49 protein-coding genes and 1 pseudogene (3 of these 50 cut by a window edge) are annotated in these 57,671 nt (G+C 61.2%); 34 read left to right on the plus strand and 16 right to left on the minus strand.

Translation table 11 applies throughout. The features are described 5' to 3' along the window. The 9 genes from lpdA to A3AY_RS0129675 all read left to right on the plus strand — a co-directional run. Positions 1-611 carry the final stretch of a dihydrolipoyl dehydrogenase gene (gene lpdA, locus A3AY_RS0129635; protein WP_018329298.1) on the plus strand. It extends 778 nt beyond the left edge of the window, so only the last 611 of its 1,389 coding nucleotides appear in the window; its start codon lies off the left edge, out of view; the stop codon is at positions 609-611. Next, complete coding sequence (locus tag A3AY_RS0129640) at positions 595-1,704, plus strand: enoyl-CoA hydratase/isomerase family protein (protein WP_018329299.1); 1,110 nt, start codon at positions 595-597, stop codon at positions 1,702-1,704. Before lpdA ends, A3AY_RS0129640 begins: the two co-directional genes overlap by 17 nt. Next, on the plus strand, positions 1,701-2,597 hold the full coding sequence (mmsB, locus tag A3AY_RS0129645; protein WP_018329300.1) for a 3-hydroxyisobutyrate dehydrogenase: 897 nt from the start codon (positions 1,701-1,703) through the stop codon (positions 2,595-2,597). Before A3AY_RS0129640 ends, mmsB begins: the two co-directional genes overlap by 4 nt. A gap of 40 nt (positions 2,598-2,637) precedes the next feature. Continuing rightward, positions 2,638-3,408: an enoyl-CoA hydratase gene (locus A3AY_RS0129650; RefSeq protein WP_018329301.1), complete on the plus strand. Its 771-nt coding sequence runs from the start codon at positions 2,638-2,640 to the stop codon at positions 3,406-3,408. A gap of 297 nt (positions 3,409-3,705) precedes the next feature. Further along, positions 3,706-4,863, plus strand: a complete 1,158-nt coding sequence (locus A3AY_RS0129655) for a Gfo/Idh/MocA family protein (RefSeq protein WP_018329302.1) — start codon at positions 3,706-3,708, stop codon at positions 4,861-4,863. A gap of 12 nt (positions 4,864-4,875) precedes the next feature. Continuing rightward, positions 4,876-5,760 (plus strand): carbohydrate ABC transporter permease, encoded by an 885-nt coding sequence (locus A3AY_RS0129660; protein ID WP_018329303.1) that lies wholly within the window; start codon positions 4,876-4,878, stop codon positions 5,758-5,760. Continuing rightward, on the plus strand, positions 5,757-6,614 hold the full coding sequence (locus A3AY_RS0129665) for a carbohydrate ABC transporter permease (protein ID WP_018329304.1): 858 nt from the start codon (positions 5,757-5,759) through the stop codon (positions 6,612-6,614). Before A3AY_RS0129660 ends, A3AY_RS0129665 begins: the two co-directional genes overlap by 4 nt. Positions 6,615-6,729: 115 nt before the next feature. Then, positions 6,730-7,893, plus strand: a complete 1,164-nt coding sequence (locus tag A3AY_RS0129670) for an extracellular solute-binding protein (RefSeq protein ID WP_234913136.1) — start codon at positions 6,730-6,732, stop codon at positions 7,891-7,893. Positions 7,894-7,979: 86 nt separating this feature from the next. Continuing rightward, a complete protein-coding gene (locus A3AY_RS0129675) occupies positions 7,980-9,113 on the plus strand; it encodes an ABC transporter ATP-binding protein (RefSeq protein WP_018329306.1) in 1,134 nt (377 codons plus the stop codon). 539 nt (positions 9,114-9,652) lie between these two features. Here A3AY_RS0129675 and A3AY_RS0129685 read toward each other — a convergent pair. Then, entirely contained in the window at positions 9,653-11,128 is a 1,476-nt protein-coding gene (locus tag A3AY_RS0129685) for a M81 family metallopeptidase (RefSeq protein ID WP_018329308.1), read from the minus strand. Between the two features lie 23 nt (positions 11,129-11,151). After that, positions 11,152-11,643 (minus strand): hypothetical protein, encoded by a 492-nt coding sequence (locus A3AY_RS0129690; protein ID WP_018329309.1) that lies wholly within the window; start codon positions 11,641-11,643, stop codon positions 11,152-11,154. Between the two features lie 112 nt (positions 11,644-11,755). On the opposite strand from A3AY_RS0129690, the gene A3AY_RS0129695 reads away from it, so the two are divergent. The 6 genes from A3AY_RS0129695 (at position 11,756) to A3AY_RS0129720 (ending at position 18,631) form a co-directional block, all read left to right on the plus strand. Continuing rightward, positions 11,756-12,151 (plus strand): RidA family protein, encoded by a 396-nt coding sequence (locus A3AY_RS0129695; protein ID WP_026203967.1) that lies wholly within the window; start codon positions 11,756-11,758, stop codon positions 12,149-12,151. Between the two features lie 119 nt (positions 12,152-12,270). Continuing rightward, a complete protein-coding gene (locus A3AY_RS0129700) occupies positions 12,271-13,134 on the plus strand; it encodes a MurR/RpiR family transcriptional regulator (protein ID WP_018329311.1) in 864 nt (287 codons plus the stop codon). A gap of 25 nt (positions 13,135-13,159) precedes the next feature. Then, on the plus strand, positions 13,160-13,936 hold the full coding sequence (locus A3AY_RS0129705; protein WP_018329312.1) for an SDR family oxidoreductase: 777 nt from the start codon (positions 13,160-13,162) through the stop codon (positions 13,934-13,936). 16 nt (positions 13,937-13,952) lie between these two features. Beyond that, entirely contained in the window at positions 13,953-15,872 is a 1,920-nt protein-coding gene (locus tag A3AY_RS0129710; protein ID WP_018329313.1) for a beta-N-acetylhexosaminidase, read from the plus strand. Positions 15,873-15,892: 20 nt separating this feature from the next. Next, positions 15,893-17,341, plus strand: coding sequence for a M81 family metallopeptidase (locus tag A3AY_RS0129715; RefSeq protein ID WP_018329314.1), 1,449 nt, complete (start codon positions 15,893-15,895; stop codon positions 17,339-17,341). 75 nt (positions 17,342-17,416) lie between these two features. Further along, positions 17,417-18,631 (plus strand): MFS transporter, encoded by a 1,215-nt coding sequence (locus A3AY_RS0129720; RefSeq protein ID WP_018329315.1) that lies wholly within the window; start codon positions 17,417-17,419, stop codon positions 18,629-18,631. Here A3AY_RS0129720 and A3AY_RS0129725 read toward each other — a convergent pair. Continuing rightward, positions 18,585-21,239: an AMP-binding protein gene (locus A3AY_RS0129725; RefSeq protein WP_018329316.1), complete on the minus strand. Its 2,655-nt coding sequence runs from the start codon at positions 21,237-21,239 to the stop codon at positions 18,585-18,587. The two genes, A3AY_RS0129720 and A3AY_RS0129725, sit on opposite strands and share 47 nt — an antisense overlap. Before the next feature lie 53 nt (positions 21,240-21,292). On the opposite strand from A3AY_RS0129725, the gene A3AY_RS0129730 reads away from it, so the two are divergent. The 3 genes from A3AY_RS0129730 (at position 21,293) to A3AY_RS0129740 (ending at position 25,293) form a co-directional block, all read left to right on the plus strand. Then, positions 21,293-22,444: an ABC transporter ATP-binding protein gene (locus A3AY_RS0129730; protein ID WP_018329317.1), complete on the plus strand. Its 1,152-nt coding sequence runs from the start codon at positions 21,293-21,295 to the stop codon at positions 22,442-22,444. 102 nt (positions 22,445-22,546) lie between these two features. After that, positions 22,547-23,563 (plus strand): Fe(3+) ABC transporter substrate-binding protein, encoded by a 1,017-nt coding sequence (locus A3AY_RS0129735; RefSeq protein WP_026203969.1) that lies wholly within the window; start codon positions 22,547-22,549, stop codon positions 23,561-23,563. A 65-nt stretch (positions 23,564-23,628) separates the two neighbouring features. Further along, positions 23,629-25,293: an ABC transporter permease gene (locus tag A3AY_RS0129740; protein WP_018329319.1), complete on the plus strand. Its 1,665-nt coding sequence runs from the start codon at positions 23,629-23,631 to the stop codon at positions 25,291-25,293. Position 25,294: 1 nt separating this feature from the next. Here A3AY_RS0129740 and A3AY_RS0129745 read toward each other — a convergent pair whose 3' ends face one another. Further along, positions 25,295-26,089 carry a glutaredoxin family protein gene (locus A3AY_RS0129745; protein WP_018329320.1) on the minus strand — a complete coding sequence of 265 codons (795 nt, stop codon included), beginning with the start codon at positions 26,087-26,089 and terminating at the stop codon, positions 25,295-25,297. 58 nt (positions 26,090-26,147) lie between these two features. Here A3AY_RS0129745 and A3AY_RS0129750 point away from each other — a divergent pair, with 58 nt between their 5' ends. Beyond that, on the plus strand, positions 26,148-26,573 hold the full coding sequence (locus A3AY_RS0129750) for a MerR family DNA-binding protein (protein WP_210163039.1): 426 nt from the start codon (positions 26,148-26,150) through the stop codon (positions 26,571-26,573). A gap of 62 nt (positions 26,574-26,635) precedes the next feature. On the opposite strand, the gene A3AY_RS36505 is transcribed toward A3AY_RS0129750, so the two are convergent. From A3AY_RS36505 to A3AY_RS0129770, 4 genes are all read right to left on the minus strand, one after another. Then, on the minus strand, positions 26,636-27,373 hold the full coding sequence (locus tag A3AY_RS36505) for a DUF2161 domain-containing phosphodiesterase (protein WP_083926065.1): 738 nt from the start codon (positions 27,371-27,373) through the stop codon (positions 26,636-26,638). A gap of 124 nt (positions 27,374-27,497) precedes the next feature. Beyond that, complete coding sequence (locus A3AY_RS0129760; RefSeq protein ID WP_018329323.1) at positions 27,498-28,001, minus strand: hypothetical protein; 504 nt, start codon at positions 27,999-28,001, stop codon at positions 27,498-27,500. Between the two features lie 16 nt (positions 28,002-28,017). Next, entirely contained in the window at positions 28,018-28,494 is a 477-nt protein-coding gene (locus A3AY_RS0129765) for a GreA/GreB family elongation factor (protein ID WP_018329324.1), read from the minus strand. Positions 28,495-28,588: 94 nt separating this feature from the next. Next, the gene (locus A3AY_RS0129770) at positions 28,589-29,053 is read right to left on the minus strand and encodes a low affinity iron permease family protein (RefSeq protein ID WP_018329325.1); all 465 of its coding nucleotides are present in this window, start codon (positions 29,051-29,053) and stop codon (positions 28,589-28,591) included. A gap of 501 nt (positions 29,054-29,554) precedes the next feature. On the opposite strand from A3AY_RS0129770, the pseudogene A3AY_RS36510 reads away from it, so the two are divergent. Together A3AY_RS36510 and A3AY_RS0129780 are read left to right on the plus strand one after the other, a co-directional pair. Then, positions 29,555-30,454 (plus strand): annotated as a pseudogene (locus tag A3AY_RS36510) (ABC transporter ATP-binding protein); the annotation flags it as partial. A gap of 25 nt (positions 30,455-30,479) precedes the next feature. Beyond that, a complete protein-coding gene (locus tag A3AY_RS0129780; RefSeq protein ID WP_018329326.1) occupies positions 30,480-31,283 on the plus strand; it encodes an inositol monophosphatase family protein in 804 nt (267 codons plus the stop codon). 171 nt (positions 31,284-31,454) lie between these two features. Here the strand turns inward: A3AY_RS0129780 and A3AY_RS0129785 are convergent, their stop codons facing one another. Both A3AY_RS0129785 and A3AY_RS0129790 read right to left on the minus strand, forming a co-directional pair. Further along, positions 31,455-32,126, minus strand: coding sequence for a glutathione S-transferase family protein (locus A3AY_RS0129785; protein ID WP_026203970.1), 672 nt, complete (start codon positions 32,124-32,126; stop codon positions 31,455-31,457). Positions 32,127-32,171: 45 nt separating this feature from the next. Continuing rightward, entirely contained in the window at positions 32,172-32,762 is a 591-nt protein-coding gene (locus A3AY_RS0129790; RefSeq protein WP_018329328.1) for a VOC family protein, read from the minus strand. A 458-nt stretch (positions 32,763-33,220) separates the two neighbouring features. Here A3AY_RS0129790 and A3AY_RS0129795 point away from each other — a divergent pair, with 458 nt between their 5' ends. From A3AY_RS0129795 to A3AY_RS0129810, 4 genes are all read left to right on the plus strand, one after another. After that, entirely contained in the window at positions 33,221-33,451 is a 231-nt protein-coding gene (locus tag A3AY_RS0129795) for a hypothetical protein (RefSeq protein ID WP_018329329.1), read from the plus strand. A gap of 212 nt (positions 33,452-33,663) precedes the next feature. Then, positions 33,664-34,266, plus strand: a complete 603-nt coding sequence (locus A3AY_RS0129800; protein WP_018329330.1) for a TetR/AcrR family transcriptional regulator — start codon at positions 33,664-33,666, stop codon at positions 34,264-34,266. A 50-nt stretch (positions 34,267-34,316) separates the two neighbouring features. Then, entirely contained in the window at positions 34,317-35,480 is a 1,164-nt protein-coding gene (locus tag A3AY_RS0129805) for an efflux RND transporter periplasmic adaptor subunit (protein ID WP_018329331.1), read from the plus strand. Between the two features lie 30 nt (positions 35,481-35,510). Beyond that, positions 35,511-38,654, plus strand: coding sequence for an efflux RND transporter permease subunit (locus A3AY_RS0129810; protein WP_018329332.1), 3,144 nt, complete (start codon positions 35,511-35,513; stop codon positions 38,652-38,654). Between the two features lie 453 nt (positions 38,655-39,107). Here A3AY_RS0129810 and A3AY_RS0129815 read toward each other — a convergent pair whose 3' ends face one another. After that, the gene (locus tag A3AY_RS0129815) at positions 39,108-42,161 is read right to left on the minus strand and encodes an aminotransferase class III-fold pyridoxal phosphate-dependent enzyme (RefSeq protein WP_018329333.1); all 3,054 of its coding nucleotides are present in this window, start codon (positions 42,159-42,161) and stop codon (positions 39,108-39,110) included. A 130-nt stretch (positions 42,162-42,291) separates the two neighbouring features. Here A3AY_RS0129815 and A3AY_RS0129820 point away from each other — a divergent pair, with 130 nt between their 5' ends. Continuing rightward, positions 42,292-42,726: an Lrp/AsnC family transcriptional regulator gene (locus tag A3AY_RS0129820; RefSeq protein WP_018329334.1), complete on the plus strand. Its 435-nt coding sequence runs from the start codon at positions 42,292-42,294 to the stop codon at positions 42,724-42,726. Positions 42,727-43,130: 404 nt separating this feature from the next. Next, positions 43,131-44,423 carry an NCS2 family permease gene (locus A3AY_RS0129825; RefSeq protein WP_026203971.1) on the plus strand — a complete coding sequence of 431 codons (1,293 nt, stop codon included), beginning with the start codon at positions 43,131-43,133 and terminating at the stop codon, positions 44,421-44,423. A 253-nt stretch (positions 44,424-44,676) separates the two neighbouring features. On the opposite strand, the gene A3AY_RS0129830 is transcribed toward A3AY_RS0129825, so the two are convergent. From A3AY_RS0129830 to puuE, 3 genes are all read right to left on the minus strand, one after another. Continuing rightward, entirely contained in the window at positions 44,677-45,411 is a 735-nt protein-coding gene (locus A3AY_RS0129830; protein WP_026203972.1) for a DUF899 family protein, read from the minus strand. 308 nt (positions 45,412-45,719) lie between these two features. Next, positions 45,720-46,205 (minus strand): ureidoglycolate lyase, encoded by a 486-nt coding sequence (locus tag A3AY_RS0129835; protein ID WP_018329337.1) that lies wholly within the window; start codon positions 46,203-46,205, stop codon positions 45,720-45,722. 54 nt (positions 46,206-46,259) lie between these two features. Then, complete coding sequence (gene puuE / locus A3AY_RS0129840) at positions 46,260-47,678, minus strand: allantoinase PuuE (RefSeq protein WP_018329338.1); 1,419 nt, start codon at positions 47,676-47,678, stop codon at positions 46,260-46,262. A 155-nt stretch (positions 47,679-47,833) separates the two neighbouring features. On the opposite strand from puuE, the gene uraH reads away from it, so the two are divergent. The 4 genes from uraH to xdhC are packed head-to-tail and all read left to right on the plus strand — an operon-like array spanning position 47,834 to position 52,882. After that, positions 47,834-48,199 (plus strand): hydroxyisourate hydrolase, encoded by a 366-nt coding sequence (gene uraH, locus A3AY_RS0129845; RefSeq protein WP_420830258.1) that lies wholly within the window; start codon positions 47,834-47,836, stop codon positions 48,197-48,199. A 3-nt stretch (positions 48,200-48,202) separates the two neighbouring features. Continuing rightward, positions 48,203-49,684 (plus strand): xanthine dehydrogenase small subunit, encoded by a 1,482-nt coding sequence (xdhA, locus tag A3AY_RS0129850; RefSeq protein WP_018329340.1) that lies wholly within the window; start codon positions 48,203-48,205, stop codon positions 49,682-49,684. 12 nt (positions 49,685-49,696) lie between these two features. After that, complete coding sequence (xdhB, locus tag A3AY_RS0129855) at positions 49,697-52,033, plus strand: xanthine dehydrogenase molybdopterin binding subunit (protein WP_018329341.1); 2,337 nt, start codon at positions 49,697-49,699, stop codon at positions 52,031-52,033. Between the two features lie 6 nt (positions 52,034-52,039). Then, positions 52,040-52,882: a xanthine dehydrogenase accessory protein XdhC gene (gene xdhC / locus A3AY_RS36515; protein WP_018329342.1), complete on the plus strand. Its 843-nt coding sequence runs from the start codon at positions 52,040-52,042 to the stop codon at positions 52,880-52,882. A 24-nt stretch (positions 52,883-52,906) separates the two neighbouring features. On the opposite strand, the gene A3AY_RS0129865 is transcribed toward xdhC, so the two are convergent. Further along, positions 52,907-53,884, minus strand: a complete 978-nt coding sequence (locus tag A3AY_RS0129865) for a LysR family transcriptional regulator (RefSeq protein ID WP_018329343.1) — start codon at positions 53,882-53,884, stop codon at positions 52,907-52,909. Positions 53,885-54,022: 138 nt separating this feature from the next. On the opposite strand from A3AY_RS0129865, the gene A3AY_RS0129870 reads away from it, so the two are divergent. The 3 genes from A3AY_RS0129870 to A3AY_RS0129880 form a co-directional block, all read left to right on the plus strand. After that, a complete protein-coding gene (locus tag A3AY_RS0129870; protein ID WP_018329344.1) occupies positions 54,023-55,258 on the plus strand; it encodes a urate hydroxylase PuuD in 1,236 nt (411 codons plus the stop codon). Then, positions 55,255-56,586 (plus strand): guanine deaminase, encoded by a 1,332-nt coding sequence (gene guaD, locus A3AY_RS0129875; protein ID WP_018329345.1) that lies wholly within the window; start codon positions 55,255-55,257, stop codon positions 56,584-56,586. The genes A3AY_RS0129870 and guaD overlap by 4 nt, the downstream gene beginning before the upstream one ends. A 393-nt stretch (positions 56,587-56,979) precedes the next feature. After that, positions 56,980-57,671, plus strand: partial view of a FadR/GntR family transcriptional regulator gene (locus A3AY_RS0129880; protein ID WP_018329346.1) — the 5' portion only. The gene runs 25 nt beyond the window's last position; only the first 692 of its 717 coding nucleotides appear in the window; the start codon lies at positions 56,980-56,982; the stop codon falls past the right edge of the window. Further along, positions 57,659-57,671, minus strand: partial view of an aspartate ammonia-lyase gene (locus A3AY_RS0129885; protein WP_018329347.1) — the final stretch only. The gene runs 1,415 nt beyond the window's last position; 13 of the gene's 1,428 nt are visible here — the last part of the coding sequence; its start codon lies off the right edge, out of view — the gene reads right to left on this strand; the stop codon is at positions 57,659-57,661. The two genes, A3AY_RS0129880 and A3AY_RS0129885, sit on opposite strands and share 38 nt — an antisense overlap.

The following is a 57,671-nucleotide window of genomic DNA, read 5'->3' on the forward strand; positions in this document are numbered from 1 at the left end:
CTGCCGACAAAATCCTCGTGACCGTCGGGCGCAAGCCGCGTACCGAAGGCTGGGGGTTGGACGAACTCGACCTCGACCGCGCTGGCAAATTCCTGCGCATTGACGAGCGCTGCCGGACGTCGATGCGCGGCGTCCATGCCATTGGCGATATCACCGGCGAGCCGATGCTGGCCCACCGCGCCATGGCGCAGGGCGAAATGGTTGCCGAAATCGTGGCGGGAAAGAAGCGAACATGGGACAAGCGCTGCATCCCGGCGGTCTGCTTCACCGACCCGGAAATCGTCACCGCCGGCTTTTCGCCGGACGAGGCGAGGGCGCAAGGTTTTGAAATCCGCGTCGGGCAGTTTCCGTTCAACGCCAACGGCCGGGCCATGACCACGCTTTCCGAGGATGGATTCGTTCGGGTGGTGGCGCGCGCGGACACCAATCTCATCCTCGGAATTCAGGCCGTCGGCGCCGGCGTCTCCGAACTGTCGAGCACCTTTGCGCTGGCAATCGAAATGGGCGCGCGCCTGGAAGACGTCGCCGCAACGATCCACGCGCACCCGACGCGCAGCGAAGGCTTCCAGGAAGCCGCTTTGAAAGCCCTTGGCCATGCCCTCCACATCTGAACCCGTTTCTCTCGGCGCTGCGCCGCAAACACTGGTCGATCGCGATGGCGCGCTTGGCCGTATCCGGCTCAATCGTCCAAAAGCGCTGAACAGCCTGACGCTTGAGATGGTCCGCGACATCGAAGCTGCGCTTGACCGGTTCGAGTACGATCCGGCCATTACCGCTGTTCTTGTTACAGGCGAGGGCGAGCGCGGCCTTTGCGCCGGCGGCGATATCCGCGCCATCTATGAGGCCGGAAAGGCCGGGTCGGGATTGCCGGCAACCTTCTGGCGTGAAGAGTACCGTCTCAATGCCCGGATCGGCCGCTATTCCAGACCCTATATCGCCTTTATGGATGGAATCGTCATGGGTGGCGGTGTCGGCATCTCCGTCTATGGCAGCCACCGTATCGTGACGGAGCGAACCCGTTTTGCAATGCCGGAAACCGGCATCGGCTTTTTCCCCGATATCGGTGCGTCCTGGTTCCTGACCCGCCAGAGCCACGAACTTGGGACTTATGTTGCGCTTGCTGGCGAGCCGCTCGGCGCCGCCGATGTCATTATGGTCGGCCTCGCAGATCGTTTTGTTCCGTCGGAACGCCTGCCGGCCCTCGCGGAGGCTTTGGCGGGTCTTCCAGCGGAAGCCGCGAGTGAAGTGATATCCGCGCGCATCCAGGATTTTTCGGCCGCGCCACCTGCAGGCGCACTCGAACCGCATCGGCAGGCGATCGATCGCCTGTTCGCCTTCGATACGATGGAGGAGATAGTCGAAGCCCTGCGTCGGGATGGCAGCCCGTTCGCCGAAAAAGCCCTTGTCGTCCTTGCGGCAAAATCACCGCTCAGCCTCAAGGTCACGCTTCGCCTGCTGAGGCTCGGACGGCAGACAGCACGCCTGGAATCCTGTCTCGAACGGGAGTTCGCCGCGACCGCGGCGGTGCTGCGCAGCCAGGACTTCTACGAAGGCGTGCGCGCGGCCGTCATCGACAAGGACCGCAATCCGCAATGGCATCCCGGCCGTCTTGGTGACGTCACCGAAACGCAGGTCGCTGCCTACTTTCAACCATCTGCCCATCCGCTTTTTTCGGACACGAATGAGGGAGGACCCCGCGCATGACATCCATCGGCTTTATCGGTCTCGGCCACATGGGTGGCCCGATGGCGGCCAATCTGGTCAAGGCCGGATACACGGTCAGGGGCTTCGACCTGTCGCAGGCATTGCTGGAGCAGGCACGGCAAACCGGCGTGATTCCGTGTGCGTCCCTCGCCGAGACAGTAGATGCCGTAGATACGGTCATCACCATGCTGCCTGCCGGTAAACACGTGCTGTCTGTGTGGGAGGAACTGGTGGTCTCCGTGCCCTCCGGCACACTGCTCATCGACTGCTCGACCGTCGACATCGACAGTGCCCGCAAGGCGCATGCCATGGCTGCGGCGGAAAATTGTCCTTCTCTCGACGCACCGGTTTCCGGGGGCACCGGCGGGGCGGCGGCGGGCACGCTGACCTTCATGATCGGTGGTCACGAAAACGTCTTCGCCAAGGGACAACCCATATTCGCGGCAATGGGCAAGCGCATCATCCACTGCGGCGGCGCGACGGCGGGTCAGGCGGCAAAGATCTGCAACAACATGATCCTCGGTATCAGCATGATCGCCGTTGGTGAGGCCTTCGTGCTCGGTGAGAAGCTCGGCCTCACACATCAGGCGCTTTTTGACGTGGCGTCTGTCTCCTCGGGCCAGTGCTGGTCGCTTACCACCTATTGCCCCGTGCCCGGTCCGGTTCCCACCTCGCCGGCCAACAACGACTACCAGCCCGGTTTTGCCGGAGCGCTGATGTTGAAGGACCTGAAACTCTCACAGGAGGCGGCGGCAGCGACCGGAGCGACGACGCCGCTCGGCGCCAAGGCCACGGAACTCTATCGACTGTTCAATGAACTCGGAAACGCCGACAAGGACTTTTCGGGTATCATCAACCTGTTGCGCGAAAAATCAGGCGGCGGAGCCGCGTGAGGGATCCAGCCTGCGGCCGTGAAAATTCAGGAGCAAGACAATGGAAAGACCGATCATCATCGAACAGCAGGACCGGGTCGTGATCATTACGTTGAACCGGCCCGCTGCCCGCAATGCGCTGAATTCGGAGATCATGCACGCGCTGGCAGCCGAACTCGCGCCATTTGACCGCGACCCGGGCGTCGGCTGTTTCGTGCTGAAAGGCTCGGACAAGGCTTTTGCCGCGGGCGCCGACATCAAGGAAATGGCCGACAAATCCTTCTCCGACATGTTCGGTGACGACTTCTTCGCAGCCTGGGATCGCTTCGCTTCCTTCCGCACGCCGAAGATCGCCGCCGTGTCGGGCTACGCGCTCGGCGGCGGCTGCGAGCTGGCAATGATGTGCGACATCATCTTCGCCGCCGACACGGCCATGTTCGGCCAACCCGAAATCAAGCTTGGCGTGATGCCCGGAATGGGCGGCTCCCAGCGGCTGACGAAACTCGTCGGCAAATCGAAGGCGATGGACATGATCCTCACCGGACGGATGATGGACGCGACGGAGGCCGAACGCTGCGGCCTCGTCGCGCGTGTCGTTCCGGCAGACAAGCTGATGGATGAAACACTGGCTGCTGCCCGCACCATTGCCGGCTACGGCAAGGCCGCAACCATGGCCGCGCGCGAAGCCGTTGATCGCGCCCTTGAAGGGGGGTTGCGCGAGGGCCTCCTTTTCGAGCGGCGCCTGTTTCACTCGCTCTTTGCAACCGCTGATCAGAAGGAAGGCATGACGGCGTTTATCGAGAAGCGGGACCCGAAGTTTCAGGGAAAATAATCCCTCTCCCCAGAAAACAGGCGGCGACAGCAATGGTTCAGGCGGGTCGGCTATCAGCCGTCACCGCCTTTACGCGTTTCCCAAGGCGGCAAGAAACCTGCTGTCCCCACGCACCCCTCATCGTACTTCAACCACACGTCGCATGCAGTCCAGAATAGGACCAATCTGATACCGCATCAACGCGTATGAAAATGAATTTCATAAAATAAAAATTTTAGCGGATTTCAGTTGACGATGGTGAAAATCTGCCTCAGTCTGAGAAAATAAATTACGATACAAACGGGGAATACCAGAAGAATGAAAGTCGGCATCATCGGGCTCGGATTCCGGCTGGGCTATCTGGGCTATGTCTTCAAGGCTATGGATGAAAGCTTCGAGATCGCCGGTTATGTCGATCCGAAACCGGCCGGCCTGTCTGGTCTTGTGGAAAAAGGCATTTCCGCCGGCACCGCCTATGAGACCCCCGAAGAGCTGATCGCCAACGAAAAGCTCGATCTTCTGATGATCGGTTCGCCGAACCACATGCACCTTGATCATATCCGCATCGGACTGCAGTCCGGCCTCAAGGTCTTCAGCGAAAAACCGATTGTCACGACCGTCGAGGAAAGCCTGGAACTTGCCCGGCTGATGGCCAGGTACGGGCATGAACGGCTAATGGTCGGTCTTGTGCTGCGCTATGCGCCGATGTATCGCGACCTGCGCGCCGCCCAAGCTGCCGGAACGCTCGGTCACGTCGTGTCGATCGAAGCGGCCGAGCACATTGAGCCATACCATGGCGCCTTCTTTATGCGCGACTGGCGCCGCTACGAGCGCTATTCCGGCAGCTTCATGCTGGAAAAATGTTGCCACGACCTCGATCTCTATAATGGCATCGTCGGCGCGCGGCCCGAGCGGGTCGCAAGCTTCGGGGGTCGCAAGAGCTTTATCCCCGCCAACGACCCAGCCCGTGAGGGCATCAACGACCTCGAACTCTTCCATCGCAAGCCGAGCGGCTGGATGGGCTCCGACAAGGTTTTCGACAGCGATGGCGACATCATCGATTACCAGGTGGCGATCGTCGAATATGCCAACGGGGTCGGCATGAACTTCCACACCAATCTCAACGTCCCCGACCAGTTCCGCCGCTTCTGCATCATGGGCTCGCGCGGCATGGCCGAGGGCGATTTCATCCGCGGCTATTTCGACGTCCACGAGATGCTGACCGGCAAGAAGGTCATCGAAAACAAATATGCCGCGACTGAACTGTCGCAGCACTACGGCGCCGACGAGCAGATGGCGACCGATATCATCGGCCATGTCCGAGACGGCCGCGCACTGCCCGTCTCGACGCTCGATGCGCTCGAAGCCGGCATCCTGGCTTTATCGATGGACGAGGCGCGGCGCAAGCGAAGCGTCGTCGATCTGCGGCCAATCTGGGATCGCTTCGACGAAGCGCTCCACGCCCGCGCGGCGTGAGGAGGCGGCAGGATGAGTGTTCAGCGCAGCACCGTCATCTTCGCCTGGATCCTCCTGCTGCCGGCTCTTCTCTATGTCGCGGTGATCGTCGCCTATCCGCTGGTGGACACTTTCATCCTGTCGTTCACCGATGCCTCGCTGAAGAAAACCACCAAATGGGTCGGCTGGATCAATTACGAAAAGATCTTCAACGCCACCTTCGCCGAGGTCATCATCCGCACCTTCGTGTGGACCTTCTTCTCGGTGTCGATCAAAATGATCATCGGCGTCTTCGGCGCCTCGATGCTGAACGCGGCTGTCCCCGGCCGGGCGCTGTTTCGCGTGCTGACCATGCCGCCATGGATCGTGCCGATGGCCATCGGCATCTTCATGTGGGGCTGGATGTATAATGGCCAGTTCGGCATGATTTCCGGGGTCCTGCAGCGGGTTGGCTTTGCAGACGGGCCAATCGCTTTTCTTGCGCAGGGCTCGACGGCCTTCTGGGCAACGATTATCACCGACGTCTGGATCGGAGTGCCGCTGGTGACGCTCTATATGCTGGCCGCGATGCAATCGATCCCGCAGGATTTGTATGAGGCGGCCTGGACCGATGGCGCCGGCCGTTTCTATCGTTTCCGGCGCATTACCGTGCCGCTGCTGATCCCCTCGCTGATCACGATGTCGATGCTGTCGCTGATCGCAACCTTTAATTCCTTCGACATCATCTGGATCCTCACCCGCGGAGGTCCGAGCGGCGAGACCACGACGATGATCATCGATACCTACCGCACGGCAATCGGATCGAACAAATACGGCGAGGGTGCCGCCCGCGCCGTACTGATCTGCATCTTTCTGTCGATCTTCTGTCTCGCCTATTTCCGCGTTACCAGCCGCCTTTCCTCGGGAGAGAACCGATGAGCCAGCCTTTGATGGTCAACCGCTATCGATGGTACGAATTGATCGGCATCTATGCGGGTATCCTGGCCTTTCTTACTTTCATCCTGGCGCCCTTCGTCGAGGGTTTCCTGGTTTCGCTAAAGCCGCTCAGCCAGCTCTTTTCATCTCCGTATCGGTTCATTCCGCAAAATGGGTCCTTCGAGGCTTACCGGACGATGTGGGTCAGCGTTCCAGGCTTCGCCCGCTATATTTTCAATTCCTTCTTTATCTCGACCATCGTGACCGCCGTCGTTCTGATGCTGGTTGTCCCTGCGGCCTATGCCTTTGCCCGCTTCAAATTCAGGGGATCGGGCCACCTGCTCGGCGCCTTCCTCGCGGTCAATATGTTTTCCGGTGCGGTGCTGCTGATCCCGCTGTTCCGGCTCATGCGCTCCTTCGGTGTTTTGAACACCTACTTCGCCATCATCGTGCCGGGCGTCGCTTTCCTGATCCCGTCTGCCATCTGGCTTTTGCGCACCTACATGATGCGCATTCCAAGGGAACTCGACGAGGCTGCATTCGTCGATGGCGCGAGCCATTTCTATACGCTGCGCCGCGTTATCCTGCCGATCGCCATGCCAGGCATCACGGTGGTTGCAATCACCACCTTCATCGGCTCCTACGCCCAGCAGTTCATCTACGCGCTGACCTTCAATTCCAAGACGGAATACGCGCCGCTGCCGGTGGGCCTGTTTGCCTATTTCGGCCGGCAGGAGGTCATCTGGAACGAGCTCATGGCCGCGAGCTTCGTCGGCATTGCGCCAGCCATGATCGTGATCTTCTTCCTGCAACGCTATCTCGTCAGCGGGCTGACCGCCGGCGCGGTGAAACAATAAGCCGAACCACCAGAGAAAAATGGGAGCTAAAAACGTGACAATTCGTTTCAAGACCGGCCATTTCACGACCGGAGTGTTTGCCCTTGCCTTGCTCGGCTCGACCGCGCTCGGCTGCATGACCGCACAGGCTGCTGACCAGGAAATCAGCTGGATCTATTGCGGCGACAAGATCGACCCGATCCATGAAAAGTACATCAAGGAATGGGAAGGCAAGAACGCCGGCTGGAAGATTGCACCGGAAGTCGTCGGGTGGGAGCAGTGCCAGGACAAGGCAACGACGCTTGCTGCTGCCGGCACACCGGTCGGCATGGCCTATGTCGGCTCGCGCACGCTGAAGGAGTTCGCGCAGAACGATCTGATCATTCCGGTTCCGATGACGGAAGACGAGAAGAAGAGCTACTATCCGAACATCGTCGACACTGTGACGTTCGAGGACAACCAGTGGGGCGTGCCGATCGCCTTCTCGACCAAGGCTCTCTATTGGAACAAGGACCTGTTCAAGGCTGCCGGCCTCGATCCCGAAACGCCGCCGAAGACCTGGGCTGAAGAGATCGCTTTCGCCAAGCAGATCAAGGAAAAGACCGGAACGGCCGGCTACGGCCTGCCGGCCAAGACCTTTGACAACACCATGCATCAGTTCATGCACTGGGTTTACACCAACAACGGCAAGGTGATCGACGGCGACAAGATCGTTATCGACAGCCCCGAAGTGCTGGCAGCGCTGCAGGCCTACAAGGACATCACGCCCTATTCCGTCGAAGGCGCTACCGCCTACGAACAGAACGAGATCCGTGCCATCTTCCTCGACGGCAAGGTCGGAATGATCCAGGCCGGCTCGGGTGCTGCCGCCCGACTCAAGGACACAAAGATCAATTGGGGTGTTGCAGCGCTGCCGCTCGGCACCTCCGCCAAGGGGGAAGGCACGCTGTTGATCACCGACAGCCTGGCGATCTTCAAGGGAACCGGCGTTGAGGAGAAGGCGGCCGAGTTCGCCAAATACATCACCTCGACCGACATCCAGCACGAATACGAACTGCAGGGTGGCGCCGGCCTGACCCCGTTGCGCCCTGGTGCAGTGGTCGATGAATTCGTTGCCAAGGAGCCCTATTGGAAACCATTCATCGACGGCATCGCCTATGGGGGTCCAGAACCGCTCTTCACCGACTACAAGGGCTTCCAGAACACGATGATCGAGATGGTCCAGTCGGTGGTAACCGGCAAGGCAGAGCCCGCCGACGCACTCAAGAAGGCGGCTGCCGACCTCGAGCAGTACAAGTAAGGCCATCGGACCGCGAACCCACCGGTTCGCGGTCCAATTCTTCTGCTATGAAAAGGCTGCTTCCGTCGGCGGCCGGAGACAGATTCTTGGGACAGCTCAATCTCAACACGGTTCAGAAATTCTACGGCACGTTCGAGGTGCTCAAAGGCATCGATCTCGAGGTCAAAAACGGCGAGTTCGTCGTTTTCGTGGGGCCTTCTGGTTGCGGCAAGTCGACCCTGCTCAGAATGATTGCCGGTCTCGACGAGACCAGCGCGGGTGACATCCTGATCGACGGCAAACGTGTCAACGACCTGCCGCCGGTCAAGCGCGGGATCGCTATGGTCTTTCAATCCTATGCTCTCTATCCGCATATGACCGTGTTCGAGAACATCGCCTTTCCGTTGCGTGTCGAAAAGATGCAGGAGGACAAGCTCAAGGCCAAGGTGGAAAACGCTGCCCGCATCCTTCACCTCGACCAAAGGCTCCAGCAGAAACCGGGACTGCTGTCCGGCGGCCAGCGTCAGCGCGTGGCGATTGGCCGGGCGATCGTGCGAGAGCCGAAGATCTTCCTGTTCGACGAGCCCTTGTCGAACCTCGACGCGGCGCTGCGCGCAGACATGCGCATCGAATTGGCGAAACTCCACCGGCAGCTGAAGGCGACGATGATCTACGTCACGCACGACCAGGTCGAGGCGATGACGATGGCGGACCGGATCGTCGTCCTCAATGCCGGGGAGATCGCTCAGACCGGCGCACCGCTCGAACTCTACCACAAGCCCGCCAACATGTTCGTCGCAGGGTTCATCGGCAATCCGAAGATGAACATGCTTCCCGTTATCTGCAAATCCGTCGGCGCCACAGGCGTCGAGATCGAATTCCAGGGACAGACTGCGACCATCCCCGTCGAAGGACGCGCCGGCCTCGTCGGACAGCCATTGACGCTCGGCATCCGCCCGGAACACATCCAGTTCGGCGCCGCGGACCTAGCAATGACAATTGCGCCTTCTGTGATCGAACACCTCGGCGCCCACACCGTCGCCTATGCGGCCGTCAACGGAGAAGGCGAGAACTTTTGCGCCATGCTGCCAGGCAGCGCAGCGATCCGCACGGAGGAGACGGTTCCGGTCGGCCTCAATGCCGCCGATTGCCATCTCTTCGATGCCCACGGCATTGCCCTTGAACGCCGGCTGGAACTCGGCGATGTCGATATAGGGCTGTTGAACGCTGGCGCGGTCTGAGGGCTGCCGAGCCTCGCCGCTAACGATGAAAAGCTCGGGGTCGACGAACATCACGAGATTGGCGAGTGGTGTCGGCGCAGCGGTCACCGCGAACCGACAAGTCCTCAGTATGCAAGCCGGCTTTCCGGAGAATGCCGGGAGCTTTTCGGCCACGTATTTTGACATGGACCGGCCTGTCGCTCTCGGCCTTGCTCCGGGTGCGTTTGTGAGAGACGTCGAGAAAGCGGAGGGGAACTATGATCCAGAGTTGTATATCTTGCCGGACTGATCGGCCAAACGCGCGACTTGTCGAAGGCATTTCAAATCGCGCTGCTGATCACCGACCGCCTGCAGCCTGGCTTGGCGGAAAGGTACGCCCGCTTCGCACGCGCTGCAAACGAACTAGTCGCGGAGGGCGGCCGTTGAAAATCGGCCAAGAGCCGTGCGGCGCGCCGAATATGTTGGCGTGCAAGCGAGCGGATCTCGCGCTCGGCGGTTGGTTAAGGGTGCCTTGTGACGAGCGATCGCATAGCCTTGGATGCGGACGCGGTCGCGTTTTCTCAAGCCGCGCCTTGCGCATCTCCGTGCGGATTGTCCGCCATCGGCCAGATGTCGCGCGGCGCCCGGCGATAGGCAGTGCGGGCCGGGTTGTTCGGGTAGGGGGTGCCTGCCGAACAGTAAAGGATTTCCGAGGCGATCGGGGCGAAGGAGGCGTAGAAATGGTTGGTCGATTTGATCACCAGTATCTTCCTCGACGTCGGCTCGATGCCCATCACCGAAAACAGACTTGGATCGAAGCTCTGCGCCCGCGTCGAATTCAGGATGATGTCGATGCCGTTGAGCTGGATATGCGCTGCATCGCCGAAGGGTGCAAAGCTTTCCCCGAAACGCATTTGGGCATTGCGCACCAGCCGGATGACCTTGACGATGCCGTCGATCGGATTGCCGGTGCCCGGCGCCGATTTCGCGCCGAAGCGCAACTGGATCCGGGCGCCTTCGCCGGCCGCCATGCAGATCTGCACCGCCATCGGGTCCCAGATCGTGCCGACTGCCGTGTCCTTTGCGCCCTGCGTCAACAATTCCGCTAAAAGCACGGTCGCATCGCCGGCTGTGCCACCGCCCGGATTATCCCAGGTGTCGGCGATCACCACCGGACCGTTCGCCGCGGCAAGCGCGCGCGACACGGCTTCCCTTTCGTTGATCTGCGGCATGATGAAGGTGCCGCGCTTGGCGAAGAGCTCAAGCCCGAGTTCGCGTGCGAGAACCGCTCCTTTGTCCGGCTTGCCGTCGGTGAGCACGACCATCTTCGTTCCCATCTCCGGCACGTCGCCGGCCATGAAGCCATGCACGACGGAGATCGACAGGATGTCGGGGTCTGCAGCTTCCATCCGCATGATTTTGTCGACGAACGAGCGCATCGGCTCGCGCGAGGTCGGATATACGTCGATCATGCGACAGTCGAACACCGACATCGCCGGCTTGACACGGCCGGCAAGGGTATCGAGTGCGATACGCCACAGATCCTCGGCGCGGTCAACGAAATCGGTATGGGGAAATTCCTTGAAGTAGACGAAGAAATCGGCGGCGGCCAGGCGCTTCGCGGTCAAGTGACTGTGCGGATCGAGCTCGGCGCAAACGAGGACATCTGGGCCGACAATATCGCGCACGCGCGTGAGGAAGTCGCCTTCAGTGTCCTCGTAGCCGTCGGCGACCATGGCGCCGTGAAGTCCGAGTACCACTGCGTCGACCGGAAGTGTCGCCCGCAGTTGATCGAGTATCTCGTCGCGCAGGCCTTCATAGGTCAGGCGATTGACGAGGCCTGCCGGGTCCGCCCACGCGGCAGTGCCCTCGATCAGGTCGAAACCTTTTTCCGCCGCCAGCCGGCGGCCGACGGTGATTGGAGCCGAGCAGAGCGTCGGTGTTTCCGGATGTTTGCCCGGCGGCGCGTAAAGCGAGGCTTCAAAGGCGCGACGATCGACGCAGATCGGCGAGAAAGTATTTGTTTCGGTCGCCAGGGTGGCGGTGAATATCCGCAATGCCGTTGCCTCTTGCTCGCTTCTCAGGCCTCACCCATCGGATTGGGCAAGTAGCCGGTGAAGCCGCAGATCTTCCATCGCCCCTGGTGCAGGCGGCAATAATAGACTGTCTGCCACTTTAGGACGTCGACGCTGCCATCCGTTTTCTTCAGGCTGCCGTCGAATTTCTTGCGGGCAAGTGCCATGTCGCCTTCAATCTCGATGTCCTCAAGCGTCGTGGTCGTGAAGATCGCAGTGCGCGGGTCTTCGCCAAAGGATTGCCGCGCGAAGTCTTGTGCCTGCCGCAGCCATTCGTTGCAATAGGCATTCAGCGAAGGGAAGGCAAGCCGCCATTTATCGGGGCTTACATTGTGTCTGCCATCGATGCCGATGAAGCCCTCTTCGACGAAATCCCCGGCGACCTTCGACCAGTCGGCGGAAAGAAAGGCATCGATGTCGCGTTCGACCAACATTTGCCATATCGCATGGCGGCCTGCGTCGGACGGTGGAAACGGATTGCGGAAAGGATCGCGCACGTTTGCTCCCGATATTGAAATTCTTTTCATAAACGGCGTTTTTCTCTAGTCAAATTCCGCTTTCTGTGGTCATTTGTCAACGCATTACGAAAATAATTTGCATGAAGAAGGGGTGTCCATGAAACGTTACGGCGCCGAACAGACGGGTGCTGGCGGCAAGCCGCTGCCATTTGCGCGCGCGGTTGAGGCGAACGGCTGGCTCCACGTTTCCGGACAGGTTGCGATGGAGAACGGCGAGATCATTGAGGGCGGCATCATTCCGCAGACCCACAGGACCATCGGCAATCTGATGGCGATTCTTGCCGAGGCGGGTTACGGACCCGAGCACGTCGTCCGCGTCGGCGTCTGGCTGGACGATCCGCGCGATTTCTGGACCTTCAACAAGATCTATCAGAGCTATTTCGGCGAGCATCCGCCGGCGCGCGCCTGTGTGCAGGCGTCGATGATGGTCGATTGCAAGGTTGAGATCGATTGCATCGCCTATAGAGAAAAGGCGGCGCAAGTCTGAACACGGTACCGACGGAGGGTGGACATAGGGTGAGAATCGTGTGCCGGATCGCAGCATTGCCGCGGTTTTCAGGCGGCCTCCGCAAGGCGGCCGACGATCCCATGAAAGGTGCACTTTAAATGGATATTTTCTCCACGCTTCAGGAAGAGAAGACCAAGCTCTCGCAGGCCGAAGGCCGCATTGCCGAGATCCTGCTCACCGATTTCGAATTTGCCGTAAATGCCTCGATCATCGAGCTTGCCGGCAAGGCCGACGTCTCGCCGCCGACCGTCACGCGCTTTTGCCGCCGTCTTGGCTGCGAAAGCTTTTCCGACTTCAAGGTGCAACTGGCGCGCACCGCCTATGTCGGCATGCGTTATCTGAAGCCCGAGCCGAAAAGCCGGGAGCCCGCCGACGTGGCGCAGGATATCGTCACCAAGGCGCAGAACGCCCTTTTCCTGCTGCACCGCAATCTCGACCTTGCGGCGATCGAACAGGCAACCGAGCGGCTTGCATCGGCGGACATGATCTATGCCTTCGGCTCGGGCGGCAATTCCTCGATGATCGCCAGCGAATTGCAGAACCGGCTTTTTCGACTTGGGTTGCGCGTCACGGCCAGTGCCGACCACAGCATGCAGTTGATGATGGCGGCGGCGGCAAAGCCCACCGACGTTCTGATCGGTTCGTCGTTTTCGGGGCGCAATGCCGAGCTCGTGCGGTCCTTTACGCTGGCGCGCGAGCAAAAGGTGGCGACGATTGCCTTGACCCAGAGCGGCAGTCCGGTCGCCCGCGCAGCCGACATCACCGTGCCGGTCGATCTGCCTGAGGGAAACAACATCTACCGGCCGACCTCGACCCGGATCGCCTATCTCGCCCTCGTCGATATCATTGCCAGCCTCGTTGCCTACCACGTGCAGCCGCAGGCGACCGTGACGCTACGGCGTATCAAGCAACAGCTCGTCGCCCACCGCGATGGCGATGACCGCCAGCTTTTAGGGGACTGACATCCATGTTCAGAAGGGAACCGGCATGCCAGCATCCGTCGCGATCGTAACCGGCGCCGGCGGCGACATTGGCCGCGCCATCGCCCGCCGTCTTGGCGAAGATCATGATTTCGTTCTAATGCCCGATCTCGACGGCGCTGCGGCCGAGACGGCGGCAATTAGTCTGCGTGATCCGGGCAAATTCGTTGCCTTTACCTGCGACATTACCGATCCGGCAAATGTTGCCGATATGGCAAGCCGCGCGGCCGAGCTTGGCCAGGTGCGAACCCTCGTCAACAATGCGGGCGCGGCGCGGGCGGTCAGCCTGCACGACACGACGCCGGAAATCTGGCGTATGGACAGCGTGCTCAATCTGGAGGCTGCCTTCCTCTGTTTTCGCGCAGTCGAAGCGGCGTTGAAGGAGACGAAAGGCTCGGTCGTCAACATCGCCTCGGTCAACGGTACCAATGTCTTCGGCCATCCCGCTTATAGCGCCGCCAAGGCCGGCCTATTGCACCTGACGAAGCTGATTGCGGTGGAATACGGCAAGTTCGGCATTCGCGCCAACGCCGTCTCGCCCGGCACGGTGCGCACGCAAGCGTGGGAGGATCGCGCGGCCGCCAATCCGAATGTCTTTGAAGATGCCAGGCGCTGGTATCCGCTGCAGCGGATCGCCACTCCGGACGATGTCGCCAATGCTGTCGGCTTTCTGGCGAGCCCGCTTGCTGCAGCAATCACCGGCGCCTGCCTGCCGGTCGATTGCGGCCTGACGGCGGGGCAGGCGGAACTCGCCCGCACCTTTTCCCAGTCGGATCACTACTAGAACACGAGGAACAGACATGCACACGGCGTCCTATCGTCTCGAAAGCGCGTGGCAACCGCACGGCGGTCCGCACGGTCGCTTCACCTTCCGCCTCTTCAATCTTTCAGAAAGCACGATTGAGGACTTCACGATCGTCTACACGTCACTGACCCGGATCATCGACCAGGACGCCTGCGAAAACGCGACTTTTGTCAGGCGTGACGCCAACTATCACGAGTTTGCGCCGCCGACCGGTTTTGTCTTGGCACCGGGTGCGATGTGGACGTTCACCGTTGGCGGCCTGCACCGCAAGGCCGTGCATTGCACAGATGGTGCGAAATCCGCTTATCTGACGCTCGCCCCCGGCCGCCATGTCCCGGTTGCCGTCTCCGATCTCATGCTCGAGGGCCAGGTGAGCGAGCCACCGCCGGTGCTTTTGCCGCAAGGCAAACTCGACCTGCCGTTCGCCGTGCAGCCATGGCCACGCCAGATCGACGCGGAGCCGGGCGACGGCTTTCCTGTCTGCCTCTACCCGGCGCAGGGGTGTTCGTTGGACGACCTCAAGGCCGTCGAGACTGTCCTTGCCCTGTTCCGCCGCCTTTTCCCGTCGGATCATGCGCCCCTCAGTCTTGCGCCGAACGGTCAGGGCAGGGCGCTGCGTCTAAAACAGGACACAGCACTTGTCCCGGAAGGTTACGAGATTGCGTTCTCGGCAGACGAAGTCAGGCTCTCCTTTGGCGGTGGTGCTGGGCGCCAATACGGATTGACGACGCTGGCACAGCTTCTGAACGGCGCGCGCCGGGAGCCGGCGAAATTCCGCTTCCCGATTGGCGGCACCATCGCCGATGCGCCGCGCTATAGCTGGCGCGGCTGCCATCTCGACGTGTCGCGGCAATTTTATCCCGTCAGCGATCTCTCGCGGCTGATCGATATTCTTGCCTGGCTGAAGCTCAACATCTTCCACTGGCACCTCACCGACGACGAGGCGTGGCGGCTGGAGATCAAGGCCTATCCGGAACTCACCACGGTCGGGGTCCTGCGGAGCCCCGATGGGCCGCTTCTGCCGCAGCTCGGCAACGGTGCCGATCCCGTGGGAGGCTTCTACAGCCAGGCCAATGTCCGCGCTCTGGTTGCCCACGCCTCAGCGCTAAATGTCGAGATCGTCCCCGAGATCGATATTCCCGGTCACAATGCTGCGACCCTTGTCGCATTGCGCGATCTGTCCGACGGCCAGGAAGCACCGGAGAGTTATCACTCCGTGCAGGGCTACGCCAACAATGCGCTCAATCCGGCCGTGCCGTTCACCTACGAATTCCTGGAAAAGGTCCTCGACGAAATGGTCGAGCTTTTTCCGTCCGCCTACGTCCATGTCGGGGGTGATGAGGTCGCCGACGGCGCCTGGCTCGCCTCGCCGCTGGCAAGGTCGTTGATAGAACGCGAGGGCGTTTCCGGTACGTTCGGGCTGCAGTCCTATTTTCTCAAACAGGTGAAGGACATGCTGACCAGGCGCGGCAAGAAGCTGGCCGGTTGGAACGAGGTCGCCCACGGCGGCGGTGTCAATGCGACGGAGACGTTGCTTATGGCCTGGCAGAGCCCCGAAGTCGGCATTGAACTTGCCCGCGAAGGCTATGAAGTCGTCATGACGCCCGGCCAGGCCTATTATCTCGACATGGTGCAGGCAGAGGCATGGCAGGAGCCGGGCGCCAGCTGGGCTGGCACGGTGCCGCCCGCCCACACCTACGACTACGAGGCCGAGGGCGAATTTCCGGAGGAGCTGAAACATCAGCTAAAGGGCGTGCAAGCCTGTATCTGGTCGGAGCACTTCCTCTCGCGCGACTATTTCAACCGCCTCGTCTTTCCGCGCCTTCCGGCCATTGCGGAGGCGGCGTGGACGCCGAAGAGCGGGAAGAACTGGCTGCGCTTCGCGGCCATCGTCGATCTCTGCCCGAAACTTTAAACTTAGTTGTGAGGGAAGCCATGCGCATCGCCGTCGGCGGCATCCATACCGAATGCAGCACCTATTCGCCGGTCCTGATGACCGTCGAGGATTTTCGCGTGTTGCGCGATGCAGATCTGCTGGGCGCCGACTATTTCAGTTTCCTGCATGCGGACGGTATCAAGCACGTGCCCCTGCTACACGCGCGCGCCGTGCCGGGCGGCCCGGTGTCGCGCGACGCTTATGAAATTTTCAAGGCCGAGTTTCTTGCAAGGTTGCAAGCGGTCTTGCCGATCGACGGTCTCTATCTCGCGATGCACGGCGCGATCAATGTCGAGGGTATGGACGATGCCGAGGGCGACTGGATCTCTGCCGCACGCGCGGTCGTCGGTCCGGATTGCCCGGTCGCTGCGAGCTATGACCTGCACGGCAATGTCAGCGAGAGGATCATCGACCAGATCGACATCTTCGCCGCCTATCGCACCGCGCCGCACATCGATGTGCGCGAGACGATGGTGCGCGCCTGGTCGATGCTGGTCGAGACGCTGCGGACCGGCCGTCGTCCAGGCGTCGCCTGGGCAAAAGTGCCCGTCCTGCTGCCGGGCGAATGCACCTCAACGGAGGATGAGCCGGCGAAATCGATCTATTGCGAGCTTCCCGGTTTCGATGCCAGGCCGGGTATCCTCGATGCCAATCTGATGATCGGCTATGTCTGGGCTGACGAGCCGCGGGCAACAGCGTGTGCAGTCGTCACCGGCGTGGACAAAGCCGGTGCGCTGAAGGCAGCCAAGGAAATAGCCCTCCGATACTGGAATGCGCGGCAGAGCTTCGGTTTCGGCCAGCAGACGGGGCCGTTGGAAGAAATGCTTCAGATTGGGGCGGCGGCGAATACCGCGCCAGTCATTCTTGCCGATTCCGGCGACAATCCGACGGGCGGCGGCGTCGGCGACCGGGCTGACGTGCTGCGTGCGCTGCTTGCGCACAACTGGCAGGGAGCGCTCATTGCAGGCATCACCGATCGGCCCGCCGTCGAAGCCTGCTTTGCGGCCGGTGAGGGAGGCCCAATCGCCCTTCGCATCGGCGGAAGTCTCGATCCGGCCAGCGTTCCCGCCGATGTCACGGCAACCGTCCTGCATCTTGACGATCCTGGCACCCCGGCAGAGCGCCAGGCCGTCGTGCGTGTCGGCGGTATCGAGATCGTGCTCGCTGCGCGCCGGCGCCCCTATCACAATATTGCGGACTTCCGCCGGCTTGGGCTGGATCCCAACACCGTGCGGCTGCTGGTCGTTAAATCGGGTTACCTGTCGCCGGAACTCGCGCCGATTGCCAATCCGAACCTGATGGCGTTGACCGATGGCGTCGTCAATCAGGACATCGCCAATCTTGCGAGCAACCGCAGGACAAGGCCGGTCTTTCCCTTCGACCGGGATTTTGCATTCACGCCACAGGCCAGGATTTCAGCGCGCTGGCTTATGGGTCCCAAAGGCTGAACACTTCGAGCAATTCCATCTGCGAAACCCGCCATTTCCTGCGCGACCATAGATCTCTCTCCCGGTGTCTTCATCATGACCTCCACGCTGTCGATCGCGTTCCGCCACCCGGTGGTTCGGTTGAGCATGATCGCCATTTTCCTGTTCGGCTTCACCGGCGCGGCGACGTCGCCATATCAGTCCGTCATCGGCATCGCGGAGCTGGGTCTGAGCGACGGCTTCTATTCGATCCTGATTTTCACGGCCGCCGCCGTCAACGTCGTTGCAAGCCTCTGGGTCGGCGTGCTCGCCGACAGGATCGGCAACTATCGGATCCTGCTGATGACCGTCATGACGTTCGGCATTGTCGGCTACGGTCTCATTTATGCCGTACCGATGGCAGCGAGCTTCGTGGTGTGCACGCTGATCATCTTGCCGGTCTACAACGCCATGAACTCGCTGCTGTTTGCCAATGTCCGTGCGGTTGCAAACGCCGGTGGCGGACGGGATGCGGCGGCGATCAATTCCGGTGTTCGTGCGGCGATTTCCGTCGCCTGGGTTCTGGTTCCGGGACTTGTCGCGCTCGTCCTGACGGGCAGCGGCAGCATGATGCCCGCCTATCTGCTTGCCTGCCTCGGCTGCGTCGCCAATCTGGCTTTGGTTTATTTCAAACTGCCGGCGGGCAAGGGCACCCCGCCGCCGATCGACCGCCGCCATTCCTTCATCGCCTCCTTTGCCGAGGTCCTTTCGCCCAAGGTGTTCGCGCGGCTGATGGCAGTTTCCCTGATCACGTCGACACTGCATGTCAATGCGGCGGTCCAGCCGCTGATCATCACCGGCGCCGCGGGCGGCAAGGTTACGGATATCGGCGCCATCGTCGGGATAATCGCCTTTCTCGAGGTTGTGTTCATTTTCGTCTGGGCGCGCATCCAGCTTCACCTGCATCCAGTAACGGCGCTTGCCGCCGGCACGGCGCTCTATGCCGTGTACCTGACGCTGCTCGGCTTTTCCTCAGCACCCTGGCACGTCTATGCCCTGACGCCGCTCAGCGCTTTCGCCGCTGCCGCACTGATCAGCATCCCGATCACCTATATTCAGGACCTGATCGCCGATCGCCCCGGTCTCGGCAGTTCGCTGATTTCGGTCAACCTGTTCCTGAGCGGCGGGCTGAGCGCGATACTGTTTGCGCTCGGAACCCGTTTCAGCGACTATTCCGGTACATCGGAGCTCGGTGCCTGTGCCGGCATGCTGGGCTTTGCGCTGCTCATCTATCTTGACGGCCGCCATACGGCGCGGCGCTCGGCACGCTGATCCGTTTGGCTAAATCGACTGCAGCGAGCCAGTGCCGGCGAAGGACGATGGTGGTGAGCCCGAAGGAGAGATCCCGGTGTTTGGAGAGGTACGACAGGACTTGTTTCTGGGCCCACCATGCAATGACCCCCAAGGCCACGCCCCCGACAATGGCGAGTATCGAAAATGCCGGAGCGGAGATTTTTCCGGAAAGCGGAAGGAGAAGCAGTTCCGGCATGAAACGGTGGAGGAGGTAGATGTGAAAACTCGCGGCAGAAACCGGCAGGACGAACGCTTTCAGCGCTCGCGGAACAGGTAGCCGCGGCAAGAACAAGAGGAGGGCCAAGACAGGGATTTGCAGGAAATATTTGACCCGGGTGCCGATCCAGACGCTTTCGTAGAACGCGAAGCTGAAGACGACCACGCCAATCGCCATCAGAAACAGCCGCTTGGAGGTCGTATCCGCGAAAGCCGCCAGAAGGCCGATCGCGGCGAGATAGAGCATCCACGGCAATGTGAAAATCTGTCGGTTTCCGATTTGCCAGAGGTCGGGGATGATCAGGCGGGCAAGCAGCGCCACGCCCAGCAGCACCAGTCCCGCCGAGAACGGTGACCATGCTGCCACTTTTCGAACGGGCGGAAGAGCAAAAAAGCCGGCGAACAGCAAGAGCATCTGGCAATAGGCTTCGACGAACCAATAGAGGTAAGGAAGCATGCTGTGTCGCTCGGGATCGGCAAAGCCGAGATTTCCGGCCATCACCACCGACGCCCACGGCACCTCACCCCAGGCGACCGCGTAGCCTGCGACGATAAGATAGTAGGGGATCACGATTGGAAGTGCAGAGCGCAGAAGGCGAATGATATCGAACTCCGCAACGGCCCGCCATTGAAAGCGGGCAAGTCCGAAGCCGACAAGCAGGACCATCGCGGCGGAACCGCCCGGAATCGGCCACAGCGTCTCATGCTGCACGACGACGAAGAGGATGGCGAGCGCCCGGATGAGAAGACTGGTCTCCAGCGTGGGCGCTGTTTCAGACCGCTTGACTCTGTCGGCCAGGTCCGAAATGGAAAGCTTTTCCCAATTCACCGGCGCTTCACCGAGGATGCGCTCCAACGCGATCGAGAGCTGGACAAAGCGCAGCGAATCTCCTCCCAGCGACAGAAAACTGTCCCCCGGACCAACCCGGGCCGGGTAAAACAGCTGGGCAAAGACGCCCTGGACGGTCTCTTTACGGTCGTCGTTCTCCGTGCTCGCGGAAAATTGTGCCGTAAGCCGCACATAGTCGATCTTGCCGGATGAAAGGCGGGGCAGCTTCGCCCGCGCCGTGGCGCCGACCTGCAACAGGGTGAGCCCGCTTGCCGTTGCCAGAATGCGCTTTGCCTCAAGCTCATCGGCAGGACCGGCGCAATAGGCATGGATTACCTTGTCGTCGCCGATGACGGCCGCGTGAATGCCATGTTTCTCGAGCGCCTGTTCCATCGCATCATGACTGATCCTGAGACCCGCGATCTTCGAAATACGCTTCAGACGCCCGCAGATGCGAAAGAGCTGCTGGTCGTCCAGTTCGGCGAGATCGCCCGTTTTCAGGCAATCGAGATCGTGGCCGCGGGTGAGTTCCCGGCGCGAGCTTGCATATCCCATCATGACATTCGGGCCGCGATAGACGAGTTCACCGGGCCGCCCCGGCAACAGAATCGGCTGCCCTTTCTCGTCTTCCAGGGTCAGCGTACCGCCGGGAATCGCGACGCCGATCCGATCCTCGTTGCCCTCAAGCTGATCCGGCGGCACATAGGCCAGCCGGGCCGTGGCTTCCGTCTGGCCGTACATTGCGAAGAATGCACCGCCGTTTTCGCGCATCAGGCGATTGTAGGGTCGTATGATATCGGGCGAAAGCCGACCGCCGGCAACCGTCATGAACCGCAGGGATGCGGGCCGCTTGTTGCGAAAATCGATGCTTTCCAGAAGCTCGTAGGAATAGGGCACGCCCGAAAAATTTGTGCATCCGGCACGTTCCAGCCGCTCGCAGAACTGCGGGTCCGAAATCGGGATCTTTGGGAAATACAGGCTCGCGCCGACGGCAAGATGCGAATGCAGCACGGAGAGCCCGTAGCAGTAATGCAGGGGCAGCACCATGCAGCTGCGGTCTGATGGTGTCAAACCGAGATACTGCGCAATCGACGCCGCATTCGCGTCAAGGTTATGGCTTGACAGTCTTACCGCCTTGGCGCGACCCGTACTGCCGGATGTCATGAGCAGAAGCGCCAGATCGCAATGGGGCTCTACGCCGGCCTCATCGCAGCCGCGGCGGGACATCTCCCAGCGCCCGCGTCTCTGGCGCAAGTTGATGTCGGGCGCAAAGGCCTCGTCGATGATCGCGCTTTGCGCGTGATCCGCCGGCGGGACCATGACGACGGCGTGGCCCGCCTGAAGCGCTCCGAGATAGCCGATGATGGCATGCTCGGAATGCGACGCTTCCACAGCAACCAGCATCTTCCCCGCACCAAATGTTGCGGATTTGCGGCTGACGCGGTCGGCCAGCTCCCGATAGGTGATCGGCTCGCGGTCTGGGAAAAGCAGTGCCGGCGCATCGCCCCAATTTGCCAGCGCGGACGTGAAGAGCGGTGCCATGTGAGCAATCGGTATGGAAAGATTGAAGGAAGTCGGATTTGCTCCCCTATGAAATGCATGAATGCTATTGTCAAGTTATCGGCGGGCGCATAGGTGTTCTCGGAAGTTTCGATGACTTTGGCGCATGGAACCGAAAGACGGAGAAGAAATTGATTCCGGCAGCAGAAGATCCGGCTCTCGAACTTCGCAATGTAAGCCGCAGGTTTGGAAAGACCGTCGCTCTGGACGGCGTGTCGCTGACGATCGGCGCCGGCGAGATCATCTGTCTCGTTGGCCGTTCCGGCTGCGGAAAATCGACATTGCTGAGAATGATCGCCGGTGTCGATACGATCGATGCCGGCCGCATCCTGCTGAACGGTGACGAAGTTTCGGGTCCTTCGATTTTCGTGGAGCCGGAGGACCGCAAGATCGGGTTTGTTTTCCAGGACTACGCTCTGTTCCCTCATCTGACGGTCGAGCAGAACATCCTGTTCGGCCTCAGGGGCCGACCGAAAAAGGCTGCGGCGTACCGGGCCAACGAAATTCTCGACCATATCGGCATAGAGCATCTGAAAGCCAGATATCCGCATATGCTGTCGGGCGGCGAACAGCAGCGCGCCGCGCTCGCTCGCGCGCTCGCGCCCCAACCGGATATCCTGCTGATGGACGAGCCGTTTTCCAACCTGGACCGCGGCCTGCGCGATCGGGTTCGTGATGAAACGCTTTCGCTTCTGCGACGCCTCGGAACGACGGTGATCATGGTCACCCATGATCCCGAGGAAGCGCTTTCGGCAGGCGACCGCATTGTCCTGATGCGGTCTGGCGGGATCGTCCAGACCGGGTCGGGCTACGACCTGCATGACCGACCCGTGAATCCTTATGCCGCCGAGTTCTTCTGCGCCTTCAACAAGGTTCCGGGCGTCTTCCGTGAGGGGCATGTCGAAACGGCTATCGGCCGGTTTGCCCAGAGGCTGGAACTCGGCGAAGGCAGCCCCGCCACGCTCTATATCCGCCCACAGGGAATCTCGGTGTCGCGCGGAGGCGGACAATTCCGTGGGCACGTGCAGAGCCGGGTTTTCCTCGGCGACGTCGAGCAGCTTGCCGTCAAGGTGGACGGCTTGGAACAGCCGTTGCTGGTGAAGACAATGTTGCGCCTGGAAGCCGGGACGGACCTTGTCGGCCTGGTCGTCTCGCCGGAGAGTTGCCTGGCATTTCCCGCAGCCTGAGTGCTCAAGCGGTCTTTACGGTAAACCGCTCTTGCTAAACTTGACCTTGCGTCTCCATTAATGCTCGACAGCGTGGCGCAATTCACTGGAGGATAAATGACCATGTCGATCATCGCGAAATCTGCACTGCTTTCGGCGACCTTGCTGCTCGGCGCGAGCGCTGTGTCGGCGGCGGAGCTTAATATCTACACCACGCGCGAGCCGGGTCTGGTCCAGCCGCTCCTCGATGCCTTTACCGCGGCCACTGGCACCAAAGTCAACACGGTCTTTCTCAAGGACGGACTGGTCGAGCGCGTCGCAGCCGAAGGCGAAAGCTCGCCGGCCGATATCCTGATGACCGTCGATGCCGGCAATCTCGTCGATCTCGTCGAAAAGGGCGTCACCCAGCCGGTCGAGTCTGCTGTTTTGACGCAGTCTATCCCGGAACAACTGCGCGATGCGAAGGGCAACTGGTTTGCCCTCTCCATGCGCGCCCGCGTCGTTTATGCGGCCAAGGACCTCGATCTCGCAGCCCTCAACTACGAGGATCTGGCCGATCCGAAATGGAAGGGCAAGATTTGCATTCGCTCCGGCCAGCATCCGTACAACACCGCGCTCTTTGCCGACTACATCGCCCATTACGGCGCCGAAGCGACGGAGAAATGGCTCGCCGGCATCAAGGACAACCTGGCGCGCAAGGCAGCCGGCGGCGACCGCGACGGCGCCAAGGACATTGCCGGAGGGATTTGCGATATCGCCATTGCCAACTCCTATTATGTCGGCCTAATGCGCTCGGGCAAGGGCGGTGAGGAGCAGGCAGCCTGGGGCAACGCCATCAAGGTCATCCTGCCGACCTTCAAGGATGGCGGAACGCAGGTCAACGTCAGTGGCGCTGCGGTCGCAAAACATGCGCCGAACAAGGCGGAAGCCGTAAAGCTCTTGGAGTACCTCGTCTCCGACGAAGCCCAGAAGATCTACGCGCAAGCAAATTTCGAGTATCCGGTGAAGCCGGGTGCCGCGACAGACCCGATCATCGCATCTTTCGGTGAACTGAAGATCGATCCGAAGCCTTTGACGGAAATCGTCAGCCATCGTAAGCAGGCAAGCGAACTGGTCGACAAGGTCGGCTTCGACAACTAAAAACAGGAAGGCGCCGGCGGTGTGTGCGGGCGCCTTCTTGTCGCCGATGAATTGGATTGCCCTTGATGACCAGCGCCGCACGAAGCCGGCACCGGCGCTCGACCGGATCCAGATGGCTGGTCTGCACGGGCGCCGTCGCCTGTTTCGTCATGCTGCCGTTCCTGGCGTTGTTGCTGCAGGCGGTACAGGGATCGGCGGGACTGTGGTCGCATCTTGTCTCAACTGTCCTGCCCGTCGCGCTGATGGATACGATCATCCTTTTGTCCGGAGTCGGTCTGATCGCTGCCATTATCGGAACGACGACGGCCTGGCTTGTCACGGCCTATACGTTTCAGGGCCGCCGGGTGCTCGAATGGGCGCTGCTTCTTCCTTTGGCAGTGCCAACCTATATTATCGCTTATGCCTATCTCGACATCCTCCATCCAATAGGGCCGGTGCAGGGGGCGGTGCGGTGGCTGCTCGGCTATTCCAGCCCGAGGGAGTTTCGCCTGCCGGATCTGCGCTCGATGACCGGCTGCATCGTGCTTCTTGGTTTTGTCCTCTATCCTTACGTCTACATCCCCGTGCGGGCGATGTTCCTGACGCAGTCCGCCAATCTGATCGAGGCTGCAAGAACGCTCGGCGTTTCCCGCCGCGCGATCTTCTGGCGTGTCGCCCTGCCTCTGGCGCGGCCCGCGGTTGCCGTCGGGGTCAGTCTAGCGCTGATGGAAACGCTCAACGATATCGGCGCCTCCGAGTTTCTCGGCGTCAGGACACTGACCGTCTCCATCTACACCACCTGGGTCACCCGGTCTGATCTGCCGGGGGCGGCACAGATTGCCCTGGCATTGCTTGCGATGGTCGTGGCCCTGGTGGCGTGGGAAAGATGGGGCAGGGGAAAGCAGCGCTACGCGTCGAGCGCGCAGCGCAATCGGGCCTTCGAACCCCGCCGTGTTTCTTCGGCGACTGGTCTGCTTCTGTTCATCGCAGGGCTTCTGCCGATCCTTGTCGGTTTTGCCGCGCCGGCGGCCTATCTCGTCGTCGCGGCCTGGAAAAGGGTGGAATTTGCCGGGTTTTCGTCGCGGTTCCTCTTTGAGGCCGCCAACACCATCGGCCTGGCAGCCGCTGCGACTGCCATGACGGTTGTCTTCGGCCTGCTGGTTGCCTATGCCGGGCGCTTGCGCCCCGGCCTCCTAACATTCTGGTTTCACCGGCTCTCGACGCTCGGCTATGCCGCCCCCGGTACGGTCGTGGCAATCGGCATCCTGATCGTGCTTGGAACGTTCGATCGGTTCGTCGACCACACGGCGATCGCCTGGTTCGGCATCTCGACCGGGTTGCTGACCATGGGATCGAGTGCAGCGCTGCTCTACGCCTATACGGTGCGATTTCTTGCGATTTCGGCTGGCGGTATAGAGGCGGGCCTTTCACGTATCCCCCTCTCGTTTGATCATGCCGCGCGCACCTTGGGCCAGTCGAAAGTGGGCACCTTCCGATATGTCCATCTGCCGCTGTCCAAGGCTGCGATTACTGCCGCCGGACTGTTGGTCTTCGTGGACTGTGTCAAGGAGCTTCCCGCAACCCTGCTGCTGCGCCCGCTGAACGTCGAGACCTTTGCGACGCATCTCTACGGCGAGGCGGCGAGGGGCACCTATGAAGAGGCATCCATCGCCGCTCTCGCCATCGTCGCCATCGGCATCCTGCCTGTTATCCTGCTGTCGAGAATGGGCCGTGTCTCCAGCCGGGCCTAGTTCAAATAGCGCCCGCTGGCGGCATGACGTGTTCGGCGCCATTGCCGGACAGGATTGCCGCGAGCATCCAGATCGCCATGGCCACCATCATCAGGTTCTCCGTCAGGGAGACAAAGCCGAGCGGCACGTTGCTGTCGCCCCCGACACAGGCGCATTTGAGTTCCCGCCTGTCGACATAGACCGCCTTGAACACCGAGATGGCTCCGATCGTGCCGATGAACAGCGCCACCGGAATCGAGATCCAGTTGAGCGTGCCGGTAACCATCAGGATGCCCGCCCCGAGTTCCGCAAAGGGATAGATATAGCTGTAGCGGACCCAGCGCCTGGCCAGCAGGTCGTAGTTCAGGAACATCGTCGAGAAACCCTCGACGTTCTGCAGCTTCAATAGGGCGAGCACCGCCATGGTGAACGCGATGAACCACTCGGCCGCACGCACCGTGACGATGTTGCCATAGGCGGCATAGCTTGTGGCGAGCGCCATCAGCGCCGTGGCAGCAAATACGGCGATGACGGGGCGATAGGTAACGGCCTTCGGGTCATGGACAGCCTTGCCAAAATGGCGGCGCAGATCGTCATAGCCGCCGACGCGTGCGCCATTGATGAAGGCTTGCGGCGTCGTCTTGACGTCGTGCTCGGCCTTGAAAGCGTCGGTCTCCTCGCGCGAGGTCAGCCACCGGTCATCGACTGTATAGCCTTCGCGCTGCAGGAGATCCTTGGCCTTCAGCCCGTAGGGGCAGATATGTTTGTCCATGACCATCCGGTAGAGCGTGGCCTGTTTGGGTACGCGGTCAAGCATGGTGCAATCTTTCATTTCGTTTGGTTTGATCGATTGCTGGGAGTATAAGGTCCGTACCATGGTACGGAGTCAAGCGATGAAGAACATGACAATTGCGGCGCTCGCTCGCGAAGGCGGCGTCGGCGTCGAGACGGTACGCTACTACCAGCGGCGGCGCCTGCTCGATACACCGGAACGGACAGGTGGTGTGGGCCTCGTCGGCGGTGTTCGGCGTTACGGGGAAGAAGACATCCGCCGCCTTCGTTTCATTCGCTCAGCCCAATCTGCCGGTTTCACGCTGGATCAGATAGGTGAATTGCTGCACCTGGATGCCGGTGAAGATCGGCAGCGCGCCCGCACGCTTGCCGCCGAGCGCATCGCGGCTCTCGACGCCAAGATCACCGAACTGCAGGCGGCGCGCGACTCACTCCGCCGGCTCGCCCATGCCTGTGGTTCCAGCTCAGGTGGCCCGTGCCCCATCATCACCGCCTTCGATCGGGAATGATCGGTTGAGATCAATCGACGACTGGGATGGCGGGACCTGAACGCGATGCACGCCCGATCGGCTCAGCCGGCGTCTCGGATGATGTCGACGTCGCGCCCACAGCCTTCGACGGCAACCGGCTCTGTCACGGCCTCGACATTCCCCTTAGCCGGCAAAATCGGCCAGCGCAGCAGCGCGTCGCCACCCGCTGCGGTAAGTCCGTAAATGCCGCGGTCGAGACGCTCGAACCAGCCATAGACATTGCCCCGCAAGATGTTCGCTGCCGTCGGCACAACGGTCTTCAGGTCCCTCGGGCGCAGCGGCCCATCGCGCAGGGCAGCGGCGCAGGCGAGCGCTTGCTGGCGATAGGCGGTCATGATCGGCGCTCTGGTGCTCCCGCCGACAGCAGGATCCCCCTTCCGGCGCTTGTGCTCGTCCACGAGGCGCGAGCGCTTGCGAAAATTCTTGCGGGGCATCAGGGCAATCGGGCTGACGATCACATCGACTGTGCCATTATCGGCGACGCCAAGCATGCCGAAGCCCAGCCGGCGGCAGAGGTCGCGGTAGCGGCGGTCGCTTTCACGGCCCTTTCCCCTGGCTGAAACTCGGGCCGCAATCCACACTTCGTCGCTGGCCGATGCCCTGTCGACAGCCTGCAGGATGAGCTCGAGATTGAAGCTGAGCTTCAATTCGCAAATGACGACGACCGGCGGTTCGTCGACGCTAAGCCCCACGATGTCACAGCCGGCGATTTCGCCCTTGACGCTGTAGCCGGCGGCCTCAAGGAAGCGCTTGATCGGCAGATAGAGCGTGGTCTCCAAATCATGTCCTCGATTGTTCTGCGCCACGGTCTTGGCGCGTTTCGCCGAGGAGATCAACAAAAGCGTGCAATTTTGTATCTAACCGGAAGAGCCCGATGCTAGGTACGTGGCGGCCACTGGCGGTTCATCCGTCTATGTGCCATGCGCGGGTCAGAATACCTGGGTTGCCTTCGATCGGGTCAGCCCGCGGCAAGGGTACCGCGCGGATGGTCTGCAAATCCATCGTGCCGGCTGCCTCCGTCCTGATATCCGCCGTCTGGTTCGGCGGGTAAGCACCGACAACCAGAAAATCCGGACTGGCGCTGGTCCGGCAATGTCCCGTTCCCGCCGGCAGGACGATGCAGTCGCTGGCCGAAACGTCGATTTGGCGGCCGCCGGTTCCACCGATCAAAAGCCGGGCCTCGCCACGGGCGATGCCCAGCACCTCATGGGCGCCGGTGTGGTAATGCTGGTAGGAAAAAACGCCGTTGCGCCAGCAATCCTCCCAACCGTTTTGAGCAAAACGCTCTTCAAATGCCGTGGCGAGATCGGTACCGTCTGCAATTGCCTGACGGTAAAGCACCACCGGTAATTCGGGGTTGTTCGGCACCCAGTCGCTTGCCCCGAACAGAATGGTCTCGACGCGCATGTCGCACCCTTCGGTCCTATTGCGAGGCACCTTTTACCGACAGGACGAGGATTTCTTCCTCCCGTCCGCCCGCTTGGAACTCGACGACATCACCCGGGCGTGCGCCTTCCAGCGCCCGCGCCAGAGGCGAGGTCCAGGCGATCGTTCCAACCGCCGGATCGGCCTCATCCTCGCCAACGATGTGGAGGTGTTTGGGCTCGCCACCGCGTTTGATCGTCACATGGGTTCCAAATGTGACGATGGTGGGAGCTTCCGGTGGTTCGACGATTTCCATCCTGGCGTGACGCGCATGCCAGTACCGCAGTTCACGCCTGAGGGCGGCCAGTGCCTCGCTATCGCCAGATGCTTCGATCTGTCGGTCCAGCGTTTCCATCGCCTGCTCGATCTGGCGCGCTCCGTTCGGCGTCACGAGATTGCGGGCCGAGCTGATCGCTCGCTCCAGAATAGGCGGGGGAGGCGCGTCGTCGACCTCTCGGGTAAATGCTCGGCTCATGGTTTTTCTCCTCCTCTAGAAACGTATATAATGCTCTGCAGTTCACTTGGGAGGTTGGAAATGACGACCATGCCAAAAATCCGGGCGGACAATCTCAGCCGTCCGCCGGTCGCTCTTCTGCTGGTTGTATCCTCTTTTTCAGCTTGGTGCGCCGATCGCGGATGATGTGATCGACTTTCCCGGCAAGCGCGTGATCCGGCTCGCTGTCGGCCGCTTCTCTCAGCAGCAGCGTCAACCGCTTCAATTCCTTCTCATCGAGATGTTCAATGCCCATGAAGCGGTTTTCCGCGTCGCTGGTAAGGATCAATTCGTCAAGTTTTGCCTGGACCGCCCTGCCGTCGCGGTTCTGCGAATTCTGGAGCACGAAGACCATCAGAAAGGTGATGATCGTCGTTCCCGTGTTGACAACAAGTTGCCACGTCTCTGAAAAGCCGAAAAAGGGCCCGGTTGCGGCCCAGACAACGATGCCGGCGACGGCAATCACAAACGTCGCCGGCTTGCCGGTCAATTCTGCAACGCTCCCGGAAAACCTGGAAAAGAAGCTGGGCTTTTGGGACATAGGACTCCTCCCTGGCAAATAGGCATGTCAGAAATTCCCCGGCGCGGCGGAAGTTCCGGTCGTTGCCGCCCATTTCTCGAATAGCTTCCGGAGCGTGGCGAGCTGCGCTGTCTGCCCCCCGGCAGTTGATGATTGTCATCGCCCGGTGCTCGGTCGCTCCCGCTTTCGTGCGCGCCATTCGTAGGCGGGCGATCTGGCGTCGTTCATCCATGCCGATCTGGGAGTATGCGGTCTATGGGCGATCCTCATAGTTGATAAGCCATGTTATCCATCGCAAGTCGTACTTCCGAACCCACCGGTTGGAGTGACGACCCCCAATAGCTCCTCACTTTCTCTCAGGCACTTCAAGGTAGAAGACGGCAGGACTGCCTTAAGCCGGTTGCTTTCTTGTCGAATGAATCGAAAATCTCGCCACCAAGCCAAAATGCCGTCACAGGCAATAATTCTATCGGCGAAATCACCGCCAGCGTCCCGAACGGCTGGGCCCGCGTCGACGGCTGGTTGCTTGCCGGCCTCGAGCATCCGACATCAGGCAGGATCCTGATCGGCGGCAAGGATGTCACCATGCTGCCGGCCAACGAGCGCGACGTATCGATGGTTTCCAGTCCTACGCGCTGTTTCCGCATATGAACTCGCTCGACAACGTAGCCTACGGGCTCGAATCTTCGGGGATGAGGAAGAAGGATGCGCGCGAGCGGGCGGAAGAGAGATTGAAGCTCGTCGGCCGTTTCGGGGATGGGTGGCAGGCTTCCGGCCGAGCTTTCCGGCGGTCAGCAGCAGCGCGTGGCGGTTGCGCGGACTCTCGTGCTGGAGCCGCAGGTGCTGCTGTTGGACGAGCCGCTGTCCAATCGGGATGCGCGCCTGCGCCGCCAGGTTCGCACCGAAATCCGCGAACTGCAGCAGCGCCTCGGTTTCACGGCTGTTTATGTCACCCACGATCAGGGGGCGCTCACTGTTTCGGATCGCATCGTCATCATGAAGGACGGCGACATCGCGCAACAAGGCAGCCCGCGTGACCTCTATGAGGCGCCGGCATCAGCCTTCATCGCGGATTTCATGGGCGAGGCAAATGTGGTTCCGTGTGAGGTCATCTCCGTGGAAGGCCAGGATGCAGCAATCCGCATGGGCGCCTTTGAACATCGCGTTCCAAATCGCGATGCAAGACCGGCCCCCACTAAACTTGCCGTCCGCCCTAACGCCATCACGCTCGAACCGCCGACCGGTGCCTTTCCCGGCCGAATTCTTCATTCGGCCTACCATGGCGCGCACGTCGAATACGAAGTAGAAACGAGCAACGGTAAACTGTTCGTCGTTGATCCGGCGGGTGAGCGCCCCTTGACCCCGGCAACCGAGGTTGCCGTCGGCTTCAAGGGACGTGGCATCGCCATTATTAACGGCTGAACCGGATTGTAGAAGGACCAGTTACATGACACCGCAGACATCCGGGATCGACGCACGTTTCGCGCTGGCTCGCACTATAGCCAAGGAAGCTGGCGCCGTTGCGCTCGGCTATTTCAACACGCGCGACACGCTCGTCGTGGAGACGAAGCGTGACCCGCAGGACGTGGTCTCCATCGCAGATCGCGAAGTGGAGAACCTGATCCGCGCCCGTGTCGCGGACCTTCATGCGGCGGACGGTTTCCTCGGTGAGGAATATGGCCTTGTCGAAGGGCATTCCGGCTATACCTGGGTGGTTGATCCGATCGACGGCACCAGTCCTTTCGTCAACGGCATGCCGAACTGGTGTGTGTCGATCGCCGTGCTGCGCGGTGGTGAACCGGTTGTCGGGGTCATCTTTTCGCCGTGCCACGACGAGCTCTATGCCGCCGCCAAAGGAAACGGCGCCACCTTGAACGGCAAGCCGCTCAGCCTCGATCAGAGCCGAACGATCAGGAATGGAGTAACCGGCATCGGCGCCAACAACTACGTCGCCCCGGCGGTCGTCGCTAAAACAGTCGAGAACCTGCTGGAAGCCGGCGGCAACTTCATTCGCAACGGATCCGGCGCGTTGATGCTCGCCTATGTCGCTGCGGGCCGGTTGGTTGGCTACTACGAGCCCTACATGCATGCTTGGGATTGCCTTGCCGGCTATTGCCTCGTCAAGGAAGCGGGCGGATGGTACCACCCGTTCCCCACTGACGGGGGGCGTCTCACCAAGGGCGCACCCGTGCTTGCTGCAGGACCGGGTGCCCGCGAGGATCTCGCAAAAATTGCGGGTCTAACAGCGTGAATCGCATCGGTTTGATGAATGCGGCAAGCATGCCTGGCTGGCTGCGCCCTCCTCAAAGGCAACAGAAAACGCGATCTCTGGCGGTTCAGAAATCTGGCATCTTTGGAGTGCGGGTAGCACTGCGCAGGGTTCCGCCCATTCGTCAACCAGCAACGTCCAGCCAACGATGGATCAGGCAACGAAGTCCTGATCTCTCATCGAACTGCCAAATCCGGTGATCACGCTGCTGACTTCGTCCCAATGGGGGAGTGCCTTCATTCGCTCCAGCCAAGCCTGGACATTGGGAAAGCGTGAGAGATCGTAACGGATGAGTTCGCCGCATGCCACAAAACCAGCGCCGAGATAGTCGGCGATGGTGATATCATCGCCGGTCAGGAATGCGTTGCCATTGCCGAGATAGTGGTCGTTAAGCACCTGCAGCCAGAATCCGGCCCTGTCGCGCCCCCATTCGACAGCGACCTTCTGGCCATCCTCGCTTGGCCTCTTGTGATGCGGAAAGATTTGCGGATAGACCATATTGTAGGCCCAGTCGCGATAGAAGCCGGTATTGAACCAGTCCATGATCTCGTTGACGCGCGCACGCTTTTTCAGATCCTTCGGGTACTCCGGCATGCCGTATTTATCGGCGAGGTATTTCAGGATTGCCGAGCACTCGGTCATCCTGAGGTCACCGTCCTCGAAGACCGGCACCTGCCGGCTCGGATTGACTGAAATGAATGGCTCCTGGTGATGGGCGCCCGTCATCAAGTCGACAACTTCTTCTTCGACATTCAGGCCCTTCTCAGCGATGAGCAGGCGGATCGGCCGGCTGGTCTGCGACACGGGATGCATATAAAGCTTCATCGTTTCCTCCATTGACTGCTTGTGGTTGAAGCGCGCTTCGGTCTTTCAGCTGCGGGGATATGCGTTCTTCGGACCGCGGTCCGAAGACAGACTGCCGCGATTGCGCGCGGTCAAGGTCTCGATCGCATCGGCAAGGTGGATTTCGGCGATGTTGTAGTCGCCGCGAGCCACTCTGATCCTGTGGGCCTCGAGCATGACGTCGCCGTGACTGCAGCCGAACGGCGGTTCGAAACGGTAAGACGCCAGTTCGATCAAGAGGCCGAGCGGGTCTTCGAAATAGATCGAATCCATGAAACCGCGATCCTTCGGACCCGAATGATTGATACCGCGCTCGTTAAGGCGCTCGACCGCCTGCCGGAAAGTGGCCTGAGAAACGGCAAAGGCGAGATGGTGGACACAGCCGATATCGGTCGAGGTGCGTTTCGGATCGGGCTTGCGGCTCTCGTCCGTGAAGATCGTGATCAGCCGGCCATCGCCTGGATCGAAATAGAGATGGCTCTCGGTGGCTTTGTCGAGATTGGGCTGCTCAAAGACAAAGGGCATGCCGAGGATACCTTCCCAGAAATCGATCGACGTTTGACGGTCCGCGCCGACGATCGTTATGTGGTGCACGCCCTGTGATTGAAGTTTCCTCATCGTCTCCTCCTCATGTTGCGGCTTGCGACCAGTCGACCAGTTTGGACTTGTAATCGCTGCGCGGCAATGTGCCCCACGGCACCAATCTCGGTCGATACAACTAGAAGGTCGCGACGCAAAAAGGACATGTTACGCCAGGTGTTCACTAAGCCGTTATAAATACTTAAATGTTTGTAATCGAAGAACCACGGCAACAAGAACGATGGTCAACTGACGCGTCCTGCAGGCGAACGCATTTGGCAGTGTCCCGCGATGCGAATTTCCCGCGTGGGCGAGATTGAAAGCGGTACGCGACAGCCGCGGGAAAACGATGCTGGCGGCGAAACTCTGAGGGCTGGTTGATAGTAGCGGAATACGGAGCAGGCCGTTCGGCTTCGCGAAAATTTTCTCCCGCCATTGGGTCGTTTCACGGAGTTGCGCGTTTAGCCGGGAGGAAACCAACCATGCAGGAGACTCCTATGAGCAAGACCTTTGACCTTTCCGACTTCTCCGAGGAGGAACTCACGGCGCTCATTGATGAAGCGAGCCGTCTGCGAGATGCCTTGCGCGAGAGCCGTGACCGGGAGCTTCCGACGGGTGCGGACGGTTCGAAGGGGCAGGATGTAAGGGATCCGGATCACGGTGCCATCCCCACACCGACGCCGCGTGAGGTCAAGGAAGAAGGTCCGGCGCATGGCGTGCCGGAATAATTTCTCGCATATCGAGAATTGGCCCATCCCGCCCTTCTGTCTGGGTCGGTGACAGCATCGTTCAAGCGCCGACGAGTTCTCACCCGACCGCGCGCTTGACCTCGATAGCCGGATCCCCTCGAAATTGAAACTGTTTTGCCATTGACTTGATCGGGCTGGCGATTTACGACTGACGAAAATCAAAATTCGTCAGTCGTAGAAAGCTTATCTAGATGGATGATGTGACAGAGACTGTTGAAGCCACGAGACAGGAAAATATCTCCCGGATCCTTGATGCCGCGGAGCGGCTTTTCCGACACTACGGCTATTCCAAGACAACCGTCGCCGATGTCGCGCGTGATCTCGGCATGTCGCCGGCCAACATCTACCGTTTTTTTGCTTCCAAAACAGAAATCCATCAGGCCGTGTGCGGACGCATGCTCGCGGGCAGCTACCAGCAGGCCCTTGAGATTTCGCTGCTGCCGATCAGCGCCGCCGACCGCCTGCGCAAGTTTCTCCATACGCAGCATCAGCTTGTTCTGGCGACGATGCTTGATGAGGAAAAGGTGCATGAAATGGTCGTCGTCGCAATGGAGCGCGACTGGCATGTCATCGACAAGCATATCGACCGCATGCATGAACTGGTCGAGAAAATCATCCGGCAGGGTATCCAAGCCGGTGAATTTGCCGAGCAGGATGCTGCCGTCGCGTCCCGCTGTTTCGGGGCGGCAACGCTCAATCTGTGCCATCCGCAAATGGTGGCGCAATGTCTCGCCAAGCAGAACCGGGCAATGCCCGATGAACTCGTCGAATTTGTCATTAAGGCGTTGCGATGAACGGAAGCCCAGCGGCGCCGTTTCAAATTGTTTGTTTTTAGGAATACGAAATGTTCTCGACTAGCCATAGCCATAGCCATAGCCGTGCCCGCATGCTGCCAGCCACCCTTCTTGCCACCCTTCTTGCGGCTGCGCTCCTTGCGCTTACCGCCTGCTCGCAGGAGAAGGCCGAGACGACGCCGATTGTCCGCCCGGTCAAAGTGGTCGAGATCGCGCAGGCGAGTGACGCGCGCACGCTCAACTACTCCGGAGCGGTGCGCGCCCGCGTCGAAATGAACCTCGGCTTCCGCATCGACGGCAAGATCAGCGAGCGCTTCGTCGATATAGGCGATAGGGTCAAGGCCGGCGAATTGCTCGCCCGCATCGACTCTGCCGACTACGCGCTTTCGGTGCAAAGCGCCAAGGCAAGCCTCGATGCGGCCGAGCGGCAGGTCGAGACCACAGAGTTGGCACGCAACCGCGCCGAACAGCTGTTTGCCAAGAACGTCTCGTCGAAGGCGCAACTGGAGCAGGCGACGCTCAGCTACGACCAGGCGGTTGCCTCTCGCGATTCAGCCCGGTCAGCGCTCGATCAGGCGAAGAACCAGGTCAACTACACCGATTTGAAGTCCGATCAGAACGGCATCGTCACCGCAGTCAATGCCGATGTCGGTCAGGTCGTCGGTTCGGGAACGCCAGTCGTCACCGTCGCGGTCGATGGTGAAAAGGAAGTGCTGATCGCAATCCCGGAGGTGGACATCACCCAATTCAAGCCGGGGAAAATGGTGAAGGCCAGCTTCTGGTCCGATACTTCCCTGGCGCTGCAGGGCAGGGTGCGGGAGGTCGCAGGCAGCGCCGACCCGCAGTCGCGTACGTTCGCCGTCCGTGTCGGCCTGCCGAACGATCCCAAGGTTCTGCTTGGCATGACCGCCAATATCGAAGCCTCCGCCGACAGCGCACGCCAGCTTATCTCTATTCCCTTGACCGCTCTGACCAAGAAGGATGATCAGCCGATCGTCTGGACGGTCGATCGCACAACCGAAACGGTGCACTCCCGCGTGGTCACCGTCACCGATTTCACCGGTAATGGAGTGCGCGTGGCCGAAGGGCTGACGCCCGGCGACGTCGTCGTTTCCGCCGGTACGCAGTTCATGACCGAAGGCCTCAAGGTGAAGCTCGAAGGTATGGCCGCCAAGCAATCGGCGGCAGCCGACGCTGCCACCCTGACGCGTTGAACCCGGTTGAACGAGAACGGAACGAAGCCGATGGCCATCTCCACCGATCAGAAACAACCCTTCAACCTCTCCCGCTGGGCGATTGAGCACCCGAGCATTGCGCGCTTTCTGTTCGGCCTCATCCTCATCACCGGCGTTCTCGGTCTGATGCGGATGGGGCAAAAGGAAGATCCGGACTTCACCTTCCGGGTGATGGTCGTGCAGGCGATCTGGCCGGGCGCCTCGATCCAGGAAATGGAAGACCAGGTCGTCAACAAGATCGAGCGCAAACTGCAGGAGACGCCGCATCTCGATTTCGTCCGCTCCTACACCCGCGCCGGCAGCGCCATCATCACGCTGCAGATCGAGGGTGATACCAATGCCGAGCAGGTTGCCGATGCCTTCTACCAGGTTCGCAAGAAGGTCGGCGATATTGAGAACGAACTGCCGCAAGGTCTGCTCGGGCCCTATTTCAACGACGAGTTCGGCGATACCTTCATTACGCTTCATTCGCTGAGTGGCTCCGGCTACAGCTATCCCGAGCTGAAGAAATTCGCCATCCAGGCGCGCGACATGCTTTTGTCGACGCCCGGCGTCGAGAAGGCCGTTATCATCGGCGACCAGCCGGAAAAGATATACATCGACATTTCCTCCAAGGTGCTCGCCCAACGCGGGCTGACGCTGACGGACCTGCAGAACGCCATCAGGGGGCAGAACAATGTCGATCCGGCAGGCTCCGTCGATACCGGCACCCGCTCCGTCCGCATCGCCGTCGATGGCGGCGTCACCCGGGCATCCGACATTCGTGAGCTTCGGCTGAGGGCCGGCAACCAGATCACGCGTCTCGGCGATATCGCGACCGTGACCTCCGGCCTCGAAGATCCCTATCAGCGCAAATACCGGTTCAACGGCGAAGACAGCGTCCAGCTCGGCGTCGTCATGGCAAAAGGCTACAAGGTTACCGATGTCGGCGCCGCAGTTGAGGAAGCCTACAAGCGTTTCGAGTCTGCGCTGCCCTATGGCGTCCAGGTCGAGCAGATTTCCAATCAGCCGGAAGTCGTGACGGAGGCGGTCAGCGAATTTATGCATGCCCTCGGCGAGGCGCTGGTGATCGTGCTCGTCGTCTCTTTCCTGTCGATCGGCTGGCGCTCTGGCCTGGTGATCGCGATCGCCATTCCGCTGGTGCTCGCTGCCACCTTCGCCATCATGTACGAACTCGGCATCGACCTGCAGCGCATCTCGCTCGGCGCCCTGATCATTGCGCTTGGCCTGCTTGTCGACGACGCGATGATCGTCGTCGAGATGATGGAGCGCAAGCTCGAGGAGGGGCTGCACAAGGTCGATGCGGCAAGTTTCGCCTATACATCGACGGCTTTCCCGATGCTAACCGGCACGCTGATCACCACGGCCGGTTTCATCCCCGTCGGTTTTGCCGCCTCCACCGCGGGCGAATATGTGCGCTCGCTGTTTTATGTCGTTGGCATCGCGCTTGTCGTTTCGTGGTTCGTGGCGGTCTATTTCACGCCCTGGCTTGGCTATTTGATCCTCAAGCAGCGAAAGCACGCCGGCGAGCATCACGACGTTTTCGATACGCGCTTTTATCGCCGGCTGCGGGCCACCGTCGGTTGGGCCGTACGCCACCGCATCATCGTGCTTACGCTGACGATGGCTACCTTCGCGACCAGCCTCTGGGCTTTCCAGTTCATTCCGAAGAACTTCTTCCCGCAGTCTTCGCGCCCCGAAATCCTCGTCGATCTCTGGCTGCCGGAAGGCACCAGCATCAGGCAAGTCGAGGCTCAGGCTAAGGCTCTAGAAGCGAAGATGATGGACGATCCGGACAAGAAGTTCATCGCCACCTATATCGGCGAGGGCGCTCCGCGCTTCTTCCTGCCGCTTGACCAGCAGCTGCGCAATCCGAACTTCGCCCAGCTTCTCGTCATGGCCAACGACGAATCGGCCCGCGAGCGGCTGATCGTCAAGCTGCGGACCATCCTTGCCGAGGAATTCCCGTCAATCCGCAGCAAGGTCGATCGCCTGTTCCTCGGGCCGCCGACCGGCTGGCCGGTCCAGATGCGGGTGATGGGTCCGGATCGCGCGGAAGTCCGACGGATCGCCGATCAGGTCAAGGCGAAGTTTGCCGAAAACCCTGAGCTGGGTGCGATCCACGACGATTGGCTGGAGCCCGTGCCCGCGATGAAACTGGTGATCGACCAGGATCGCGCCCGCGCCCTTGGCGTAACCTCGCAGCGCATTCGCCAGATGCTGCAGGCGGCGACGGCAGGCGCTCCCCTCGATAACGTGCGCGATGGTGAGGAGACTGTCTCCATCGTCGCCCGTGAACCGGAGACGAGCCGTCACCTGCTGTCGGCGGTGGATTCGGTCTATATCCCGACGGATTTCGGCGGTTTCGTGCCCCTGTCGCAAGTCGCCAAGGTCGTCCCGGTTCTCGAGCAGGGCATCGAATGGCGCCGCAATCGCCTGCCGACGATCACCGTGCGCGGCACGCTGCCGGATGGGGTGCAGCCGAACGACGTGGCGATGGCAATGTATGCCGACCTGAAGCTGCTGCGCGACGGGCTTGCACCGGGCTATACGGTCGAGATCCAGGGGGGCGCCGAGGATTCTGTCGAAAGCCAGCAGTCGATCGCCGACAAGGCGCCGATCATGCTTGCCGTCATCGTCGTGCTCTTGATGATCCAGCTGCAGCATTTCGGCAAGGCAATGCTGGTGCTGGCGACCGGTCCGCTCGGCATCATCGGTGCGGCCGCAGCCCTCCTGATCAGCGGCGCGCCTTTCGGTTTCGTCGCCATCCTCGGCGTCATCGCGCTGCTCGGCATCATCATGCGCAACTCGATCATCCTCGTCGACCAGATCGACCAGGACATTGCCGCCGGCATGGAGCGGTCGGAAGCGATCATCGGTTCGGCCGTGCGCCGCTTCCGGCCGATCGTCCTGACGGCAATGACGGCTGTGCTCGCTCTCATCCCGATCTCGCGCGGCGTTTTCTGGGGCCCGCTCGCCTTCGCCATGATGGGTGGCATCCTCGTCGCTACCGTGCTGACGATCCTCGTCCTCCCTGCCGGCTACGCCCTGTTCTTCGGCAAGGAACCGAAAAAACAGGCCTCCGAACCCGAGCAGACGAACGAGGAGCCGGAGGAGGATGCGATCTATCCGGCGTCCCTGGCCGCCGAATAGGAACTGAATCGGCATTGAACACCGCCGAAGTGTGTTATTCGTTTTCGGCGGTACTCAATCGATTTATGGGTCGGGGAGCCCCCCGCTACGCGCATAGCGCATGGCTGCTCTGCAAAATTCTGCCTACTATTTGAGCGGAAACCGTGTATAGTCAAATCATCGAAGCGATGCACCTCCTCCCGCAAAGCTTCGATTGTAAGTGTCCTTACTCCTCCTCCCAGAGGGCACTTGCGGAATGGCGACACTCCTCCTCCCAGTCGCCGTTCGGTTCTTTTTGAAAGCCTGCCGCACCTCCTCCCGCGGCAGGCTTTTTCGTTTCTGGGTCTTCGCGCATTCCCTTCCAGCCGCCACCCACGAAGCGCCGAGGCGCGGGTCCGTGCACCAGGGACGTAGGCCACGCGGCGGCTCAAAACCGCGGACCGGGATTTCGTTTCCACTTCTTGTGAATTTGGCTCAGCCCCTCGCGGTGACTGCCGCGAATGTTTCCTCAAGCACCGCAAGCAAATGGTCGGCATCTCGCCGCGAGAAGATCATGGGCGGCCGCATCTTCAGCACGTTGTCGTGCGGCCCCTCCGTGCCGATCAGCACGCCACGCTGTCGCGCGCCGTTGGAGACGGCACGGGCGAAGTCCGTGGCGGGCGCCTTGTTCTTTCGATCCTCTACCAGTTCGATACCGAGGAATAGCCCCATGCCGCGGACGTCGCCGATCGCTTCGAAGCGTTCCTGCATCGCCCGGAAGCCGGCCATCAGGTAGTTGCCGACCTCGAGCGCGTTGCGGCGCAGGTCGTCGCCTTCGATGACATCGAGAACCGCAAGGCCGACGGCGCAGGACACCGGGTTGCCGCCGAACGTGTTGAAATATTCCATGCCGTTGTTGAAACTGTCGGCGATGTCGCGCGTCGTGACGACGGCTGCCAGCGGATGTCCGTCGCCGATTGGCTTGCCCATGGTGACGATGTCGGGCACGACCCCTTGCGTCTCGAAGGCCCACCAACGGCTGCCGACCCGGCCAAAACCGACCTGCACTTCGTCGGCGATGCAGACGCCGCCCGCCTCGCGCACCATGCGGTAGACTTGCTGTAGGTATCCGTCGGGCAGGAACACCTGGCCGGCGATGCTCGGAATGGATTCAGCCATGAAGAAGGCTGGCGCTTCTCCCTTTGCCCGCATCATCGCGATCAGCTCGCCAACGCTCTCGGCGAAACGCGTGCCGTGTTCCTCGACCGGCCAATCGGCCGGCGCATGATAGCTATCGGGAACCGGCGCGACATGGACATGCGGCTTCTGACCCTTGCCGCCCCTGCGCTGGAACTTGTAGGGACTGATATCGATCAGTTCCTGCGTCGTGCCGTGGTAGGCCCAGTCGAGCACGATCGCGTTCTCGCGGCCGGTATGGGCGCGCATCAGGCGTAGCGCCAGGCTGTTTGCCTCCGAACCGCTATTGACGAAGCCGGCAACCGACAACTTGCCCGGCATCGTCGCCGTCAGCCGCTCGGCATAGGCAACGATGTTGTCATGCAGATAGCGGGTATTGGTATTGAGCGTCGCGGCCTGCTTTGCCATGGCCTCGACCACAGCCGGATGTGCATGGCCGATGTGGCAGACATTGTTGAAGCAGTCGAGATAAGCCCGGCCGCGATCGTCTATCAGCCAGACGCCTTCGCCGCGCACGAACTTGATCGGCTTGTCATAGGAGATCGACAGGTTCGGCAATAGCAATTCCCGGCGGCGCTTGACGATTTCTTCGAGAGATCGGCCTTTTTGTTCGTAAAACTCCGGCGCAATGCCGGCGAACGCATTGGCGTCGGGAAAAAGTTCTGCCCAGACATCGAGATAGCGCTCCTCGCCAACGCCGAGAATTTCGGCTGCGGAAAGGCTGGTGTCGGTGGAAATCTGCAGGTGCAGATGCGGCGCCCAGCCGCCGTTTTCGTTTGGAGCGCCCATTTTTCCCACCAAAGCTCCAGCTTCCAGGCGGTCACCGGATTTCAACCGGTCGAGGGCTTCGTGGGCAAGGTGCCCCCACAGCGTGACGAAGGCCGGGCAGCCCGCCGGCTCGTGGCGGAGCGCGACCAGGCAGCCGTATCCAAGCGGCTCGTTTTCGATCTCGACGCTGACGACCGTGGCGGCCATTGGCGTGTAAACCCTGGTGCCGATCGGCATGAAGAGGTCAAGACCGAGATGTCGGGTGCGGCGCCTGTTGTCGATCAGCTTGGAGACGAACATCTCGCCAGCATAGACCGTGCGCGCCTCACCCCAGGGACCGATGCCGAGATCGAAACCGTATCTGCGGCAATGGTCTTCCCAGATCGCCTGCGCCTCGTGTGGCCGCTGGCCGGCGGATTTCACCGTCATCGGATGCGTGGAGTTGCCATAGGGCACGAGATCGGCCGGATAGGTCGCCGCCGGTCTGTCGAGCAGCGGCTGCAGGGTCTTGCGGTGTGCCTTGATCCAAGCCGTGACTGCGCGTGCTCCGGGCGCGGCCTCGAAACCGCAGGCATGACGCAGGATCGCGGTCGCAAAACGCGGGTTCATCGCGTCGAGCTTGCGCAGCAGCGCCCATGCCGGCTTCTCGCTGATCGCGAGATAGGGATTTCCGTCGGTGTGGGCGCGGCGCGACGCCGAGATCGTCACCGACGTCACCAGCCGCATCGCGATCAGGTCGAAGAGCAGAGCGATTTCTTCCTCAAGCAGCGGATATTCCGCATGGAAACCACGCGCAATGGTGGCGGCGGCGCCGATCGGATCGGCGTGGTCGAGACCGGCATAGGCGGCGGCGATGGCGATCTCGGCAATCACGGGTGCATAGAGCGCATCGCCGAAATCGATCACACCGGCAATGCGGTCGTGATCGGCGTGGGCGACGAGCACGTTCCAGTCATTGGCGTCATTATGGATGACCGCCGAGCGCAGCTTGGGCAGCATTGGCACGACCTTGGTTTCGAAGCGTGCCAGAAACCGTTCGAGCAGCGCGCGGTCGTCCACATCGGCGATATGGTGGAGCCTTTCGGCCGAACGGCCAGCATTGCAGAGATTCCAGTCGAGATCACGCAGGGCGCCGGGATGCATGAACCCTTTCAGCGCCGCATCGAAACGGCCGAGCAGGCTCCCGAGCGATTCCAGCGCCGCATCACTTCGGGACGCTTGGGCAAGAGGAACGCCCGCCACCCAGCCGACGAGCCGCAGCAGGTGGCGAACGCCATGCCCGCTCGTGGTCTCTGCGAGGCTGGCTCCTGACACGGTCTTGCGGATATGCGGTACAGGAAGATCCGGCGCATGCACATCGAGATGGCCGAGAAGTTCCGTCTGGAATTCGCTCTCAACCAATGGTTCGGCGGCATTGACGATCTTCAGGATATAGATCTTGCCGTCACTGGCCGCGACCTTGAAATTCTGGTCGCGCTCGCTGTCGAGCGGCGACAGCGAGCCCTCGAGGCCGTAGTGCTCTGCCAGCAAAAGCTTTGCCTGCTCGATCGAAAAATCCGGTGTGGTCTGCAGCATGTCGTTCATGGGAAATCCCTCTTCTGTTGGTCAGAGTTTGCACGAGGGGCTGCCATATGCATCCGGCATTATGCCGGTTGTGCCGGCACAATGTTTATAATAACCGTCATCTTGTCGGCAGCAGCAATGAGCGGAAATCATGCAGGACACAGACGAGATCGACCGGGCCATCCTCAGCATCCTGTCGCGGGAGGGCCGCATTCCGATGAAATCGTTGGCCGGGCGGATCGGGCTCTCAAGAAGCACCACGACGGAGCGGGTCAGCCGGCTCGAAAAGAAGGGCATCATCCGCGGCTATCGGGCCGATATCGGCCAGCTGGACCAAGGGCAGATCCAGGCCTTTCTGCTTCTGACGCTGAAGCGCACGCCGTCGATCGGCGTGCTCGATCGCCTGGCCGGCTTCTCCGCAGTGCGGAAGGTATCGTCCGTAAGCGGCCAGCTCGATCTCGTCGTCGAGGTCGAAGTCGGGTCGATCAATGCGCTCAACGAATTGCGAAACGAAGTGGCCACACTCGACAACGTCGAAGACCTGACGACCGCAATCGTCCTTCGGCGCGACATCGAACGAAGCTGACACCGCGCTTGACTTTGCTGAGCGTGCTAACAAGATAGGCTTCAGGCAAAACGCAGGAAGACACTGCGCTTTCAAGCGGATCGCGCTGTTGCCCTGGTCATTCGGCACGTGTTCTTCCTTCAAAACAGGGCTCATTCCTCCCGATACTGTCCTTGAAAATTTTGAAAGTCTTTCGCTTTCGCCGTCGAAATGGACGTCTAGCGATCCGCATCACGAACCCGCACAATTGAAAAACCGTAAATGAGGCATCCGGCATCCCTTGGCGGGAAGCGGGAACCTGATCGGGCAGGGGCCCTGACAAGTCGTGACGATTTGAAGATCGGTAAGGCGAGGCGCTCGCCGGAGGAGAAGGCGGCGCGCCAATGACATTTGCCGGGCTGGATTGCCCGGCCAAGGGAGGAAATATGTTGGAACGGCTCTTCAAGCTGAGTGAGCACAATACGTCGGTACGCACCGAACTGGTCGCCGGCCTCACGACATTTCTCACAATGTCGTACATCATCTTCGTCAATCCCGACATCCTGTCGACGACCGGCATGGATCGGGACGCGATCTTTGTCGCCACCTGCATCGCCGCAGCACTCGGCTCGGCAGTCATGGCGCTCGTCGCCAACTGGCCGATCGGCATGGCGCCTGGCATGGGGCTCAATGCCTTCTTCGCCTTCACCGTGGTTGCCGCCCTCGGGTTCACCTGGCAGCAGGCTTTGGGGGCCGTCTTCATCTCGGGCCTGATCTTCGTCTTCCTGACGGTGACCGGCGTTCGCAGCTGGCTGATCGAAGGCATTCCGCATTCGCTGCGCAGCGCCATCGCCACCGGTATCGGCCTCTTCCTCGGCATCATCGCGCTGAAGAACGCCGGCATCGTCGTCGACAATCCGGCAACGCTGGTGGGGCTCGGCGATCTCAAGGCCACTGGCCCGCTGCTTGCCATCTTCGGATTCTTCGTCATCGCGGTGCTTGATGCGCTAAAGGTGCGCGGCGCCATCCTGATCGGCATTCTCGCGGTGACCGTACTGTCCTGGATCACTGGTGTCAGCGAATTCCGCGGCATCGTCTCGATGCCGCCGAGCATCGCCCCGACCTTCCTCCAGCTCGACATCGTCGGTGCCCTGCATGGCGGCCTGATCCATGTCATTCTCGTCTTTGTTCTCGTCGAAGTCTTCGATGCGACCGGCACGTTGATCGGCGTCGCCAAGCGCGCCAATCTCATCCAGGAAGGCAAACGGAGCCGTCTCGGCCGGGCACTTCTGGCCGACAGCACCGCCATCGTCGCCGGTTCGCTGATTGGCACGAGCAGCACCACCGCCTATGTCGAAAGCGCCTCCGGCGTCCAGGCCGGCGGGCGCACCGGCCTGACGGCGCTCGTCATCGCCATCCTGTTCCTCGCCTCGCTCTTCATCTCGCCGCTCGCCGGCTCGGTACCGACCTATGCGACGGCCCCGGCACTGCTCTACGTCGCTGGCCTGATGATGCGCGAACTAACGGAAGTCGATTGGGACGATCTGACGGAGGCCGCGCCGGCCGCGATCACAGCGCTCGCCATGCCGTTCACCTATTCGATCGCCAACGGTCTGGCTTTCGGCTTCATCAGCTACGTCGTGCTGAAAGTCTTCACCGGCAAGTGGAGCGTCATTCACCCGGCAACGCAGATCGTCGCCACACTTTTCGTCGTCCGCTTCGCCTTTTTCGCGGAGTGACTGAATGGGCGAGGCGGCGCATTCCGCCGCGCCTGCCGAGACTTCAGGAAACCTGGGCCGGGCCGCAGCCATTGCGGCCCGGTTGTCGCGACAAATCCGCGTCTTCCGCTGTGGCCAGAAGCCGCCCACATGCCACGATCCATAAGGACCGTGATGGGTGGGGAGACGGACGATAGTTCAGTGCGCGGCTTAGATGTCGGCGGCGGCGTTGTCACGCAATCACGGTCAAGGCCCGACGTTCACCTCCGTTTCCTCACTCGTATTGGAGCTGCTCGTAGGCGTCCGGCCGCCCTCCGGGAGTGAGGTCCAAGAGGGTCCACATCGGTTCGACCGTGCCGACATGTCGCGGATCCTGCCCCGGCTCCGTCGGCGAGAACAACAGCTCGGAGGCCCAGCTCAGCCTAATCACCCCGTCGAGGCCCTTGTGGAATACGGTAAGGATCGGCACCTGTTGCCCCTCCTCATCCTCGCCATGATAGTCGCGTTTGAAGCTATTTTTGGCGGCAGAAAGCAGTTTCAAATGACGCCAGCCGCGATGCGCTGCGAAGGCAGCGACCTGTTCGATCGGCGCCTTGGCGACGGCCGCGATGTTCGCTCCCAGCCCTTCTACGTGCGGTACGGCTCCCTCCCAGTTGTCGAGCAAGGCAGTGCAGGATGGACACGGTCCCGCCTCCACCAAGGCTTGCGCCATCGGCCCGCTGCTCGGTCCTGGCCGCTCGTCGCTGCGGTGCCTGGGGAACATGTAATGGTAGAGGATCAACGTATCGGTGCCGGGACGGAACAGTTCGGACAATCGCACTTTTGCGGGTGCGCCCTTTGCGTCAATGTGGTCGAATTCATAGTCCTCGGGAATGGCCCCACCGGGTGGCAGCGCTCTGATAGCCGTGGCCACTGCCTCCATTTCGCGCCGGAGTCCTACCTCGCGCTGCAATAGCTTGTTGCGAGCGGCGCGATACGCCGGACTTTCATTTGGAAAGGTCACGCCCATGGACGCCCCCATCGAAGCAAACGAGTTGGTGTTATTATAGCACAATGAGTGAGCGTTACGCCGTGGATCAATTGCCGCTTAGGGTCGAAACGCGACCTTGGAGGCATCACTGACAGGTCCGGATGTGGCGCGCAGCAGAGGCACTTACGCAAAAATTCCAAGCTCGCGAAGGTCGTCACTTCAGGTTTTAATGGAAATTCCGTCGTAAAAGTCGGCGATTTGCGAACGATTGCGACAGAAAGTATTCCGCATTTTGGTTAGGGGCCGGGTCTGGATGAACCGGCCTAAAATTGCGGGAGGGGCTATTATCAGCGGATCAGAAACGGCTGCGCGTAAAAATGCTCTTCCAGATTGACGCCGTCACCGCCGCGATCCACCACGGCGAAATCGGAGATGCCACAAAGCGGGGTCAGGATGCCGTGCCAAACATTGCGGCCGATGTTGACGCCCTGTCCAGGCGCCGTCCTGAAAGCGATCGGCTCGCCGGGACCGTCACCCGTTTCCTCGGCCACGACGACGAGGAACGGATGCTCGCTCAGTGGAATGAAGGCTTGGCTACCCAGCGGGTGGCGCTCGACCATCGTGAGTTCCAGCGGCAGCGGATAGGGCTCGCCGCGCAGCAGGCTGATCATCGGTCGCGCCTTTTCGCCGGTCGTCTCGATCCTGGCGAGATCGTGATAGCGCACGCATTTGCCAGCATTGATCGGGAAGTTCGGCGCTCCCTCGGTTTCCAGGACCTCGCCGAAGGGCGCAAAGGCCTCGCGGGTCAGCGGCCTGATCTCGATCGTTTTCATCTGCTCCTCCTTGGAAATCCGTCCAGACCGGCGCGGCCAGGGCCGCGGCTTGTGTCAGCCTGGTAGCATGTGGGTAAGGCGAAGCAGCGCGATGCGCTCCACCTGACGGCAGGCGGTATCGAATTCGGTCTGCCGGTCATTGCCGATGCGTCGTTCGAATGCAGCCAGAATGTCGTTCTTGGCGAGACCCCTGACCGCGATGATGAAGGGGAAGCCGAAGGTCTTGACGTAGCGACTGTTGAGATCGGTGAACCGAGCGCGCTCGGTATCCGTCAGCGCATTAAGACCGGCGGAAGTCTGCTCGCTGGTCGAACTTTCCGTCAGCCGTTTAGCCTGCGCCAGCTTGCCGGCGAGATCGGGGTGCGCGTTGAGCACGCCGAGCCGCTTTGCTTCGCTTGCCGTCCGGAAGACGGCCGTCAGCGCGGCGTGAAGGCCGGTTGCAGTATCGTTCGCTGGCCCGAGTTCTTCGGCGAACGCGCGCCGGGCGATCCAGTCAGAATGCTCGAAGACGCCGCCGAACCGGGCAACGAATTCGTCCGCCGTCAGGCGCGATGGGCTGTCCTTCTTGGGCTGAAAAGGATGCGCGCGTGCCCAGTGGTCGGCAATGTCGATGCGGCGGGCGATCCAGACCTTCTCGTGGCTCTTCACGTAGTCGATGAACCGGGCGAGCGCCGCGGCTCGTCCCGGACGGCCGGCAAGGCGGCAGTGCAGGCCGATGCTCATCATCTTCGGTGCTCCCGCCATGCCCTCGGCATAAAGCATGTCGAACGTGTCCTTCAGGTAGCTGAAGAACTGATCGCCGCTGTTGAAGCCCTGCACAGTAGCAAAACGCATATCGTTGGCGTCGAGCGTGTAGGGAATGACGAGCTGGTGTCGGCCCGCATGCTCGTGCCAATAGGGTAGATCATCCGCATAACTGTCGGAGACATAGGCAAAACCACCCTCCTCAGTCACGAGGTCGACGGTATTTTCAGAGCAACGGCCGGTGTACCACCCGCGCGGCCGCTCGCCGGTGACGATCTCGTGGAGCCGGATTGCCTCCGCGATCTGCCTGCGCTCTTCGTCCGGGTCCATGCCCTTGTGCTCGATCCATTTCAACCCGTGCGAGGCGATTTCCCAGCCGGCTTTCTGCATGGCATCAACCTGTGCCGGCGAACGCTTCATCGCCGACGCCACGCCATAGACGGTCACGGGAACCTGTCGCTCCGTCAGCAGCCGGTGCAGCCGCCAGAAGCCGGCGCGGGCGCCGTACTCGTAGATCGATTCCATGTTCCAATGGCGCTGCGCGGGCCAGGCCTGCACACCGACGATTTCCGACAGGAAGGCTTCCGACGCGCTGTCTCCATGCAGCACGCAATTTTCGCCGCCCTCTTCGTAGTTGACGACGAATTGCACGGCGATGCAGGCGTCATCCGGCCAGACGGCTCCCGGTGTGAATTCGCCATAGCCTTGCAGATCACGCGGATATCTCATGAAGCCACTTCTCCCAAAACAACGATTGGCCGATTTCTAGCCAGAAAACGCGCGCGCCATTCCCCCCGAAAGTTTTGAAAGTCTCGAAGGATCAGCCCGCTACCGGAGCGAAGTGGGGTGAAGGATAGTGGCCGAATGAATGCAGTCTTCGGAGGGTGAAACGTATGCAATCCCACACTGGTCGGCTGACCACCCATGTGCTCGACACGGCGCTCGGCAAACCGGCCGAAGGCCTGCTGATCGAACTCTTCCGGATTGCCGGGGAAGCCGCCGAATGGATCTGCTCGAGCCGGACCAATGCCGATGGCCGCTGCGATGCGCCGCTTCTCTCCGGCGAGCAGATGACGGCCGGTGTCTACGAACTGCGCTTCCACGCCGGCGATTATCTCGGCAACAACGTCGGTGAGGTCCCGTTCCTCGACATCATACCGATCCGCTTCGGTATTGCCGAGGCGGCCCCGCATTACCACGTGCCGCTGCTTCTCTCGCCCTACAGCTATTCCACCTATCGCGGGAGCTGAACCATGACCGTGCAGATCCGCAATTCGATCCGTTTCCTGCTCAATCACCGCCCTGTCGAGCTCTCCACCGTCTCGCCGGTGCAGACGTTGCTCGATTTTCTGAGGCTCGACCGTAGTCTGCGCGGCACCAAGGAAGGCTGTGCCGAAGGCGACTGCGGTGCATGCACCGTGCTCGTCGGGCGCCTCCTGGATGGCCGGCTGAAATATGAGAGCGTCAACGCCTGCATCCGCTTCGTCGGCTCGCTTGATGGCTGTCACGTCGTGACGGTGGATTGTCTCGCCGCGCCCGGCGGGCCGCTCCATCCCGTGCAGCAGGCAATGGTCGATACGCATGCTTCCCAGTGCGGCTTCTGCACGCCGGGCTTCGTAATGTCGCTCTATGGCCTGTGGATGGAAAATCCAAAGCCCTCGGTCGAGGAGATCGAAAAGGCGCTTCAGGGCAACTTGTGCCGCTGTACCGGCTATGCTGCCATCATCCGCGCGGCGGAGGCAATCTCGACCATCGGCGATCTCGGCCGCGATCCTCTGGTGCTGGAACGGGAGACGATCGGCCAGAAGCTGGCGGCGTTGAAGGACGACAAGCGCGTCGTCATCGGCGAAGGCGTCGAACGCTTCGTCCTGCCTGCCTCCGTTAGCGACCTTGCGGACATTTACGAGGCCGAGCCGGGGGCCCGCATCGTTGCCGGTTCGACCGATGTAGGCCTGTGGGTGACGAAGTTGATGCGCGATATTTCCCCGGTCATCCATCTCAGCCATCTCGACGAGTTTCGGCGGATCACTGTCGACGAAAGCGGCGTCACCCTCGGTGCCGGCGTGAGCTACACGGACTCCTTCCCGATTATCACCGAGCATTTTCCGCAACTCACCGAACTCTGGAACCGGATTGGCGGTCAGCAGGTTCGCAACATGGGCACCATCGGCGGCAATATCGCCAACGGTTCGCCGATCGGCGACACGCCGCCAGCGCTGATCGCGCTTGGTGCAACGGTCGTCCTGCGCAAGGGCAGGCAGAGCCGGATCGCGCAGCTTGAGCGTTTCTTTATCGAATATGGCAAGCAGGACCGCCAGCCCGGTGAATTCGTCGAAGCTGTTCGCATTCCATTCCTCGACGAGAATGCGCGCTATGCGGTCTACAAGATCACCAAGCGGCTGGACGAGGACATCTCCGCCGTTTGCGGCGCCTTCCATGTCACTTTCGATGACGACGGCAAAGTTGCGGACGCGGTCATCGCCTATGGCGGCATGGCCGGCACGCCGAAGCGGGCGGAGAAGACCGAAGCCGTTCTGAAAGGCGCCGACTGGAACGAGGCCTCCATCGAAGCCGCCATGGATGCACTAGGCTCCGATTATGCGCCGCTGACGGACTGGCGCGCCTCAGCCGACTATCGCCTGCTGGTCGCGAAGAACCTGCTGCGCCGGTTCTATCTGGAAACGGAAGGTGCTGAACCTGTGCGGCTCGATCGCAAGACCAGGCGCGCCGTGTGAGGAGATGAAGCCATGAACGTGATGCAACCCATCGATCGCATCCGCGGCGGCGTGCACGAAAAGCAACGGCACGAGTCCGGCCACAAGCATGTGACGGGAACGGCCGAATATATCGACGACATTCCGGAACCGGCAGGCACGCTGCACGCCTATCTCGGCCTGTCTGAGCGCGCCCATGCCGAGATCCTGTCGATCGATTTCGAGGCGGTGAAATCCACCCCGGGCGTCATCGGCGTCCTGACGGCGGCGGATATTCCCGGCGAGAACGACATCAGCCCGGCGCACAGGCACGACGACCCGGTCTTCGCGACGACAAAGGTCGAATTCCACGGCCAGCCGATCTTCGCCGTTATCGCCGAGACTCGCGACGCAGCCCGGCGGGCAGCGGCAAAGGTGAAGATCGAATACAAAGACCTGCCGCACGTGACCGATGTGATGGAAGCGGGGGCGGCTGACTACCCACTGGTCATCGATCCCTTGAGGCTGGAGCGTGGCGATATCGCTGTCGGCTTCGCAAAGTCGAAGAACATCGTCGAAGGCGAGATGCGCATCGGCGGCCAGGACCATTTCTATCTCGAAGGCCATATCTCCTTTGCCATTCCCGGCGAGGACGACGAGATCACACTCTATTCCTCAACCCAGCATCCGAGCGAAACCCAGCACATGGTCTGCCAGGTGCTCGGCGTCGCGTCCAATGCGGTGACCGTCAACGTGCGGCGCATGGGCGGCGCCTTCGGCGGCAAGGAAACGCAGGCAAACCTGTTTGCCGCCGTCGCCGCACTTGCGGCAAAGACATACGGTCGGGCCGTGAAAATCCGCCCCGACCGCGACGACGACATGACATCGACCGGCAAGCGTCATGACTTTCACGTCGGCTACAAGATCGGCTTCGACGACGCGGGCCGCATCGAGGCGGTCGACGCCGTCTTTTCCGCCCGCTGCGGCTTTTCGGCCGACCTTTCCGGGCCGGTGACCGACCGCGCGCTCTTCCATGCGGATAATTGCTATTTCTATCCGCATGTGCGCCTCAGGTCGCGACCGTTGAAGACCAATACGGTCTCCAACACCGCGTTCCGCGGCTTTGGTGGCCCGCAGGGCATGGTCGGCGGCGAACGCATGATCGAGGAGGTCGCCTATGCCCTTGGCAAGGACCCTCTCGCTATCCGCAAGCTGAATTTCTACGGGGGGGAAGGAAGCAATCTCACGCCCTACCACCAGACGGTCGAAGACAACATCATCGGCCGCATCATCGAGGAGTTGGAGACTTCTTCCAATTATGCCGCGCGCCGGGAGGAGGTCCTCGCCTTTAACCGCAAGAGCCGGATCATCAAGCGCGGCATCGCGCTGACGCCTGTCAAATTCGGCATCTCCTTCACCAAGACGGAGTACAACCAGGCCGGTGCGCTCGTGCATGTCTATTCGGACGGCTCGATCCATCTGAACCACGGCGGCACCGAGATGGGGCAGGGGCTCTACACCAAGGTAGCGCAGGTGGTGGCAGACGAATTCCAGGTGGATCTCGATCGTATCAAGGTGACGGCGACGACCACGGGCAAGGTGCCGAACACCTCGGCCACCGCCGCCTCGTCCGGCTCGGACCTGAACGGCATGGCCGCCGCCAACGCTGCCCAGCAGATCAAGGCGCGGCTGGTGACCTTCGCGGCCGAACGCTGGGGTGTCAGCGAGAACGATGTCGCCTTCGAGCCGAACACGATCCGCGTCGGGGCAGATCGCATGCCCTTCTCCGATTTCATCAGGATGGCTTACGGCGCGCGGATTCAACTCTCGGCAGCCGGTTTCTACAAAACACCGAAGATTCACTGGAACCGCTCCGAGGGCCGGGGACGTCCGTTCTTCTACTATGCCTACGGCGCCTCCTGCTCGGAGGTCAGCGTCGACACGCTGACCGGCGAATATCAGGTCGACCGCACAGATGTTCTTCACGATGTCGGCAAGTCGCTCAACCCGGCGCTCGACATTGGCCAGGTGGAGGGCGCCTTCGTGCAGGGCATGGGCTGGCTGACAACGGAAGAGCTCTGGTGGGACGCCAAGGGACGGCTGCGCACCCATGCGCCGTCGACCTACAAGATCCCGCTCGCCTCCGATCGACCGCGCATTTTCAACGTCAAGCTTGCAGAATGGTCGGTAAACCGCGAGGAAACGATCCGTCACTCCAAGGCGGTTGGCGAGCCACCCTTCATGCTGCCGATCTCGGTGCTCGAAGCGATCTCCATGGCGGCGGCGAGCGTTGCGGAGTATCGTATACCACCGCGCATCGATGCGCCGGCGACGCCGGAACGGGTTCTGCTCGCCGTCGAGCGCTTGCGGCGGGCCGCAAAGAACGGGTGAATTGGCATGGGTGCCGGACGCGAAGACATCAGGGACTTTCTGCGCCGCGAGCCGGATAGCGTGCTCGTCGCGGTGACGGGTGCCGCCGGCTCGACGCCGCGTGATACCGATGCCTGGATGCTGGTGGCGGCTGAAGGCCTGTTCGGCACTGTCGGCGGTGGTCAGCTTGAATATATGGCGATCGATCACGCCCGCCGCGCTTTACGCCAAGGCGTGCCGGCCGAAGCCATGAACATCCCGCTCGGCCCGGAAATTGGCCAATGCTGCGGCGGCCGCGTCGACCTGTCGTTCACGCCGGTCACGGCCGATGTCGCCGCCTTTCTCATTGCACGGAGCGACCGCGAAATGGCAGAGCGCCCGCATGTCTATATCTTCGGAGCCGGCCATGTCGGGGATGCGCTGGCCAGCGCGCTTTCGCTGGTGCCGGTGCGTACCGTTTTGGTCGATACGCGCGAACAGGAACTGTCGGTATCCAAAGCCCAGGGTATCGAAACCTGCCTCACCGTCATGCCCGAAGCGGTCGTACGCGACGCTTCCGCAGGCAGCTCCTTCGTCATCCTCACGCACGACCATGCGCTTGACTTCCTGATCGCGGCCGAGGCGCTCCGTCGCGACGACACGGCCTATGTCGGCATGATCGGCTCGAAAACCAAGCGGGCCACCTTCAAGAACTGGCTCACCCGCGAAATCGGCCGCCCTGAGCTTTTCGGCCGACTGATCTGCCCGATCGGCGGCACCGCGGTGAGGGACAAGCGCCCCGCGGTGATTGCGGCGCTGGCCGCAGCGGAAATCGTGACGGCGGCGCTCAATTTTGCGCCCGTCAAACCCGCCGTGCGCAAAGATGCCTGAGCAGGACGAGCCAAATCCTTAGAATTAGACTTCGCGGCCTTCGAAAGAATCCCGCTCTGAGTTGAAGTCGCGTCCGGTAGACGCAGGCTCAGCGAGCATCTTGCCGATCAGCCGCTGACAGCGTTCCGCCATGAAATCGATCATCAGCCGGACTTTTGGATCCTGGAAGCGCTTGTGCGGATAGATCGCGGCGAGCTGGACGCTGGCCGGCGGAGTGTCTTTCAGGATTTCGACCAGCGTGCCTTCGTTGAGGTAGCTCTTCACCTCGAAAAGCGGCTTGTTGATGATGCCGCGGCCTTCGAGCGCCCATTGCGTCAGTACGTCGCCGTCGTCGGAATCATAGGGCCCGCCGATCTCGAATTTGCGGATGCCCTCCGGTGTCTGCAGGTTCCAGTAATATTCCTTGGAGCCCGGATAGCGCAGCAGCAGACAGTCGTGGTTGTCATCGATCAGCGCGTCCGGCGTCGCCGGCGTACCGCGCTTTTCCAGATAGGCTGGGGCGGCGCAGACGACGCGCTGACAGTTCAAGATGCCGCGCATGCGAAGGTTGGAATCCTCAAGCACGCCGAGCTTGAAAGCGACGTCGACGCCTTCGCTCAGGATGTCGACATTATGGTCGGAGAGGCGCAGGCGCACCTCGATATCCGGGTATTTATCGTGGAATTCCGGAATGCCCGACGCGATCAGCCGCCGGCCGATACCGAGCGGGGCGGTGATCCGTAGCGATCCCTTGGGGTTGTGCGAGAGATCGGCGATGGCGCTTTCCGCCTCGTTTACCGCTTCGATGATCTTGACCGCGCCCTGGTAGAAGACGCGTCCGTGCTCGGTCGGCGAGAGCTTGCGCGTCGTGCGGTTGAACAGACGCACGCCGAGATGCCGTTCCAACTCCTTGATGCGGTTGCTGGCGACAGCCGGGGTCACCCGCTGGTCGCGGCCGGCGGAGGAAAGAGTGCCGAGTTCGACGACCCGGACGAAGACGCGCACATTATCGAGATAAGACATGACGCTTTTCTATCATATTGCCAATCGAACCACAGCGGGGGTGATCTTATAGATTTTTTTGAAAGTGTTGGGGATTAACCGGCATTTCGGCGAAAGTCGCGCGATGGCAAAACTCTCCCGAACGAGGGGAGAACCCACATGTACGAATATGTCATTGCCTGGGACTGGCTGACCTTCGCAGTCCGCTGGCTTCACGTCATCACTGCGATCGCCTGGATCGGATCGTCCTTCTATTTTGTCGCGCTCGACCTCGGCCTGCGCAAGCGCCCCGATCTTCCGGCCGGCGCCCATGGCGAGGAATGGCAGGTCCATGGCGGCGGGTTCTATCACATCCAGAAATATCTGGTGGCGCCGGCCAACATGCCCGAGCACCTGATCTGGTTCAAATGGGAAAGTTACGTCACCTGGCTGTCGGGCTTCGGCATGCTGTGCCTGGTCTACTATGCCGGCGCCGACCTCTACCTCATCGACCCGAACGTGCTCGACGTTTCCAAGCCGGTTGCGATCGGCATCTCGCTTGCATCGATCGCCTTCGGTTGGCTGATCTACGACCTGATCTGCAAGTCGCCTTTCGGCAACGACAATACGCGGCTGATGGTGCTGCTCTATTTCATCCTGGTCGGCATGGCGTGGGGCTATACGCAGCTCTTCACCGGCCGCGCCGCCTTCCTGCATCTCGGTGCGTTTACCGCGACGATCATGTCGGCGAACGTCTTTTTCATCATCATCCCGAACCAGAAGATCGTGGTCGCCGACCTGATCGCGGGTCGGACGCCGGATGCGAAATACGGCAAGATCGCCAAGCAGCGCTCGACGCACAACAACTATCTGACGTTGCCGGTCCTGTTCCTGATGCTGTCGAATCACTATCCGCTGGCCTTCGGCACCGCTTACAACTGGATCATTGCCTCGCTCGTCTTCCTGATGGGCGTCACCATCCGGCACTATTTCAACACGCGCCACGCCAATGCCGGCAACCCGACCTGGACCTGGCTGGCGACCGCGCTGCTGTTCATCGCCATCATGTGGCTGTCGACCGTTCCGAAAATCCTGAGCGGCGAACCGGAAAAGATGTCTGCGGCGCAACAGCCGTTCATCACGGCGCAGGCCTTTCCGAAGGTGCGCGACACGATCCTTGGGCGCTGTTCGATGTGCCATGCCAGGGAGCCGGGTTGGGAAGGCATGATCGTGCCGCCCAAAGGCGTGATACTGGAGAATGACGCCGAGATCGCCGCCCATGCCCGCGAAATCTATCTGCAGGCGGGTCGTTCGCACGCCATGCCGCCCGCCAATGTCACCGCCATTTCCGACGACGAGCGCAAGCTGCTGGTCGCCTGGTACGAAGCGGTTGTAAACGGAGAAAACACCCAATGAAGGACCTTTTGATCCGCGGACGCGTGCTCACCTTCGTCGAGGAACCGCAGGGTATCGATGATACCCGATCCTATCTGACCGTCGAGGATGGCGCGGTCCTGGTCCGCGACGGCAAGATCGCTGGCGTGGGAGACTATGCCGATATCCGCAGGACTGCTGGCGCCGACGTGACGATCGCCGACCACCGGCCGCATCTCGTGCTGCCCGGGCTGATCGACACGCATCTGCATTTTCCCCAGACGCAGGCAATCGCATCCTATGGGGCACAGCTGCTCGAATGGTTGAACACCTACATCTTCGTCGAGGAGCAGAAATTCGCCGCGCCGGAGCATGCGGCTTTCATTGCTGGGCGGTTCATGGACGAACTGCTTTCGAACGGTACGACCACGGCGGTCGCCTATTGTTCGGTCCATCCCCAAAGCGTCGACGCCTATTTCACAGCGGCCGAAGAGCGTGGCATGCTGATGATCGGCGGCAAGGTGATGATGGACCGCAATGCTCCCGAAGCGCTGAGGGACACGCCGCAACAGGGATATGACGAGACCAAGCGGCTGATCGGCAAATGGCATGGCCGGGGCAGGGCGCACTATGCGATCAGCCCGCGCTTTGCCATCACCTCGACGCCCGGGCAGATGGAAATGAGCCGGGCGCTCGTTGCCGAGCATCCGCATTGCTACGTGCAGACGCATCTGTCGGAAAACAGGGACGAGGTTGCCTTTGCCACCTCGCTCTTTCCTGACGCCAAGGACTATACCGACATCTATGCAAGCTTCGGGCTCCTGACCGACAGGACGCTGCTCGGGCACTGCATCTATCTGAGCGATCGGGAGATTTCGGTACTGGCAGAGACCGGCGCGGTCGGGGTGTTCTGCCCGACCTCCAATCTCTTCCTCGGCTCTGGCTTGTTCGACCGCGACCGCTTCGACCGGCTCGGCGCCCGCTGGTCGGTTGCGACCGACGTGGGGGCGGGCACCAGTTTCTCGATGCTGGAGACGATGGCCGAGGCCTACAAGGTGCTCCACCTCAACGGCCAGCGCCTGTCGCCGCTTAATTCGTTCTACCAGATGACGCTCGGCAATGCCCGGGTGCTTGGCCTGCAGGACAAGATCGGCTCGCTGCACGCAGGGGCGGATGCCGATATCGTCATCCTCGATTCCAGTGCCAAGCCGGCGATGGAACTCCGGATGCGCACGGCAACCTCGCTCGCCGAGGAGCTCTTCATCCTGCAGACCATGGGCGATGACCGCTGCGTGGCTGAGACTTATGTGGCCGGCAAGGCGATGAAGGACCGCAGGATCGCGGCCCGGAGGGAGCTGGAAACAGCATGAGGTTCGTATCGGAGAGAGGCGGAAACTCACGCTTCCGGGCACTGCGAGAGTTTCGCCTTTGAGCGTTCTTGCGGTTTACTCCAGGCAAGCTGACCTTGCATCGAGGTTTTTGCAGCCGGAACGTTTCCGCGCGTCCCGGCTGCCGGGACCGATGGTCCCTGTTCGGCAGGCTGTCCCGCCAAATGTCTACCGTTGAGCGGCAATGATGCGCTCGGCGGACTGGTAGCCTGCTGCATGCATTGAGGCTACGCCTTCTGTTTCTCTCGTCACAATGTGATATGGATCGGATCAGGCGAAGGACACCGGGCCAAGGTCGTCGCATGCCGAACAGCCACGCAGCGACATTTATCCGCAATGCGTTGCAAATCCGCTATGGATATAAAGGGTAGAAACATGAGCGAGTTGCCTGGTTGGCTGTCCGACGCAAAGCCGATCAGTCGGAAAAACGCTGCTGAGGCGGTGTTCGAGGATATTCGCTCGGCAATCACATCCGGTCAGCTCGCGGTTGGCACGCGGTTTCCATCCGAGGCACAGCTGGCCGAAAGGTACGGCGTCAGTCGTCCTATCGTGCGCGAGGCGCTGCGCTCTCTTCAAACGCTCGGGCTGACGCAGACCCGTACCGGCAGCGGCACTTTTGTTGTCACGGCGACGCCGAGCCCCGAGCTCATCTATGGTGGCTATTCCGCTCGCGATCTCATAGAGGCCCGACCGTTCATCGAGGTTCCGGCTGCCGGGTGGGCAGCACGGCGTCGTACGGATCGTCAGCTCGAGACTTTGCTGGAATTGTGCAACAAAATGGAGGAGCAGGACGAGCCGCATCTGTGGGTGCTGCTCGATTCGCAATTTCACGGCATGATCGCCGAAGCCTCGGGGAATGCCCTCTTCGCAAAAATTGTCGCCGATGCCAGGGAAGCACTGTCTCGACAGTCGGAGATGGTGAACCTGATGGCAGGCCGGCGCTCGGCGTCGAACCTTGAGCACCGCCGGATCGTGGAGGCGATCGAGGCGGGCTCGGCACAAGAAGCGCGTGAGGCAATGCAAGCGCATCTGGGTGAGGTGGAACAGGTCGTGTCTACGTTGATTGG

This window comes from Rhizobium giardinii bv. giardinii H152, from assembly GCF_000379605.1.
Taxonomy (GTDB): domain Bacteria; phylum Pseudomonadota; class Alphaproteobacteria; order Rhizobiales; family Rhizobiaceae; genus Pararhizobium; species Pararhizobium giardinii.

Bases quoted from the DNA above. Each gene is read 5' to 3' on its own strand.
- A3AY_RS0129800 (WP_018329330.1), top strand. From the start codon at position 33,664: ATGGATGATGTGACAGAGACTGTTGAAGCCACGAGACAGGAAAATATC.
- A3AY_RS0129750 (WP_210163039.1), top strand. From the start codon at position 26,148: ATGGTACGGAGTCAAGCGATGAAGAACATGACAATTGCGGCGCTCGCT.
- A3AY_RS0129715 (WP_018329314.1), top strand. From the start codon at position 15,893: ATGCGCATCGCCGTCGGCGGCATCCATACCGAATGCAGCACCTATTCG.
- A3AY_RS0129780 (WP_018329326.1), top strand. From the start codon at position 30,480: ATGACACCGCAGACATCCGGGATCGACGCACGTTTCGCGCTGGCTCGC.
- A3AY_RS0129765 (WP_018329324.1), bottom strand. From the start codon at position 28,494: ATGAGCCGAGCATTTACCCGAGAGGTCGACGACGCGCCTCCCCCGCCT.
- A3AY_RS0129835 (WP_018329337.1), bottom strand. From the start codon at position 46,205: ATGAAAACGATCGAGATCAGGCCGCTGACCCGCGAGGCCTTTGCGCCC.
- A3AY_RS0129670 (WP_234913136.1), top strand. From the start codon at position 6,730: ATGACCGCACAGGCTGCTGACCAGGAAATCAGCTGGATCTATTGCGGC.
- puuE (WP_018329338.1), bottom strand. From the start codon at position 47,678: ATGAGATATCCGCGTGATCTGCAAGGCTATGGCGAATTCACACCGGGA.
- A3AY_RS0129700 (WP_018329311.1), top strand. From the start codon at position 12,271: ATGGATATTTTCTCCACGCTTCAGGAAGAGAAGACCAAGCTCTCGCAG.
- A3AY_RS0129795 (WP_018329329.1), top strand. From the start codon at position 33,221: ATGAGCAAGACCTTTGACCTTTCCGACTTCTCCGAGGAGGAACTCACG.
- A3AY_RS0129735 (WP_026203969.1), top strand. From the start codon at position 22,547: ATGTCGATCATCGCGAAATCTGCACTGCTTTCGGCGACCTTGCTGCTC.
- A3AY_RS0129810 (WP_018329332.1), top strand. From the start codon at position 35,511: ATGGCCATCTCCACCGATCAGAAACAACCCTTCAACCTCTCCCGCTGG.
- A3AY_RS0129805 (WP_018329331.1), top strand. From the start codon at position 34,317: ATGTTCTCGACTAGCCATAGCCATAGCCATAGCCGTGCCCGCATGCTG.
- A3AY_RS0129730 (WP_018329317.1), top strand. From the start codon at position 21,293: ATGCATGAATGCTATTGTCAAGTTATCGGCGGGCGCATAGGTGTTCTC.
- A3AY_RS0129790 (WP_018329328.1), bottom strand. From the start codon at position 32,762: ATGAGGAAACTTCAATCACAGGGCGTGCACCACATAACGATCGTCGGC.
- A3AY_RS0129760 (WP_018329323.1), bottom strand. From the start codon at position 28,001: ATGCGCGTCGAGACCATTCTGTTCGGGGCAAGCGACTGGGTGCCGAAC.
- guaD (WP_018329345.1), top strand. From the start codon at position 55,255: ATGAAGGACCTTTTGATCCGCGGACGCGTGCTCACCTTCGTCGAGGAA.
- A3AY_RS0129785 (WP_026203970.1), bottom strand. From the start codon at position 32,126: ATGAAGCTTTATATGCATCCCGTGTCGCAGACCAGCCGGCCGATCCGC.
- mmsB (WP_018329300.1), top strand. From the start codon at position 1,701: ATGACATCCATCGGCTTTATCGGTCTCGGCCACATGGGTGGCCCGATG.
- A3AY_RS0129820 (WP_018329334.1), top strand. From the start codon at position 42,292: ATGCAGGACACAGACGAGATCGACCGGGCCATCCTCAGCATCCTGTCG.
- A3AY_RS0129705 (WP_018329312.1), top strand. From the start codon at position 13,160: ATGCCAGCATCCGTCGCGATCGTAACCGGCGCCGGCGGCGACATTGGC.
- A3AY_RS0129745 (WP_018329320.1), bottom strand. From the start codon at position 26,089: ATGCTTGACCGCGTACCCAAACAGGCCACGCTCTACCGGATGGTCATG.
- A3AY_RS0129740 (WP_018329319.1), top strand. From the start codon at position 23,629: ATGACCAGCGCCGCACGAAGCCGGCACCGGCGCTCGACCGGATCCAGA.
- A3AY_RS0129870 (WP_018329344.1), top strand. From the start codon at position 54,023: ATGTACGAATATGTCATTGCCTGGGACTGGCTGACCTTCGCAGTCCGC.
- A3AY_RS0129725 (WP_018329316.1), bottom strand. From the start codon at position 21,239: ATGGCACCGCTCTTCACGTCCGCGCTGGCAAATTGGGGCGATGCGCCG.
- xdhB (WP_018329341.1), top strand. From the start codon at position 49,697: ATGAACGTGATGCAACCCATCGATCGCATCCGCGGCGGCGTGCACGAA.
- A3AY_RS0129665 (WP_018329304.1), top strand. From the start codon at position 5,757: ATGAGCCAGCCTTTGATGGTCAACCGCTATCGATGGTACGAATTGATC.
- A3AY_RS0129720 (WP_018329315.1), top strand. From the start codon at position 17,417: ATGACCTCCACGCTGTCGATCGCGTTCCGCCACCCGGTGGTTCGGTTG.
- A3AY_RS0129770 (WP_018329325.1), bottom strand. From the start codon at position 29,053: ATGTCCCAAAAGCCCAGCTTCTTTTCCAGGTTTTCCGGGAGCGTTGCA.
- A3AY_RS0129650 (WP_018329301.1), top strand. From the start codon at position 2,638: ATGGAAAGACCGATCATCATCGAACAGCAGGACCGGGTCGTGATCATT.
- xdhC (WP_018329342.1), top strand. From the start codon at position 52,040: ATGGGTGCCGGACGCGAAGACATCAGGGACTTTCTGCGCCGCGAGCCG.
- xdhA (WP_018329340.1), top strand. From the start codon at position 48,203: ATGACCGTGCAGATCCGCAATTCGATCCGTTTCCTGCTCAATCACCGC.
- A3AY_RS0129710 (WP_018329313.1), top strand. From the start codon at position 13,953: ATGCACACGGCGTCCTATCGTCTCGAAAGCGCGTGGCAACCGCACGGC.
- A3AY_RS0129825 (WP_026203971.1), top strand. From the start codon at position 43,131: ATGTTGGAACGGCTCTTCAAGCTGAGTGAGCACAATACGTCGGTACGC.
- A3AY_RS0129865 (WP_018329343.1), bottom strand. From the start codon at position 53,884: ATGTCTTATCTCGATAATGTGCGCGTCTTCGTCCGGGTCGTCGAACTC.
- A3AY_RS0129815 (WP_018329333.1), bottom strand. From the start codon at position 42,161: ATGAACGACATGCTGCAGACCACACCGGATTTTTCGATCGAGCAGGCA.
- A3AY_RS0129830 (WP_026203972.1), bottom strand. From the start codon at position 45,411: ATGGGCGTGACCTTTCCAAATGAAAGTCCGGCGTATCGCGCCGCTCGC.
- A3AY_RS0129655 (WP_018329302.1), top strand. From the start codon at position 3,706: ATGAAAGTCGGCATCATCGGGCTCGGATTCCGGCTGGGCTATCTGGGC.
- A3AY_RS0129660 (WP_018329303.1), top strand. From the start codon at position 4,876: ATGAGTGTTCAGCGCAGCACCGTCATCTTCGCCTGGATCCTCCTGCTG.
- A3AY_RS0129640 (WP_018329299.1), top strand. From the start codon at position 595: ATGCCCTCCACATCTGAACCCGTTTCTCTCGGCGCTGCGCCGCAAACA.